Annotated in this window: 53 protein-coding genes and 1 riboswitch (2 of these 54 running past the window's edge); of the genes, 32 read left to right on the top strand and 21 right to left on the bottom strand. The window is 71.5% G+C overall.

Translation table 11 applies throughout. From position 1 onward, the window contains the following. The 4 genes from FL583_RS20200 to FL583_RS20215 form a co-directional block, all read right to left on the bottom strand. Positions 1–1,075, bottom strand: partial view of a sensor histidine kinase gene (locus tag FL583_RS20200; protein ID WP_142706258.1) — the 5' portion only. It extends 677 nt beyond the left edge of the window; the window shows 1,075 of its 1,752 coding nt (coding positions 1–1,075); the start codon lies at positions 1,073–1,075; its stop codon lies beyond the left edge, outside the window. Between the two features lie 50 nt (positions 1,076–1,125). After that, a complete protein-coding gene (locus FL583_RS20205) occupies positions 1,126–3,321 on the bottom strand; it encodes an AAA family ATPase (protein WP_142706387.1) in 2,196 nt (731 codons plus the stop codon). A 229-nt stretch (positions 3,322–3,550) separates the two neighbouring features. Further along, positions 3,551–4,231, bottom strand: coding sequence for a GntR family transcriptional regulator (locus FL583_RS20210; protein WP_142706259.1), 681 nt, complete (start codon positions 4,229–4,231; stop codon positions 3,551–3,553). A 52-nt stretch (positions 4,232–4,283) separates the two neighbouring features. Then, complete coding sequence (locus tag FL583_RS20215) at positions 4,284–5,363, bottom strand: amidohydrolase family protein (protein ID WP_142706260.1); 1,080 nt, start codon at positions 5,361–5,363, stop codon at positions 4,284–4,286. Between the two features lie 88 nt (positions 5,364–5,451). On the opposite strand from FL583_RS20215, the gene FL583_RS20220 reads away from it, so the two are divergent. From FL583_RS20220 to FL583_RS20280, 13 genes are all read left to right on the top strand, one after another. Further along, a complete protein-coding gene (locus FL583_RS20220; protein WP_142706261.1) occupies positions 5,452–6,723 on the top strand; it encodes an MFS transporter in 1,272 nt (423 codons plus the stop codon). Between the two features lie 80 nt (positions 6,724–6,803). Further along, entirely contained in the window at positions 6,804–7,322 is a 519-nt protein-coding gene (locus FL583_RS20225) for a nuclear transport factor 2 family protein (RefSeq protein ID WP_142706262.1), read from the top strand. Beyond that, on the top strand, positions 7,319–8,158 hold the full coding sequence (locus tag FL583_RS20230; protein ID WP_142706263.1) for a fumarylacetoacetate hydrolase family protein: 840 nt from the start codon (positions 7,319–7,321) through the stop codon (positions 8,156–8,158). The genes FL583_RS20225 and FL583_RS20230 overlap by 4 nt, the downstream gene beginning before the upstream one ends. Beyond that, entirely contained in the window at positions 8,155–8,589 is a 435-nt protein-coding gene (locus FL583_RS20235; protein ID WP_142706264.1) for a RidA family protein, read from the top strand. The genes FL583_RS20230 and FL583_RS20235 overlap by 4 nt, the downstream gene beginning before the upstream one ends. After that, positions 8,573–8,980 (top strand): cupin domain-containing protein, encoded by a 408-nt coding sequence (locus FL583_RS20240; protein WP_142706265.1) that lies wholly within the window; start codon positions 8,573–8,575, stop codon positions 8,978–8,980. The genes FL583_RS20235 and FL583_RS20240 overlap by 17 nt, the downstream gene beginning before the upstream one ends. 13 nt (positions 8,981–8,993) lie before the next feature. Beyond that, complete coding sequence (locus FL583_RS20245; RefSeq protein ID WP_142706266.1) at positions 8,994–10,172, top strand: aromatic ring-hydroxylating oxygenase subunit alpha; 1,179 nt, start codon at positions 8,994–8,996, stop codon at positions 10,170–10,172. A 5-nt stretch (positions 10,173–10,177) separates the two neighbouring features. Then, a complete protein-coding gene (locus FL583_RS20250; protein WP_170323759.1) occupies positions 10,178–11,011 on the top strand; it encodes an ABC transporter permease in 834 nt (277 codons plus the stop codon). A 19-nt stretch (positions 11,012–11,030) separates the two neighbouring features. Then, positions 11,031–12,065, top strand: a complete 1,035-nt coding sequence (locus tag FL583_RS20255) for an ABC transporter substrate-binding protein (protein WP_142706268.1) — start codon at positions 11,031–11,033, stop codon at positions 12,063–12,065. Position 12,066: 1 nt separating this feature from the next. Next, the gene (locus FL583_RS20260; RefSeq protein WP_142706269.1) at positions 12,067–12,864 is read left to right on the top strand and encodes an ABC transporter ATP-binding protein; all 798 of its coding nucleotides are present in this window, start codon (positions 12,067–12,069) and stop codon (positions 12,862–12,864) included. Then, positions 12,861–13,610: an ABC transporter permease gene (locus tag FL583_RS20265; RefSeq protein WP_142706270.1), complete on the top strand. Its 750-nt coding sequence runs from the start codon at positions 12,861–12,863 to the stop codon at positions 13,608–13,610. The genes FL583_RS20260 and FL583_RS20265 overlap by 4 nt, the downstream gene beginning before the upstream one ends. A 9-nt stretch (positions 13,611–13,619) precedes the next feature. Beyond that, the gene (locus FL583_RS20270; RefSeq protein ID WP_142706271.1) at positions 13,620–14,627 is read left to right on the top strand and encodes an isopenicillin N synthase family dioxygenase; all 1,008 of its coding nucleotides are present in this window, start codon (positions 13,620–13,622) and stop codon (positions 14,625–14,627) included. Further along, a complete protein-coding gene (locus FL583_RS20275; RefSeq protein ID WP_142706272.1) occupies positions 14,624–15,805 on the top strand; it encodes an aromatic ring-hydroxylating oxygenase subunit alpha in 1,182 nt (393 codons plus the stop codon). Before FL583_RS20270 ends, FL583_RS20275 begins: the two co-directional genes overlap by 4 nt. Continuing rightward, positions 15,802–16,749, top strand: a complete 948-nt coding sequence (locus FL583_RS20280; protein WP_142706273.1) for a VOC family protein — start codon at positions 15,802–15,804, stop codon at positions 16,747–16,749. Before FL583_RS20275 ends, FL583_RS20280 begins: the two co-directional genes overlap by 4 nt. A 38-nt stretch (positions 16,750–16,787) precedes the next feature. On the opposite strand, the gene FL583_RS20285 is transcribed toward FL583_RS20280, so the two are convergent. Next, positions 16,788–17,633 carry an alpha/beta fold hydrolase gene (locus FL583_RS20285; protein ID WP_205752298.1) on the bottom strand — a complete coding sequence of 282 codons (846 nt, stop codon included), beginning with the start codon at positions 17,631–17,633 and terminating at the stop codon, positions 16,788–16,790. Between the two features lie 49 nt (positions 17,634–17,682). On the opposite strand from FL583_RS20285, the gene FL583_RS20290 reads away from it, so the two are divergent. From FL583_RS20290 to groL, 7 genes are all read left to right on the top strand, one after another. Further along, positions 17,683–18,132, top strand: coding sequence for a VOC family protein (locus FL583_RS20290; protein WP_142706275.1), 450 nt, complete (start codon positions 17,683–17,685; stop codon positions 18,130–18,132). Positions 18,133–18,186: 54 nt separating this feature from the next. Then, positions 18,187–20,988, top strand: a complete 2,802-nt coding sequence (locus FL583_RS20295) for an alpha/beta fold hydrolase (RefSeq protein WP_142706276.1) — start codon at positions 18,187–18,189, stop codon at positions 20,986–20,988. Next, positions 20,985–21,827 (top strand): ABC transporter permease, encoded by an 843-nt coding sequence (locus FL583_RS20300; protein ID WP_142706277.1) that lies wholly within the window; start codon positions 20,985–20,987, stop codon positions 21,825–21,827. Before FL583_RS20295 ends, FL583_RS20300 begins: the two co-directional genes overlap by 4 nt. Before the next feature lie 90 nt (positions 21,828–21,917). Further along, positions 21,918–22,709, top strand: a complete 792-nt coding sequence (locus FL583_RS20305) for a sporulation protein (protein ID WP_205752300.1) — start codon at positions 21,918–21,920, stop codon at positions 22,707–22,709. 245 nt (positions 22,710–22,954) lie between these two features. Continuing rightward, positions 22,955–23,079: riboswitch (SAM riboswitch) on the top strand. Positions 23,080–23,089: 10 nt separating this feature from the next. Beyond that, positions 23,090–24,376 carry a threonine synthase gene (gene thrC, locus FL583_RS20310; RefSeq protein ID WP_142706279.1) on the top strand — a complete coding sequence of 429 codons (1,287 nt, stop codon included), beginning with the start codon at positions 23,090–23,092 and terminating at the stop codon, positions 24,374–24,376. A 452-nt stretch (positions 24,377–24,828) separates the two neighbouring features. Continuing rightward, on the top strand, positions 24,829–25,035 hold the full coding sequence (locus tag FL583_RS20315; RefSeq protein WP_142706280.1) for a cold-shock protein: 207 nt from the start codon (positions 24,829–24,831) through the stop codon (positions 25,033–25,035). Positions 25,036–25,417: 382 nt separating this feature from the next. After that, positions 25,418–27,046: a chaperonin GroEL gene (groL, locus tag FL583_RS20320; RefSeq protein WP_142706281.1), complete on the top strand. Its 1,629-nt coding sequence runs from the start codon at positions 25,418–25,420 to the stop codon at positions 27,044–27,046. Positions 27,047–27,279: 233 nt separating this feature from the next. Here the strand turns inward: groL and FL583_RS20325 are convergent, their stop codons facing one another. After that, a complete protein-coding gene (locus FL583_RS20325; protein ID WP_142706282.1) occupies positions 27,280–29,643 on the bottom strand; it encodes a S8 family serine peptidase in 2,364 nt (787 codons plus the stop codon). A 78-nt stretch (positions 29,644–29,721) separates the two neighbouring features. Here FL583_RS20325 and FL583_RS20330 point away from each other — a divergent pair, with 78 nt between their 5' ends. After that, positions 29,722–31,443, top strand: coding sequence for a glycerol-3-phosphate dehydrogenase/oxidase (locus FL583_RS20330; RefSeq protein ID WP_142706388.1), 1,722 nt, complete (start codon positions 29,722–29,724; stop codon positions 31,441–31,443). On the opposite strand, the gene FL583_RS40230 is transcribed toward FL583_RS20330, so the two are convergent. After that, positions 31,440–31,601: a hypothetical protein gene (locus FL583_RS40230; RefSeq protein ID WP_170323760.1), complete on the bottom strand. Its 162-nt coding sequence runs from the start codon at positions 31,599–31,601 to the stop codon at positions 31,440–31,442. The genes FL583_RS20330 and FL583_RS40230 overlap by 4 nt on opposite strands. A 212-nt stretch (positions 31,602–31,813) precedes the next feature. On the opposite strand from FL583_RS40230, the gene FL583_RS20335 reads away from it, so the two are divergent. Next, positions 31,814–32,359, top strand: a complete 546-nt coding sequence (locus FL583_RS20335; protein ID WP_170323773.1) for a type 1 glutamine amidotransferase domain-containing protein — start codon at positions 31,814–31,816, stop codon at positions 32,357–32,359. Here the strand turns inward: FL583_RS20335 and pgfA are convergent. Together pgfA and FL583_RS20345 are read right to left on the bottom strand one after the other, a co-directional pair. Further along, positions 32,319–33,488, bottom strand: a complete 1,170-nt coding sequence (gene pgfA, locus FL583_RS20340; protein WP_142706283.1) for a cell envelope lipid trafficking protein PgfA — start codon at positions 33,486–33,488, stop codon at positions 32,319–32,321. The genes FL583_RS20335 and pgfA overlap by 41 nt on opposite strands. A 101-nt stretch (positions 33,489–33,589) precedes the next feature. Continuing rightward, entirely contained in the window at positions 33,590–35,113 is a 1,524-nt protein-coding gene (locus FL583_RS20345; RefSeq protein WP_142706284.1) for an aminotransferase-like domain-containing protein, read from the bottom strand. A 104-nt stretch (positions 35,114–35,217) separates the two neighbouring features. Here FL583_RS20345 and FL583_RS40235 point away from each other — a divergent pair, with 104 nt between their 5' ends. Continuing rightward, complete coding sequence (locus FL583_RS40235) at positions 35,218–35,361, top strand: hypothetical protein (protein ID WP_170323761.1); 144 nt, start codon at positions 35,218–35,220, stop codon at positions 35,359–35,361. Positions 35,362–35,370: 9 nt separating this feature from the next. On the opposite strand, the gene FL583_RS20350 is transcribed toward FL583_RS40235, so the two are convergent. Continuing rightward, on the bottom strand, positions 35,371–37,032 hold the full coding sequence (locus FL583_RS20350) for a DNA repair helicase XPB (RefSeq protein WP_142706285.1): 1,662 nt from the start codon (positions 37,030–37,032) through the stop codon (positions 35,371–35,373). A 213-nt stretch (positions 37,033–37,245) separates the two neighbouring features. Between FL583_RS20350 and FL583_RS20355 the strand changes: the two genes are divergently transcribed. Further along, positions 37,246–38,142 carry a L,D-transpeptidase gene (locus FL583_RS20355; RefSeq protein WP_142706286.1) on the top strand — a complete coding sequence of 299 codons (897 nt, stop codon included), beginning with the start codon at positions 37,246–37,248 and terminating at the stop codon, positions 38,140–38,142. A 659-nt stretch (positions 38,143–38,801) separates the two neighbouring features. On the opposite strand, the gene FL583_RS20360 is transcribed toward FL583_RS20355, so the two are convergent. Continuing rightward, positions 38,802–41,165 carry a helicase-associated domain-containing protein gene (locus FL583_RS20360; RefSeq protein WP_170323753.1) on the bottom strand — a complete coding sequence of 788 codons (2,364 nt, stop codon included), beginning with the start codon at positions 41,163–41,165 and terminating at the stop codon, positions 38,802–38,804. Between the two features lie 90 nt (positions 41,166–41,255). Here FL583_RS20360 and yidD point away from each other — a divergent pair, with 90 nt between their 5' ends. Next, positions 41,256–41,771, top strand: a complete 516-nt coding sequence (yidD, locus tag FL583_RS20365; RefSeq protein ID WP_205752301.1) for a membrane protein insertion efficiency factor YidD — start codon at positions 41,256–41,258, stop codon at positions 41,769–41,771. Between the two features lie 38 nt (positions 41,772–41,809). After that, the gene (locus FL583_RS20370; protein ID WP_142706289.1) at positions 41,810–41,998 is read left to right on the top strand and encodes a hypothetical protein; all 189 of its coding nucleotides are present in this window, start codon (positions 41,810–41,812) and stop codon (positions 41,996–41,998) included. Here FL583_RS20370 and FL583_RS20375 read toward each other — a convergent pair. Both FL583_RS20375 and FL583_RS20380 read right to left on the bottom strand, forming a co-directional pair. Further along, positions 41,995–42,270 (bottom strand): hypothetical protein, encoded by a 276-nt coding sequence (locus FL583_RS20375; protein WP_142706290.1) that lies wholly within the window; start codon positions 42,268–42,270, stop codon positions 41,995–41,997. The genes FL583_RS20370 and FL583_RS20375 overlap by 4 nt on opposite strands. Continuing rightward, the gene (locus tag FL583_RS20380; RefSeq protein ID WP_142706291.1) at positions 42,267–42,476 is read right to left on the bottom strand and encodes a hypothetical protein; all 210 of its coding nucleotides are present in this window, start codon (positions 42,474–42,476) and stop codon (positions 42,267–42,269) included. Before FL583_RS20380 ends, FL583_RS20375 begins: the two co-directional genes overlap by 4 nt. Before the next feature lie 458 nt (positions 42,477–42,934). On the opposite strand from FL583_RS20380, the gene FL583_RS20385 reads away from it, so the two are divergent. Continuing rightward, entirely contained in the window at positions 42,935–43,579 is a 645-nt protein-coding gene (locus FL583_RS20385; protein ID WP_205752302.1) for an HAD family hydrolase, read from the top strand. Here the strand turns inward: FL583_RS20385 and FL583_RS20390 are convergent. Then, positions 43,539–43,778 carry a hypothetical protein gene (locus FL583_RS20390; RefSeq protein WP_142706292.1) on the bottom strand — a complete coding sequence of 80 codons (240 nt, stop codon included), beginning with the start codon at positions 43,776–43,778 and terminating at the stop codon, positions 43,539–43,541. The two genes, FL583_RS20385 and FL583_RS20390, sit on opposite strands and share 41 nt — an antisense overlap. A gap of 114 nt (positions 43,779–43,892) precedes the next feature. Between FL583_RS20390 and FL583_RS20395 the strand changes: the two genes are divergently transcribed. Beyond that, positions 43,893–44,279, top strand: coding sequence for a cold-shock protein (locus FL583_RS20395; protein WP_142706293.1), 387 nt, complete (start codon positions 43,893–43,895; stop codon positions 44,277–44,279). Here FL583_RS20395 and FL583_RS20400 read toward each other — a convergent pair. The 5 genes from FL583_RS20400 to FL583_RS20420 are packed head-to-tail and all read right to left on the bottom strand — an operon-like array spanning position 44,276 to position 49,515. Then, positions 44,276–46,297, bottom strand: a complete 2,022-nt coding sequence (locus FL583_RS20400; protein ID WP_142706294.1) for a hypothetical protein — start codon at positions 46,295–46,297, stop codon at positions 44,276–44,278. The two genes, FL583_RS20395 and FL583_RS20400, sit on opposite strands and share 4 nt — an antisense overlap. 31 nt (positions 46,298–46,328) lie before the next feature. After that, complete coding sequence (locus tag FL583_RS20405; RefSeq protein WP_142706295.1) at positions 46,329–47,165, bottom strand: 1,4-dihydroxy-6-naphtoate synthase; 837 nt, start codon at positions 47,163–47,165, stop codon at positions 46,329–46,331. Then, positions 47,162–47,773: a futalosine hydrolase gene (gene mqnB, locus FL583_RS20410; RefSeq protein ID WP_142706296.1), complete on the bottom strand. Its 612-nt coding sequence runs from the start codon at positions 47,771–47,773 to the stop codon at positions 47,162–47,164. The genes FL583_RS20405 and mqnB overlap by 4 nt, the downstream gene beginning before the upstream one ends. After that, the gene (locus tag FL583_RS20415) at positions 47,770–48,246 is read right to left on the bottom strand and encodes a hypothetical protein (protein ID WP_142706297.1); all 477 of its coding nucleotides are present in this window, start codon (positions 48,244–48,246) and stop codon (positions 47,770–47,772) included. Before FL583_RS20415 ends, mqnB begins: the two co-directional genes overlap by 4 nt. Before the next feature lie 9 nt (positions 48,247–48,255). Then, positions 48,256–49,515: an MFS transporter gene (locus FL583_RS20420; protein ID WP_142706298.1), complete on the bottom strand. Its 1,260-nt coding sequence runs from the start codon at positions 49,513–49,515 to the stop codon at positions 48,256–48,258. Positions 49,516–49,798: 283 nt separating this feature from the next. Here FL583_RS20420 and FL583_RS20425 point away from each other — a divergent pair, with 283 nt between their 5' ends. The 3 genes from FL583_RS20425 to FL583_RS20435 are packed head-to-tail and all read left to right on the top strand — an operon-like array spanning position 49,799 to position 54,857. Next, positions 49,799–50,635 (top strand): DUF3027 domain-containing protein, encoded by an 837-nt coding sequence (locus FL583_RS20425; protein WP_205752303.1) that lies wholly within the window; start codon positions 49,799–49,801, stop codon positions 50,633–50,635. Then, positions 50,635–53,541 carry a sacsin N-terminal ATP-binding-like domain-containing protein gene (locus tag FL583_RS20430; protein WP_142706300.1) on the top strand — a complete coding sequence of 969 codons (2,907 nt, stop codon included), beginning with the start codon at positions 50,635–50,637 and terminating at the stop codon, positions 53,539–53,541. The genes FL583_RS20425 and FL583_RS20430 overlap by 1 nt, the downstream gene beginning before the upstream one ends. Next, complete coding sequence (locus tag FL583_RS20435) at positions 53,538–54,857, top strand: WD40 repeat domain-containing protein (RefSeq protein ID WP_142706301.1); 1,320 nt, start codon at positions 53,538–53,540, stop codon at positions 54,855–54,857. The genes FL583_RS20430 and FL583_RS20435 overlap by 4 nt, the downstream gene beginning before the upstream one ends. Here FL583_RS20435 and FL583_RS20440 read toward each other — a convergent pair. After that, on the bottom strand, positions 54,854–55,189 hold the full coding sequence (locus FL583_RS20440) for a type II toxin-antitoxin system VapB family antitoxin (protein WP_142706302.1): 336 nt from the start codon (positions 55,187–55,189) through the stop codon (positions 54,854–54,856). The genes FL583_RS20435 and FL583_RS20440 overlap by 4 nt on opposite strands. Before the next feature lie 187 nt (positions 55,190–55,376). Between FL583_RS20440 and FL583_RS20445 the strand changes: the two genes are divergently transcribed. After that, on the top strand, positions 55,377–56,738 hold the full coding sequence (locus tag FL583_RS20445; protein ID WP_142706303.1) for a cryptochrome/photolyase family protein: 1,362 nt from the start codon (positions 55,377–55,379) through the stop codon (positions 56,736–56,738). On the opposite strand, the gene FL583_RS20450 is transcribed toward FL583_RS20445, so the two are convergent. Next, positions 56,725–57,067, bottom strand: the 3' portion of a protein-coding gene (locus FL583_RS20450; RefSeq protein ID WP_170323763.1) for an aldose 1-epimerase family protein. It continues 578 nt past the right edge of the window; the window shows 343 of its 921 coding nt (coding positions 579–921); its start codon lies beyond the right edge, outside the window; it ends in the stop codon at positions 56,725–56,727. The genes FL583_RS20445 and FL583_RS20450 overlap by 14 nt on opposite strands.

Here is a 57,067-nt window from a genome sequence, read left to right on the forward strand (position 1 = left end):
CCGCGTCCACGATGGCGGGACGGGAACGCAGGGCCGCGTCCAGCTCGATCACGGCCAGCGGCGTGCGATCGTCGGTGCGGGTCTCGATCAGCCAGCGCGACGGCTCCGCGGGTGGCAGGTCGACCAGCCGGCCGGCCGAGTCGACGTAGCTCTCCTCGGTGGGCACCCAGAACAGCAGCGTCAGCGACGGGTCGCGCAGCGCGTGCGCGAGCGCCTCCCGCACCCGGGCGACCGACGTGCTCGCCGACGTCATCCGGACGACCCGCAGCGGAGCGTCGACCTCCCACCAGCGCTCCCGGAGCGCGCCGGAGAGCACGGCCAGCGGCAGCACGACCGAGACCGTGTTCTCGACGACGTAGAACGACATCAGCGCTTCGAGGTCGGTCCACGCGTCGGTGCGCAGCGTGACCGTGGCGACGATGGCGACGAGCGCGGTCGCGACCAGCACCGGGATCATCGCCGGGCGCTCGTTGCGGGCCAGCCGCCGCCCGCGGCGCACCAGCAGGGCCAGGTACCAGACCGCGAGGACGCACTGCAGGCCGATGTTCACCGTGATCAGCCGGTCGAACAGCCACTCGTCCGGCACCAGCGTCGGCCAGAACACGTCGGCGGAGTTGCCGTTCCACTCCGGGCGGGACACGAACTCGACCAGGAACTCCTGGACGATCAGCACCTCGATCGCCGCGTACATCCAGTAGCGCTCGGCCCGGCCGACGAGCCGCCCGACCGGGTAGACCAGCACGGCCGCGCCGACCGCAATGATGCTGACGCCCTCGCTGAAGATCGCGAAAACCGGGAAGATCCCGCGGTCCCAGATCGACAGCCAGGTGAACGCCGTGAACGCGGCGGCGACGACGAGGAGCACGCCGCTGCGGCTGCGCGTGTCACCGGTCCCGGCGAGCAGACCGCCGGCCGCGCCGAACGCGACCGAGGCGACGACCGAGAGCGCGGCCGCGGCGACGTGGTGCCACCAGTACGGGGCACCGCAGACGAACGTGAGCAGACCGGCGCCGAGACCGAGCAGGGCCGCGCGGCCGATGTGCCCCGGAACCGGTAGCGCCGCGCGCATGCTCACGCGCGGATCGTAGTGGGGGTCAGTGCCGGGCCGCCGCCCCCGAACGGGGGTCAGCGGTTCTCGGCGTACGCCTTCAGGTGGGCCACCTGCACCGGGTCGAGCGACGGGCGGACCTTGCCGCGGGCGGTGCGGAGGTGCTCGGCGGTGACCTCGGCGGTGTCCATCGACTCGCGCATCGCGGCCAGCGCGGCCTCGCGCACGAGCGCGGCGCAGTCGGCCGAGGAGAACCCGTCGAGCTCCTCGGCCACGGTCTTCAGATCGATGTCTTCGGTGAGAGGCACCTTCCGCGCCGCGGCCTCCAGAATGTCGGCCCGGGCTGATGCGTCCGGCGGCGGGACGAACACCAGCCGCTCCAGACGGCCGGGCCGGAGCAGCGCCGGGTCCACCATGTCCGGCCGGTTCGTCGCCCCCACCACCACGACGTTGCGCAGCGACTCGACGCCGTCCAGCTCGGTGAGCAGCGCGGCCACCACCCGGTCGGTCGTGCCGCCGTCGGTCGACTGGCCGCGGACCGGCGCCAGCGCGTCGACCTCGTCGAGGAACACCAGCGTCGGGGCGGCCTCGCGGGCCCGGCGGAACAGCTCGCGCACCGACCGCTCGCTCTCGCCGACCCACTTCGTCAGCAGCTCGGCGCCCTTCACCGCCAGCACGTTGGCCTGCCCGGTGCCGGCCAGGGCCCGGACCAGGAACGTCTTGCCGCAGCCGGGCGGCCCGTAGAGCAGCACCCCGCGCGGCGGGTCGACGCCGAGCCGGGTGAACGTGTCCGGGTAGCGCAGCGGCCAGAGCACCGACTCGGTCAGCGCCTCCTTGACCTCGACCATGTCCCCGACGTCGTCGAGGCTCAGCGAGGCGACCTCCAGCGTGGACTCGGCCATCGAGGTCGGCCGCACCGTTTGCCGGGCCACGTCCAGGTCGGACTGGCCGATCAGTGGTGAGTCGTGGTCTCGTTGTCGGATCGCGGCGCGGACGCCCGCTTCGCGGACGAGCGTCCCGAGGTCGGCGGCCACGAAACCCGGCGTCCGGGCGGCGACGTCGTCCAGCGAGACGTCGTCGGCGACGGGGAGGCCGCGGGTGAACAGCGCGAGCAGATCGCGGCGCTCGGTCGCGTCCGGCATCGGCACCCGGAGTTCGGAGTCGAGCACGCCGGGGCGCCGCAGACCGGCGTCGACGTCTTCGGGTCGGCTGGTCGTGCACACGACCGCGGTCTGGCCGTCGCCCACCAGGTCGGCGATCAGCTGGATCAGCACGGTGGCGAGCGGGCCCGGGTCGGTGCGCGGGGCCAGCGCTTCCACGTCGTTGAGCAGCAGCACGGCCGGCTGACTCTCCTGGGCCCGGGCGGCGGCTTGCCGGAGCGCGTCGGCGGCCGCGTTCGGCGCGACCGCGGCCAGGCCCGGGCACCAGATGCGCAGCACCGCGGCCCCGGTGGCCTGGGCCACCGACCGCACCAGCGTCGACTTGCCGGCGCCGGCCGGGCCGGTGATCAGCACGCCGAGCTGAACGTTCGTCCCGAGCCGGTCGAGCACCTCGCGGTGGTGGAACGCGAGGTCGAACAGCTCGGTCAGGTGCGCGGCCTGGCTGCGCAGGCCGACCAGGTCTTCCGGCGGCCGGGGTTCCTCGTCGAGCGCGGCGCCGGGCTCCGCGAACGCCTTGTCGGTCGCCGTGCTGATCCGGACGCCCCGGGCCGCGGCGGTCTCGCGGTCGACCGCGGTCCCGGCGGCCCCGGCCGCCCCTGGGGAGGGGAAGGTTCCGCCGGGAGGCGGGACCGGAACGCCGAGGCCGCTGGGTGACCGGGGGATGCCCGGGGCGGCGGCCGGGAAACCTGCGGATCGCGACGGCGTGCCGCTGGTCCAGGCCGGGCCGGTCGCCGACCGGCCCCAGACCGCGCCTCCCGACGTCTCCGACCAGGTGACGATCGTCTCCGGCGTGACCAGCGCGGCCGTCTCCGGCTCGGACGCGACGACCGTGAGCAGCGCGGCCGTCCAGCCGCTGCCGACCGTGTTGGAGAGGCTCCGGCGGGCCGACTCCACCAGCGGGCGGTGCGGGTGCGCCGGGTCGAGGTCCTGCGGTAGCAACGAGACGTCGTCGCCGCTGGTGACGACCTTGCTCAGCAGCGCCAGCCGGAGCATCTCGGGCGAGACGGCGGCCACCACCGTGGCGTCCCCGGTGACCGTGACCGTGCGCGCGCCCTGAATCGGAGCCGCGCTGACGTCGACCGGGGCGCCGTCCCGGATCCGGAGGTTGCCCATCGTCAGGTCGTCGGCCAGCAGCAGGCCGCGGGCCGAGCCCGGCTCGCCGGGCGCGGCGATGCCGGCCGACGTCCGCTCCGCGCTGCGCAGCAGGACCGGGTCACCCGGCTGCAGGTCGAGCGCGGCCAGGACCTCCGGATGCAGCCGGACCACTCCCCGGCGGGCGTCGAGCACGGCCGACCGCAGGCTGGCGGTCAGGGTCAGCGAGGGCGGCTGCGATGTCACGTTGTCAGTCTGCGTCCTCTTGCAAAGCGTGCGCAGCGACGGTGGCGGTGTCGTTGATGTGGTTCAGCGTGATCGCGATGACCGCGTCGGCGTCCCGGGCCCGATAGGCCTTCACCATCGCGCGGTGGTCGTCGCGGGCCCGGCGCCGCCGGGCCGGGTCGTTGTGCACCGAGAGGCCGACGTAGAGCGCCGACACGTCGGCGAGCCGGCGGAGGATCGCCCGCAGGTGCGGCTGGTTCGACGTCCCGTCGAGCAGTCGGTGCAGGCGCCGGTTGTTCTCCACCCACTCGGCGTCCGGGCTGGTCAGCGTCATCCGGCGGACGAGGATGCCGGCTTCGTCGAGCTCCTCGTCGGTGATCGTCTGGACCCGCTCGCGGATCGCCATCGGCACCAGCAGCCGGCGCAGCGCGTACACCTCTTCGAGCTCGGCCAGGCTCACCTTGTGCACGGTGGCACCGCGGAACGGGTCGACGTCGACCAGCCCCTGGCTCTCCAGATCGCGCAGCGCCTCCCGGATCGGGGTGACGCTGACCTGGAGCTGGGCCGCGAGATCGGCCTGGACGAGGTGGGTACCGGCCGGGAGCAGGCCGGACACGATCGCTTCGCGAAGCCGATCGGTCACGTCTCGGTGAGCGGTGCGGACCGTGCTGGCCGCGAGGGTCGGGAGCCCACCGTTCGCCTTCATGTGCCCCCTCGCCTTCCCGGCTGAGATTCCAGTGTAGGGGGTGCGACGGGTATCACAGGAACGTGCCGCGACCGCCGGCGGTAGCCGCGATCACCGAGCCGGTCGTGCGCACACCCAGGAACGCGGCCCGGCGCGGTTCCTGACCCGGCCAGAGCGGAGTGTCCAGCGAAACCGTCGGGTCGACGACGATCCGGCTGTCGTCCAGGCCGCCGGCCGGGCGGAAGACCGCGGCCGCCGCCGTCGTCAGCTTCTCGATCGCGGTCGGCAGCGTCAGTACACCGTCGTCGACGAGGCTGAGCACGGCGGGCAGCAAGCTCTGCTCGATCTCCAGGCCCGGGCCCTTGTTGCCGGCGATCGGCGCATTGTGGTCGCTGGCGATCAGGTTCACGGCGTCGGCGACGATCGCCCGCAGGGTGTCGCGGGCCGGGTTGCCGGGCACCGGCGGGAGCACGAACAGTTCTTCGGAGCGGCCCTCGGGCAGTTCGAGCAGGAAGTGCGGCGAGGTCTGGCTGGTGGAGTCGGGCCGGGACGCGACCTGGTCGGCCATCGTCTTCGACGTGACGTGCCGGAAGTGCACCGGGCCGCCGTGGTCGGCGACCACCGACTCGAATGCGGCCTCGTCGTAGAAGTAGATCGCCGCCCGGCAGTCGGCGGCCCAGATCGCTTCGACGGTCCGCTCGAAGTTCGGGTCGTTCGAGTAGCACTTGATCACCGGCGCCCAGGTCTCGCGGATCTCGTCGCCGTGGGCGGCCAGCCAGGCCGGGAAGTCGGCGCTGCTCGGCTGATCGGAGACGGAGAGGATCGGCATCATCCGCGGGAAAGTGGTCGCGCGGAAGAACGCGGTGACGCCTTCGAGCGGCAGATCCTTGATCAGGTGCCAGGGCGTCGCCGAGTTCAGCTGGGTGACGCCACCGGCCAGCGCGCGCAGCCGGTCGAACTCGCGCACTCCGCGGGGCACCAGCGGCAGGTGGGCGTCGGCGTCGAACACCCCGGGCAGCACCCAGTAGCCGGAACCATCGAAATCGGAGCGGGCCGCGGCGACCCCGGGCACGTCGAACGTCACGTCGGTGCGGTCACCGGTCAGCGGGTCGAGCACGTCGTGCAGGACGACGGGCATCAGCGTTTCTGCCATCGGGGTCCTCTCATCTGATTTCAGGCATCGTATATGATCGAACCTCTTGGTGGGCGCCCCTGCTGAGAACGAAGGTGCGGGTGAAGGCATGAGGGTGCCGACGTCGTTCGGGTGGTCGTGCGTCGCCCGGATTCCTCCGCTGATGACGCCGATCGCCCTGGTCGCGGTCGTGCAGCAGATACGGAACGACTACACGGTCGCCGGGCTGGCGTCGGGGTTGTTCGGGGCCGGGATGGCGGTCGGGGCGCCGGTGCTCGGGCGACTGATCCAGCGGTACGGGCAGGCGCGGGTGGTCGGGACGGCGTCGGCGGCCTGCGGGCTCGTGCTGGCCGGGCTCGCGCTCGGTGAGGCACTCCGGCAACCGGTGGCGTCTCTGCTGGTGCTGGCCGGTGTGGCGGGTGCGCTGGTGCCGCCGTTCACCGCGGCGATGCGCGCGGTGTGGACCGCACTGGCGGCGGATGCGCGGACGCGTTCGGCGAGCTTCGCGCTCGACGGCGTCACGTTGGAGTTGCTGTTCGTGGTCGGTCCGATCCTGGTCTCGGGAGCCTTGCTGATCGGGCCGGACGTGCTCGCGCTGCTGGCGGCCGCCGTCCTGATCGGAGTCGGGGGTGTCGGGTACGCGCTGACTCGTCCGGTGCGTGGGCTCGCGCGAGGCGGCCCCTCGGCGCCCACCGAGCGAGGTCTGTTCCGGCGGCCGGGCGTGCCGGCGGTGCTCGTCGTCGCGTCGGCCACCGCGGCGACGATGGGAGCGGTCGACACCGCGTTGCTGGCCGTCGCGGCGGACGATCTCGGGGGATCGGCGCTGATCGGGCCGTTGATCGCGTGCATCGTGGCGGGGAGCGTCGTCGGCGGGCTGGTACTCGGTGCCCGTGCTTGGCCGGGGACTCCGGCGACGCAGTCCCGGGGCGTCCAGCTCGGGCTCGCGGTGCTGCTAGTGCCGATCTGGGCCGTCGTCATGCGGCCCGGTGGGCCGCCCTTGGTGCTGCTCGGGGCGCTGCTCGCGGTGTTCGGCTCGATGCTCGCGCCCTGCTTGATCCTGCAGCAGGCGGTGCTGGACGACCTGGTGCCGGCCGCTGCGCGCCTACCGGCCCAGGCCTGGCTGGCCAGCGGCACGACCGCCGGAACCGCGCTGGGCACCGCGATGGCCGGCGCTGTCGTCGAGCTCGGCGGCCCGGTGCGCGCGCTGGCCATGGCCGTGGCGCTGACCGCGGCCGCAGCCGCGGCGGCGGTGCGGGTCGCGTCGGCGGCCCGGATCTCGGCCGCCGGCCCGGGCGCGGCGGCGGGCGCGGTTTCGTCGAGCGCCACGCCTGATGGCGCCGAGGTTTCCGCCCCCGACGCAACTCCGGCCCCACCCGGGTAACCGTTTCGCGCTCGTGAAGTCCTTGTAGCAGAGCCATTGCTGCCCTGGACGACCGCTCGGCAGCCAGTCACATTTCATATATGATCGGAGATGCCACCGAGGAGCTGCTGGCTCGTCTCGACGCGTTGGAAGCCCAGGACGCCGTCCGCAAGCTCAAAGCGGCGTACATGCAGGGCCTCGACGACCGTCTGCGCGGGCGGGTGGCGGACCTCTTCTGGGAGGACGCGGTCTGGGAGTCACTCCCGGGCCGGGCCCCTACCAGTCCTCCGCCCTCCGCACCGATCGTCGGCCGCGAGGCCATCGCCCAGTCGTTCGTCGACGCCGCGAACTGGATGTCGTTCACCGCGCACTACCTCACGAACGAGGACATCGCGGTGACCGGCGACCGGGCGGTCGGCCGCTGGAAGCTGCTGCAGACCTGCACGGCCGAAGCGACCGACACCGCGTTCTGGCAGGCCGGCGTGTACGTCGACGACTTCGAGCGCCGGGACGGCGTCTGGAAGTTCTCCCGGCTGCGCCTCGCGATGGACTTCCGCACCCCGTTCGACGAGGGCTGGGCGAAGACCCGGTTCTGGGACCCCACGAAGGACGGCTCATGAGAATCGCGAAGTTCCGCTCCGGCGGGGTCGTCCGCACCGGCCTCGTCACCGGCGACGAGATACAGCCGCTGCACCACTCGCTCGACGAGCTGGTCGGCGGCGCGACCCCGGAGCCGCTCGGCGGCCGGATCCCGCTGACCGCGGTCGAGCTGCTCGCACCGCTGACCGTGGACTGCCGCGGCTTGCTCTGCTGCGGCATCAACTACGTCGAGCACCAGCGCGAGTCCGCCGAGGCGTTCGTCAAGGACGTGCCCGAGTACCCGATTCTGTTCTTCAAGACGCCGGCCGCGGTGGCCGACCCGTTCGCGGCGCTCGACCTCGACCCGCACGTCTCCACCGAGTTCGACTGGGAGGTCGAGCTGGGCGTGGTGATCGGCCGGGGCGGCCGGGACATCGCGGCCGAGGACGCCGAGCAGCACATCTTCGGCTACACGGTCGTCAACGACGTCACCGCCCGGGACGTGCAGCACCGGCACAAGCAGTGGCACCTGGGTAAGAACGTCGACCGCAGCACGCCGGTCGGGCCCTGGATCGTCACCGCCGACGAGCTCGGCTACCCGCCGGTCGTCGACGTCGCGCTGACCGTCAACGGCGTCCGCAAGCAGCACGCGACGACCCGGGACATGGTCTTCAGCATCGCCGACCAGATCGCGGTGATCTCCCGGTACCTCGAGCTGCGCCCGGGCGACGTGCTGGCCACCGGCACGCCGGCCGGCGTCGGCTTCGCCCGGACGCCGGCCGAGTTCCTGCGGGACGGCGACGTCGTCGAGGCGTCGATCGACGGCATCGGAAGCGTGCACAACCAGGTCCGGGCCCGCACGGCGGTGAGCGCGTGAACCGGGTCGTGCGCACCGACGGAGAGACCGTAGGTCTCTACTCGCCGGCCGTCGCCACGCCGGCGAACACCGGGCTGGTGTTCGTCAGCGGTGTCCTCTCGGTCGACAAGGCCGGCGAGACGATCCACGCCGGCGACTTCGAAGCCCAGATGCGCAACGTGTTCACGCTGCTCGGCAGCGTGTTGGAAGCCGCCGGCAGCTCGTTCGGCGAGCTAGTGAAGATGACCACCTACCTGGTCGACCCCGACCACATCGCGGACTTCTACGCGGTCCGCGAGGTGATCTTCGAAGACCTGTTCCCGGGACGCCGCCCGCCCGGCAACACGCTGCTGGTCGTCCGCCGGCTCGTACGCGCCGAATTCCTGATCGAGATCGAGGGCGTCGCGACGACGACCCGGGAGCGAGGAGAGTCCGATGAGCTCGTCGGTTGAGACCACGTCATTCGCCAGCGGGAGCCGGCTGGTCGGCACCGGCGCGCTGGACGCCGACAACGCGGCCGATGCGGGTGGCGCGTCCGGCGCGCTCTCCCGCGGGACCGCGACCTCGGCGGCCGGTATGTGGATGGGCACGAGCGTGCTCCCGCCCGGTAGCAGGTCCGCACCCCACCACCACGAGGACCAGACCACGTTGGTCTGCGTCATCTCCGGCGCGATGCGGTTCCTGGTGCAGGGACCGGACGGCCTGGAGGACTTCACCGCCACCGCCGGGCAGATCGCGGTGGTCCCCGGTGGCCTCGTCCACCACGAGGAGAACCCCGGCGACGAGGAGTGCCTGTGCGTCGTCGTGCGCAGCTCCGAAGCCCCCGTCGTCGTGAACGTCTGAAGGAGTCAACCGGATGAACCCGCAGGTCCAGGCCATCCTGAACGCGCTCGATCCCACGTCGACCGACTACACGACCGCCCGCACGATGCCGGCCTCGGTCTACACGTCCGAGGACTTCTACGCCTTCGAGAAGGAAGCGATCTTCGCGAAGGAGTGGCTCTGTCTCGGGCACGTCAGCCAGGTCCCCAACGAGGGTGACTACTTCACGATCCAGGTCGCCGACGAGCCGCTGATCGTCGTCCGGGGCAGCGACGGCGCGATCCGGGTCATGTCGTCGATCTGCCAGCACCGCGGCTATCCGGTGAAGATCGACGGCGACCAGGGCAACGCCAAAGAGTTCCGCTGCGACTACCACTACTGGGCCTACAACCTCGACGGCCAGCTCAAGGCCGCGCCCGAGATGACCCGCACGTGCCCGCTGGCGCAGCTCCGCGCCGAGACGCAATTACCGCAGCTCAAGGTCGAGATCTGGCACGGCATGATCTTCGCGAACATGGATCTGGACGCCGCCCCGCTGGCGCCCACGCTGACCAAGCTCGCGCCCGAGTTCGAGGCCTATGACGTCTCCAACCTGACGCTGATCAACCCGATGGAGTACAAGGGCCAGCCCTGGAACTGGAAGGGCATGCACGAGAACGCCCTCGAGCCCTACCACACGTCGTTCGTCCACATGGGTTACCACGACATCGCGCCGGCCTCGATGGCCGAGTTCACCGAGTGGGACGACGCCGACGGCCAGGTCATGCACCCGACGAACTACCGCTGGATGGACGCCGGCTTCAACCCGACCGGGATGGCGATCCTGCCGGTCTTCCCGGGGCTGTCGGAGGAGCGGCGCAAGCGCGTCATGTTCGCTTCCGTCTTGCCGACGGTCTTCTTCGCGCTCAGCCCCGAGCAGGTCTTCTACTTCCTGATCACGCCCGAGTCGGCGAACACGATGACGCTGCGGATGGGCTGGCTGTTCCCCGAGGTCTCGCTCAAGTCGCCGGGCTTCCAGTGGGCGTTCGAGATGCAGAACGCGGTGAACCAGGTCATCAACGACCAGGACATCTACTCGAACACGCGGATGCAGGACGGTCAGCGGTCCCGGTACACCAAGCGCGGCCGGTACAGCTGGCAGGAAGGCACGCTGCCGCAGATGAACCGGTGGCTGACCCTTCGTTACCTGAAGCACGCCGCCGAACTCGGATGACCGTCATGTCGCAGTCGGCGGTCCAGGAGGCCCGCGAACAAGACGTGGTCGACCGGGCCCTGCCCCCGTCCCGGGGTACGGGCCGGCGGCTGCGCCGGGCCGGTGCTGCCGTCGTCCACGCGGTCTGGCCACTGATCGCGCTGTTCGGGGCCTGGGCACTGTGGGTGCGGGCCGGCGACGTCCCGCCCGCCGTCGCGCCCAAGCCGGGCACGGTGCTCGAGTTCCTGGCCGAGAACGCCGGGAGCTTCGTCGGCGACGCGCTCAACACGCTGGCCGTCGTCGTGGGTGGCCTCGTCGTCGGCGCGGTGGCCGGCGTGGTGCTGGCCGCGCTGTCGTGGACGTCGCAGATCGCCCGGGCGGTGATCAACGGGCCCGCGTTGCTCACCCAGTGCCTGCCGGTCGCGACGATCACGCCGGTGCTGGCCCGGTTGTTCGGCTACGGCGTCAGCACGATCGTCGTGATCACCGCGTTGATCTCGTTCTTCCCGGTGCTGGTCTTCGCCGCCACCGGGTTGCGTCAGACGCCGGCCGGCGCCGACGACCTGTTCGTCGTGCTCGGGGCCGGCCGGTGGACGCGGTTCTGGCGGCTGGCCGTGCCGTCGGCCGTGCCGCGGGTGCTCGTCGCGATGCGGGTGTCGGTCGTCGCCGCCGTCGCCGGAACGATGCTCGCGCAATGGGTCATGGGCACCAGCGGGCTCGGCTATCGCCTGATCATCGCCCAGACGTCGTTCCGTACCGCGGAGGCGTGGGCGTCGTCCGTCGTCTCGATCGTCCTGTCGGTTCTGCTCTTCGCGGTCGTGTCGGCGATCTGCCGCGTGGTCGAAAAGCGTTTCTCATAACCCCCCACTGGAGAACCCCATGGCCACCAGAAGGAACTTCCTCAAGATCGCCGGGCTCGGCGTCACCGCGATCGCCGCGGCCCCGCTACTGGCCGCCTGCGGCGGCGGCGATGACGACGCGAGCAGCAGCGGCGGCGTGACCGACCTCAAGGTCCAGCTGTCGTGGATCACCGACGCGAGCTTCTCGCAGCTCTACATCGCCGACTCCAAGGGCTACCTGGCCGACGAGAAGGTCAAGCTGTCGCTGATCCCCGGCGGCTCCGACATCGGCGCGATCGAGGGAATCGTCGCCAGCGGCGCGGCCGACGTCGGCATGTCGACCGACATCACGAGCCTGATCGCGGCGATCGCCGACGGCAACCCGCTGGTCTGCATCGGTGCGCTGTACCAGGAGAACCTCAACGCGCTGATGTCCGACCCGGCCAAGCCGATCACCAGCGTCGCCCAGCTCAAGGGCAAGAAGATCGGCGGCAACCAGGGCGTCCAGACGAAGTTCGACGCGATGTTCAAGCTGGCCGGGCTCGAGCCCGACTACACGTTCGTGCCCACCGGTTACGGCCCCGACCCGCTCATCAAGGGCGACGTCGACGCGCTCGCGGTGTTCGTCACCGACGAGGCGCTGGCCTACCAGGACACCACCGGCAAGGCGCCGACGCTGCTGACGTTCACCGAGGCCGGCCTGCCCGCGTACACCGAGCCGATCTTCGTCACGACCGACACGCTCAAGAACAAGCGCGACGCGCTCAAGGGCATGCTCTCCGCGTTGAAGAAGGCGTCGGCCGACGACATCGCGGACCCGGCGCTGGGCGCCAAGCTCGCGGTCGACCAGTACGGCAAGGGCAACGACCTGACGCTCGAGCACGAGACCGAGCACAACAAGGCGTACGTGAAGTTCATCGAGAGCGCGGCCACCAAGACCAACGGCTACCTCTGGGTCGACCCGGCCGAGATCTCCGGCCCGATCGTCAAGGGCATGAAGGCGTCCGGCCTGAAGACCGCCGACGTCTCCAAGATCCTCGACACCTCGCTGCTCGAAGAGCTCAAGGAGGGGTGACGTGACCGCCACCGCGACGCGGGGAGCCCCGATCCGGCTGGGCGGGGTCGGCAAGACGTTCTCGTTGAAACGAGGGAAGTCGGTCGAGGCCGTCCGCGACCTCTCGCTCGAGATCCAGCAGGGCGAGTTCGTCGCGCTGATCGGCCCGTCGGGGTGCGGCAAGTCGACGGTGCTGCGCATGATCGCGTCGCTCGACGCCCCGACCAGCGGAACGGTCACGGTCGCCGACCAGAAGCCGGGTGAGCTCGCCGCCCAGCATCGGCTCGGCGTCGCGTTCCAGGACAACGCGCTGCTGCCCTGGTCGTCGGTGCGGCACAACCTCGCGCTGCCCTACAAGGTCGCCCACCGGCCGGTGGACCGTCAGCGCATCGACGACCTGATCGACCTGATCGGGCTGCGCGGTTTCGAGGACGCCCGGCCCAAGCAGCTCTCCGGCGGTATGCGTCAGCGGGTGTCGATCGCCCGGTCGATCGTCCTCGAGCCCGACGTGCTGCTGCTCGACGAGCCGTTCGGCGCCCTCGACGCGGTCACCCGGCGCCGGTTGAACGGGGAACTCCAGCGGATCTGGATGGCCGACCCGGTCACCACCGTGCTGGTCACACACGACGTCGACGAGGCTCTGCTGTTGGCCGACCGGGTCGTCGTCCTCTCGCCCCGGCCCGGCCGGGTGAGCAAGGTCCTCGAGGTGCCGTTCGCCCGCCCGCGTACGCAGGAGGTCACCCGCACGCCGGAGTTCCACGAACTGGTCGACGAGCTGACCGCCGAGCTCGACGTGCTGAGCCGGGGGTCGGGCGAGTGACCAGGGCGCTGCGATCGAGCGCCTACGGCGCCCTGGGAATGGTGGTGGTCCTCGCCGTCTGGCAGCTCCTGGCCACCACGGGGACGCTCGGTGGCGCGCTCACCGCCCCGACGGTGGTGGCGCGGGTGTTCGGGGACGCCGAGGAGCGGTCGACGCTGGCCCAGGCGGCGGTGGCGACGGGCGGCGAAGCGGTCGTCGGGTTCGGTTGGAGCCTGCTCACCGCGGTCGTGGTCGGGCTGCTCGTCACGCTGGTCCGGCCACTGCGCCGCGGAGTCGACCAGCTCGCGACGATCGAGAGCGCGATCCCGTTCCTCTCGCTCGCGCCGATCATGCTGGCGCTCGTCTCCCGCGAGCACGTGCCGGCCGCGATGGCCGCCGCGACCGCGTTCTTTCCGCTCTACGTCGCGGTCACGGCCGGCCTGGACGCGGTGTCCAGGTCGGTCGCCGACCTGTGCACGGTGCTCGGGGCGTCCCGGATCGACACGCTGATCCGGGCCCGCATCCCGGCCGGTCTGCCGGTCATAGCGACCGGTTTCAAGGTCGGCATGCCGCTGGCCATCGTCGGCGCGGTGATCGGCGAATGGTTCGGATCCAGCGACGGTGTCGGGCCGATCATGCTCGCCGCGATGCGCGGCTACCAGATGCCCACGATGTGGGCGGCCGTGGTCGCCACGGTCCTCGTCGCGCTCGTCCTCTACGGCGTCTGCGCACTTCTCGAAGCACTCGTGACTCACCGATTCGGCTAAGGGGTCCCCATGGCCTTTCCTCCCGTCATCGATCTCACCAGCCCCGACGCCCCCGCCCTCATCGACGAAGCCTGCCGCAACGTCGGCTTCTTCCAGGTCGTCGGGCACGGCATCCCGCAGTCGCTCATGGACTCGGTCTTCGACGTGGCCGACCGGTTCTTCGGCCAGGAACTACCGGCCAAGATGGCCTGGGCCTCCCCGTCGCCGGAGATCGAGCGCGGCTACTCGGCCAAGGGCACCGAAGGGCTGGCCTACAGCCTCGGGCTCGAGCAGCCGCCGGACCTGTTCGAGGCGTTCACGATGGGCCGCGACCCGCTGCCCGACGACCCGGCCTACCACACGACCGAGCACACGCTGTTCGCCGAGAACATCTGGCCGGACCAACCGGCTGACCTGCGTCCGACGTTGATCGAGTACTGGGACAATGCGGAGCGCGTCGTCCATCGGATCACGTCGCTGATGGCGGTCGCGCTCGGTCTGGACAGCAACTACTTCGAGGCCTACACCGACAAGGCCGTCGAGGCCGTCCGGATCAACTACTTCGAGGGACGCCCGGGTGACACCGCGCTCCCGAACCAGATGGGCATCGGCGCGCACACCGACTACGGGATCGTCACCGTGCTGCTCGCCGACCAGGAACCGGCGCTGCAGGTCTACACGAAGGACGAGGAGTGGGTCTACGTCGCTCCCGTTCCCGGCGCACTGGTCGTGAACGTCGGCGACCTGATGGCGCGGTGGACCAACGACCGGTGGCGGTCGACCCTCCACCGGGTGATGCCGGTGCTCAGCGACGACAACTCCGTCCGCCGTCGCCGCTCGGTGCCGTTCTTCCACGAGGGCAACTTCGACGCGATCATCGAGTGCCTGCCCACGTGCACCGACGCCGAGAACCCGCCGAAGTACGGGCCGATCAAGGGCGGCGACCACTTCTACGCCAAGACGATGTCCGGCCGGCTCCTGGAGGCGGCGGACGCCGAGTCGACGCTCGGCGAGCGCGAGAAGGCGCTGAAGTCTTGACGTCCGACGTCTCGGCGCTGGTCGAGCAGGTCGCCCGGTCCGCGGGCGACCTGCCGTCGGCGATCTCGCTCCCGCCGCGCTCCTACACCTCGCCGGAGTTCTACGAGTTCGAGCGGGATGCGGTCTTCGGCGACAGCTGGCTGTACCTCTGTCACGTCTCCGAGGTCGCGAGCCCCGGGGACGTGCTGCCGATCACGGTCGCGGGCGAGCCGCTCGTCGTCACTCGGGACCAGAGCGGTGAGATCCACGTGCTGTCGTCGCTCTGCCGGCACCGGTCGTACCCGGTGATCGCCGAGCCGGCGAACACCCGCTCGCTGCGCTGCCCGTACCACTACTGGAGCTACGGCCTCGACGGTCGCCTGCAGAACGCGCCGTCGATGGATCCGGCCCATCGGCTGGCCGACCTGAAGGCGACGTACTGCCTGCCGTCGTTCCCGGTCGAGATCTGGCAGGGCTTCGTCTTCACGCACCTCGGCGACGACCCGGAGCCGCTCTGGCCGACGCTGGAGCGGCTGGCGCCCGAGTTCGCCGCGCACCGGACGTCGGAGATGGTCGTGGGCGGCGGGCTGGTGCTGAAGGACCAGCCCTGGAACTGGAAGAACATGATGGAGAACGCCCTGGAGGCGTACCACACCAGCTTCATCCACCGCGGCTACCACGAGAACGCCCCGGCGCGGCTGGTCGAGTTCCTCGACTTCGACCCGGACACCGAGAACGGCATCATGCGCTACGCGCCGTTCCTGCAGGAGGACGGCGGATTCCTCCAGGAGGACGGCAAGGCCGCGTTCCCGGTCATCGACGGTCTGACGAAGGAGCAGCGCAGCCGTGTCGTCTACGCGGCGGTGCCGCCGACGATGTTCGTCTCGATGAAGCCCGACTCGATGATGGTCTTCCGCATCACGCCGGACGCTCACGACCGCCTGACGCACTCGGTGACCTGGCTGTTCCCACCCGCGACGGTGCAGATGCCGGAGTTCGACGAGCTGATGGCCAAGCTGCGCGGGTTCTTCGACGTCATCAACGGCCAGGACGCGGAGGCCAACGCGAACATGTTCGCCGGGTTGAGCGCCCGCAACGCGGCCCGCGGTCCGTTCTCGCCCCAGGAGGCAACGTTGCCGCAGCTCAACGGCTGGCTGCTGCGCCGGTACCGGGCCGCCCTGCGCAAGGCCGACCGATGACCGGGTTCGGGCCACGCCGGCTGGCCCACGTCAACCTGTTCGTCAGTGACCTGGAGCGGTCGACGGCGTTCTACACCGAGGTCTGCGGGCTGGACGTCGTGTTCGAGGAGCCGGGGATCTCGGCGGTGTTCCTCTCCAACGGCACCAGCCATCACGACCTGGCGTTGATGGAGGTCACGCCGGGGGAGCGGGTCGGCCGGGACGGGCACGTCCAGGTCTCCCGGGGCCGCGGCCGCCGGGCCGGGCTCAACCACCTCGGCTGGGAGATGGCCTCCGAGGCGGCGCTGGTCGAGGCCATCCACGACGTCCGCGGTCAGGGCGTGAAGCTGCACCGGACCGTCGACCACCAGATCTCGCGCAGCGCGTACGTGTTCGACCCGGACGAGGTCTACCTGGAGTTCTACTGCGACGCCGCCGAGGACTGGCGGGTCACGTACGCGAACAACACCGGTCAGCTGATCACCGGTTCCTGGGATCCGGACGCGGCCCCGGCCGACGCGTCGGCGCGCTACGCCGAGTCCCCGACGATCACCGTGGTCGAGGACGCCGCACTACGGCCGGTGCGCACGGCTCGGGCCAGCCTGATCGTGTCCGACCTGGACGCGGCGGTGGCGTTCTACACCGGCGTGGGCGGGTTGTCGGTGCTCCGGCGGGGCGAGGCCGGGGCGGTGCTGGGCGGCTCGCTCGGACTACCGGACCTGACGCTGCTGGTCGGGACGAACCCGGGCCTCGACCATTTCGGCCTCGAGCTGCGGGACGCCGTCGAGCTGGCCGAGGGACTGGCCCGGGTTCGGGCGGCCGGTGTGCCGGTACTGCACGAGGAGTCGTCGCCGTACAAGCAGAGCCTGGTCCTCGTCGATCCGGACGGCATTCGGGTCGAGTTCCTGGTTCCCGGCGAAGGGGCGCTCGTGACACCGGGGCCGGAAAGTCCTTTCGCGATCTGAGGCTCGACCGGCAGAAGAAGCCGCCGTCCGGCGGGACGTCAGATCCGTTTCTCCTGGAGAAAGGCCCGGACCAGCGCGTTGAACGTCGCCGGGTCCTCGAACTGCGGCCAGTGGCCGACGCCCGCCATCGGCGCGAAGCGCGCGCCCGGGATCCAGCCCGCCAGCTCCTGGCCGACGCTCTGCGGGCCGGTCGCGTCCCGATCGCCCCAGACGACGAGCGTGGGCGCGGTGATCTGCGCCCAGTCGACCGGGGAGAGCAGGTTCCGGGCCCGGACTTCGGGGTCTTGCAGGCACAACACCCTCTCCATGGCCTCGGAAGCCCCGGGGCGCCGGTAGATGGCCAGCCGGGCGCCGACCAGGTCCGCGGTCACGGTTGCCGGGTCGGCCATCAGCCAGGCCAGTCGTTCCCGGACGCTCTTCTCGGTCGGGGCCTCGGTCGCCGCGGCCGACAACGTCCGGATGGCGTTCATGACGGTGGGATCGGCGCGCACCCCGCCGGGAGCGACCAGGACGAGGCGACGGAGCCCGGAGGGGAACCGGCGCGCGAAGGCCGCGCCGACCCAGCCGCCGAGGGAGAGCCCGACAAGGTCGGGTGCCTCCAGGCCGAGGTGGTCGAGCAGCACCGACAGGTGCCGGACGTAGCCCTCGACCTCGTACGAACGGCCGGCCGGAGCGCTCGACCAGCCGTGGCCGGGAAAGTCGTAGGCGAACACGCGGTGGTCGACGGCGAGCGCGTCGATCGTGTGGGTCCAGGCCTCGAGGTGGCCCCCGACGCCGTGCAGGAGGACGACCGGGGGAGCGGCCGGTGGACCGGCCTCGACGAGCCGGGTACGGACGCCGTCGACGTACACCCGGCGGGGGCTGAGGGCCTGCTCTTTTGGCACCCAAATCATATAACATATAGGTTGTTACCTGCGGGTTAATGGAGCTGCTGTGCTGGATGTGCAAGCCGTCGACCACGTGGCGGTCACCGTTCCCGACCTCGACGACGCGGTCTCCCTGCTCACCGACGTGTTCGGGGCGCGCGAGCTGTACCGCCGTGTGTACGCTCCGCGCGGCGACGAGATGGTGACGCAGTTCAACGCGCACGCCGAGGCCCGGTACCGGCTGGCGAAGCTGCGGCTGGGCGGCACCGACGTCGAGGTGTTCGAGTACACCGCTCCCGACCAGCGGGTCGAGCATCCACGCAACGCCGACGTCGGCGGTGGGCACCTCGGGCTGCGGGTGCCCGACATCGACGCGGCGGTGGCGGCTCTGGCCGACGAGCCGCGCATCCGGGTGCTCGGCGAGATCCAGCGGATCGAGCCGCCGCACCCGCTGGCCGGCCGGCGTTGGATCTACCTGCTCACGAGTTGGGGTCTGCAGCTGGAGCTGGTGTCCTGAGCCTGCGTCAGCGCTCTCTCAGGAACGTCAACCTAGGGTGATCCTGTGACAGGGATGCCCGGACCGGCGCGCACGGGTTGGCGCGCAGTGGTCACCGTCAGGCGAGTTCTCACCACGGTGGCCGTGATCGTCGCGGTCGCCGCGCTGATCGTCTGGATCCGCTGGCCCGACGGGGAGTCGGTCCGGACGACGTCCGCGATGGTCACCGTGCAGTCGGGGCCGGGCCGGAACCAGCCGATCGCGCTGGACACCTCGGTCTTCGTCCCGTCGAGCGCCTCGGCCGACCATCCGGTGCCCGCCGTCCTGCTCGCCCACGGGTTCGGCGGCAGTAAAGACAGCGTCGCCGCGCAGGCCCGCAAGCTGGCCGGTCAGGGCTACGTCGTGCTGACCTGGAGCGCGCGCGGGTTCGGCCGCTCGGGCGGCACGATCTCCCTCGACGACCCGGACTACGAGGTGAACGACGCCCGCGCGCTGATCGACCGCCTGGCCGACCGGGACGACGTCGAGCAGGACGGTTCCGGTGACCCGCGGGTGGCCGTGGTCGGCGGCTCGTACGGCGGGGCGCTGAGCCTGCTGCTGGCCGGCTACGACCAGCGGGTCGACGCGATCGTCCCGCAGATCACCTGGAACGACCTGCCCAACGCGTTCTTCCCCGAGTCCACCGGGGCCGGGCCGGCCGACGGCGTGTTCAAGCGCTCCTGGGCCGGCCTGTTCTTCGGCAGCGCGGGGGCCGGTGGCGGGAACCCCAGCGACCTGGCCGCGCTGCTGGGCGCGCGCTCGGACTCGAACGGCGAGATCGACCCGGCCAGCATCGACCCGGCCAAGGCCGAGGAACTCGTGCAGTGCGGCCGGTTCTCGCCCGACCTCTGCCGTCTGTACCTGCAGGCCGCGACCACCGGGCGGGCCACGCCGGAGATCATCCGGCGGCTCGACCGGGCCAGCCCGGCCGGCATCTTGAACCGCATCAAGGCGCCGACGCTGCTGATCCAGGGCCAGGCCGACACGCTGTTCCCGCTCTCCGAGGCCGACGCCAACGCCCGCGGGATCGCCGCGACCGGCACGCCGGTGAAGGTCGCCTGGTACGCGGGCGGCCACGATTCCAGCCCGTCGACCCGGGAGTCCGACCGCATCGACGCGCTGACGCTCGACTGGCTTCACCACTACCTGCGCGGCGGCGGTCCGAAACCGAACACCGACTTCAGCTACACGACGGCCGGCGCGATCAGCGTCCGGGACACCCGGCCGACCACCCGGATCTACACGCTCAACGGTTATCCGCCGCAGGGTGACGGTTATCGGGTCCGGCTCTACGGCCCCAGCCCGCAGCCGATCGCGAACCCGCCGGCCGGCACCCCGGCCGCGCTCTCGTCTTTGCCCGGCACCGGCGCGCTGACCAGCCGGTTGTCCAGTGCCGGCATCGACGTCCCGGGGCAGTTCGCGAACTACACCGGGGTCGAGCTGTCCCGCTCGATCGACGTCGCCGGGGCGCCGACCGTGCAGATCCAGGCCGCGTCGCCGACCGGTGAGGCCGTGTTGTTCGTCAAGCTCTACGACGTCGATGCGGACGGCCGGGCCACGCTGCCCGGCGGGGCGGTCGCGCCGGTGCGGCTGACCGGCCTGCCCCGGTCCGCCGACCAGCTCGGGAGCCGGTTGCCGGTGACCGTGACGCTGCCGACGCTCGGCCACCGCTTCGAGTCCGGGCACAGCGTCCGCCTGGTGATCAGTACCAGTGACCAGGCCTACGCCGGGCCGGTGACGCCGGCCGTCTACCAGGTGGCCGTGGCCGCGAACAGCCTGCACCTGCCCGAGGTGACCCCGGTGCCGGTGGCGGACGCCACCGGTACCTGGCTGTGGGTGCTGGCCGGCCTGCTGCTGCTCGTGGTCCTCGGAGTGACCTCGGCCGTGCTGATCGTCCGCGCGCGCCGGCGGACCTCCGCCGTCGACCCCGCGACCGCGGAGGTCCCGCTGACCGTCCGCGGGCTCCGCAAGGCCTACGGCGACGGGTACCTGGCCGTGCGCGACCTGTCGTTCACCGTCGAGCCGGGGCAGGTCGTCGGGCTGCTCGGGCCGAACGGCGCGGGCAAGACGACCGCGCTGCGGATGTTGCTCGGGCTGATCCGGCCGAGCGGCGGCGAGATCCTGGTGTTCGGGCACCGGATCGGGCCCGGCGCGCCGGTGCTGTCGCGGATCGGCGCGTTCGTCGAGGGGCCCGGCTTCCTGCCGCACCTCTCCGGGCTGGAGAACCTGCGCCGGTACTGGCAGGCGACCGGGCGTCCGGCCGAGTCGGCCCGGCTGGACGAGGCGCTGGAGATCGCCGGGCTCGGCGCCGCCGTCGAACGCAAGGTGAAGACGTACAGCCAGGGCATGCGTCAGCGGCTGGCGATCGCGCAGGCGATGCTCGGCCTGCCCGACCTGCTGGTACTCGACGAACCGACGAACGGACTCGACCCGCCGCAGATCGCCGAGATGCGCGAGGTGCTCTCCCGGTACGCGACCGACGGCCGCGCGGTGCTGGTCTCCTCGCACCTGCTGGCCGAGGTGGAGCAGGTCTGCACGCACGTCGTCGTGGTCAGCAAGGGCACCGGCGTTGCCGCCGGTCCGGTCGCCGAGATCGTCGGCGAGGGCCGGTCGGTCCTGGTCGGGGTCAGGTCCGGCGATGAGGAAGTTGCACTCACGGCGCTGCGGGCGATGCCGGGCGTCTCGGTGGCCCAGCCGAACGGGCACGGGCTCGTCGTCGAGCTGGCCGGGGCGGAGCGGGGAGACGTCGTGCGGGAGCTGGTCGGAGCCGGGGTCGGAGTGGAGCGGCTGGTCGCGCGCCGCCGTCTGGAAGACGTCTTCTTGGAGCTGGTGAAATGAGCGTCGCTTTCCGGCCTGGGCGGACGTTGAGTTTCGGCGCCGAGTTCGCGCGGCAGCTGACCCGGCGGCGGACCCAGATCGCGCTCGGGTTCCTGGTCGTGTTGCCGCTGATCCTGGTGGCGGCGTTCAAGGTCGGGGTGCCGTCGGATCCGGATTCGGCCCAGGAGGGCGCCAGCATCGCCGACGTGGCCACGTCCGGCGGGGCGAACTTCACGCTGTTCTCGATCTACGTGGCGTCCAGCTTCCTGCTGCTGGTGGTCGTCGCGTTGTTCTGCGGTGACACGGTGGCCAGCGAGGCGAGCTGGGGGACGCTGCGCTATCTGCTCGCGTCTCCGGTGCCGCGCGGGCGGCTGCTCCGGCAGAAACTCACGGTCGGTCTGGCCTACAGCGGATTCGCGCTGCTGCTGTTGCCGACCGTGGCAATGATCGCCGGGACGCTCGCGTTCGGATGGCATCCGTTGCGGACGCAGCTCGGTGCGGATATTCCGGCGCTGGAGGCGCTCGGTCGCATTCTGCTGGCGGTCGGTTATATCGCGATCACGCTGCTGCCGGTCGCCGGACTCGCGTTCTACCTCTCGGTGCGAACCGATGCGCCGCTCGGTGCGGTGGGTGGGGCCGTGATGCTGTGGATCATCTCGAACATTCTCGAGGCGGTCACCGCACTCGGGGATCTGCGCGGGCTGCTCCCGACTCGGTACGGAACGGCCTGGCTCTCGTTGTTGTCGTCACCGATCGATGCAGAGGACATGGTGAAGGGGACGGTTTCGGCTGTCGTCTACACGACCGTCTTTCTCTCGCTGGCCTGGTGGCGCTTTCTCCGCAAAGACATCGTGAGCTAGTCGTATCTCTGACGGGTGTGTGCCTTTGTGGGACGCGAACTGCGAATATGACCGCGAGTAAGCACGACCGACTCGGCAAAGGATCGCGTGATGTTCAAGAAGCTCTCGGCGATGTTCGGCGGCGGAGCGTCCGTCGACACGGTGCTCGCTACCCCGCAGACGCAACCGGGCGGTGTGCTCCGGGGCGAAGTGCGGATCGGCGGCGGCAACGTCGAGATGGTCGTGGACCGCGTCGAGTTGGAGCTGGTCGCGCGGGTCGAGGTCGAGGGGCAGACGCTGGGCGGCGAGGACTACGAGCACAACACGAACCTGGCGTTCCAGCGGCTGCACCTCGGGCACCGGTTCAGCCTGCAGCCGGGCGCGTTCCACGCGGTGCCGTTCGAGCTGGCGGTGCCGTGGGAGACGCCGATCACGAGCGTCAACGGGTACCCGCTGCACGGGATGCAGCTCGGGGTGCGGACCGAGCTGGAGCTGGCCGGGGCGCTGGACAAGGGGGACATGGACCCGATCCAGGTGAACCCGCTACCCGCGCAGGCGCGGCTGCTGGACGCGTTCAACCGGCTCGGGTTCCAGTTCAAGGGGGCCGACCTGGAGCGGGGGACGCTCTACGGGTCGCGGCTGCCGTTCTACCAGGAGATCGAGTTCTACCCGGCGCACCAGTACGCCGGCGCGGTCAACGAGCTCGAGGTCACGTTCATCTCCGGTCCGCAGTCGATGGACGTGCTGCTGGAGCTGGACAAGCGCGGTGGGTTCCTGAGCTCCGGCAGCGACGCGTACAACCGCTTCACGGTCCAATACGCCGGCGCCGAGGACCTCAACTGGGAGCAGTGGCTCCACGAGCACCTACAGATCCTCACCCAACGCCGCGGCCTCTTCCAGTAGTGGGCGGCCCGCCCAGAACGACGGGGACAGCCGCGCCACCCGACTTGAGTACGACCAGTACGCGACGTCGAGTGGCGCGGATGTCAGCGCCGCCCTGGGCGGGCTCCAGCTTCAAACAAGGAGCACGGCACCGCCGCTGTGTGTAAAGAGGTCAGCACAGTGAGCTAGGCAACTCCCATCGGCTGGGAGGATCCGCGACACGAATCGGAGCGCGCGCCGTAAACTAGGCGACACAACTTCATACGAACTCATCCAGAGGGGCAGAGGGACACGGCCCGGTGAAGCCCCGGCAACCATCGCATCACTCGCTACGGCGAGGCGGGTGCGACAGGTGCCACTTCCGTCCCGGTGAATCCGGGAGAGATGAGGCAAGCCTCGCCATGACGTCACTTCTCGCTGCCCAGACCAATGCCGGCCACGGCGCCTCCAGCCCGGCCCGCGTCCTGCGCTGTCGCAACTGCGGGGCCGAATACCCGCTGATCGCGGTCCACGCCTGCGCGGAGTGCTTCGGTCCGCTGGAAGTCGGCTACGACGCCGACGCGCTCGCCGCGGTCACCCGCGCGCAGATCGAGTCCGGCCCGAACAACATCTGGCGCTACGCGCCGCTGCTCCCGGTCGGCCAGAACCCGGACGACCGGGTGAGCCTGAACCCCGGCCTGACGCCGCTGGTCCGCGCCGACCGGCTGGCCGAGGCGATCGGCCTGAACGCCCCACTCTGGGTGAAGGACGACTCCGCCAACCCGACGCACTCGTTCAAGGACCGCGTCGTCTCGCTCGCGCTGACCGCGGCCAAGGGGCTCGGCTACAACTCGGTGGCCTGCGCGTCCACCGGCAACCTGGCCAACTCGGTCGCCGCCCACGCGGCCCGCGTCGGCTGGCAGGCCACGGTCTTCATCCCGTCCGACCTCGAGCCCAGCAAGATCCTGGCCTCGGCCGTCTACAACCCGCGCCTGGTCGCGGTCGACGGCAGCTACGACGACGTCAACCGGCTGACCAGCGAGCTGCAGGAGGACGACGCGTTCGAGTCGACCGCGTTCGTCAACCAGAACGTCCGGCCGTACTACGCCGAGGGCTCGAAGACGCTGGGCTACGAGGTCGCCGAGCAGCTCGGCTGGCGGCTCCCGGCCCAGGTCGTGGTGCCGATCGCGTCCGGTTCGCTGCTCACCAAGGTCGACAAGGCGTTCGGCGAGCTGGTCAAGGCCGGCATCGTCGACGAGCGGGCCTACCGGGTGTTCGGCGCCCAGTCGCTGGGCTGCTCGCCCGTCTACACCGCGTTCGCCGAGGGCCAGGACGTCGTCCGGCCGGTGAAGCCGACCGGCATCGCGAAGTCGCTGAACATCGGCAACCCGGCCGACGGCCCCTACGTCCTGGACGCCGTCCGGCGCACCGGTGGGGCGATCGCCGCGGTCGACGACGACGAGATCCGGGCCGGTATCCGGCTGCTCGCCGAGACGACCGGCATCTTCGGCGAGACGGCCGGTGGCGTCACGATCGCCGTCCTCAAGAAGCTGGTGGCCGAGGGCGCGATCGACCGGGACGCCGAGACCGTCGTCTTCAACACCGGTGAGGGCCTCAAGACCGCGGACGCGGTCGAGAGCCAGGTCGGGCCGACGCACCGGATCGAGCCGTCGCTGCGCAGCGCGCGCGAGGCCGGCCTGCTCGGGTAGCCCGCCTCTCGAACGGCTCCGCACAAGTGATCCAATGCTCTGTGCGGAGCCGTTTGTCGTTTCGCTTTCAACGCCTATTTCCGCATAAATAGAACGAACGGGTACGTATCTCCGGTAATTGCTTATGAACTAGTTGGTAATAAGCCCGGATCTGAATTCCCGGTATACCTCTTACCCAGACCAGTGGGAGGCGTGGTTCTGCTGGGAAACCCCAGTAATACGGTTTCCGGGTAGCGTCCGTTATCGCATCGGCAGAAACTTCCCCAGTAACCGCGGCCTTTTCGTAGCGTCACTTCCGCGCTGCTTAGAGGTCCGGTACCGTCCTGACCGGTCGCAGTTCGTTCTTGCCAGTGTTCGTGCGTTTGCTAGTGCGGGGCTCTTGGACGAAAGACCCGGGACGCATGGTCAAGGAGTGCGTCTCCGCGGGCAACAGCAAGTGAGGGAAGTGCACAGTGGCGCAGGGCACTGTCAAGTGGTTCAACTCCGAGAAGGGCTATGGCTTCATCGCCGTCGACGGCGGCGCTGATGTCTTCGTCCATTACTCGGCGATCATGATGGACGGGTACAAGGCTCTCGAAGACGGCCAGCGGGTCGACTTCCAGGTCACTCAGGGGCCGAAGGGTCCGCAGGCGGAAAACGTCAAGGTCGTCGCCTCCTAGGCGCAGGTTCCGTCTGGTTCGTTTCGGGCTGGGCCCGTTCCGGTGGGGTGACCGGAACGGGCCCCGTCTGTTTTCCGCGCTACCAATTCGTATTCCCGAGCCGGCGGCCGACCCGCGGGCGCCCTCGAGGGCGCCGCGAGCGCCCCCCGGGGCCTGCTCGGACGCCTGGTGTTTCCTTGCACTCCCCTGGGTCGAGTGCTAAACAGGGGGTTGGCACTCGGTAGTCTTGAGTGCCAAGGGTCGGGAAGGTGAGGCTCCTGACTGGCCGGTCCGTGCCGGCGCAGTGGGGGGTCGTCCGTCGCGGGCACCGTTCCGACCGTGCAGTCTCCGGTTGTCCGTGCGCGGCATCCGGGGGTCCGACACCATCGGAGGACATCACCGAATGGCCAAGTTGATCGCGTTCGACGAGGAGGCTCGCCGCGGCCTCGAGCGGGGCATGAACCAGCTCGCCGACGCCGTGAAGGTGACGCTCGGCCCCAAGGGCCGCAACGTCGTCCTCGAGAAGAAGTGGGGCGCGCCGACCATCACGAACGATGGTGTGTCGATCGCCAAGGAGATCGAGCTCGAGGACCCGTGGGAGAAGATCGGCGCCGAGCTCGTCAAAGAGGTAGCCAAGAAGACCGACGACGTCGCGGGTGACGGCACCACCACCGCGACCGTGCTGGCCCAGGCGCTGGTCCGCGAGGGCCTCCGCAACGTGGCCGCCGGTGCGAACCCGATCGCGCTGAAGAAGGGCATCGAGGCCGCTGTGGCTTCGGTTTCCGAGGCGCTCGGCAACGCGTCGAAGGAGATCGAGACCAAGGAGCAGATCGCCTCCACCGCCTCGATCTCGGCCGCTGACACCTCGGTCGGCGAGATCATCGCCGAGGCGATGGACAAGGCCGGCAAGGAAGGCGTCATCACCGTCGAGGAGAGCAACACCTTCGGGCTCGAGCTCGAGCTCACCGAGGGCATGCGCTTCGACAAGGGCTACATCAGCCCGTACTTCGCCACCGACACCGAGCGGATGGAGGCCGTCCTCGACGACCCGTACATCCTCTTCGTCGAGGGCAAGATCTCCACCGTCAAGGACCTCCTCCCGCTGCTGGAGAAGGTCATGCAGGGTGGCAAGCCGCTCGCGATCATCAGCGAGGACGTCGAGGGCGAGGCCCTCGCGACGCTGATCGTCAACAAGATCCGGGGCACCTTCAAGTCCACCGCCATCAAGGCGCCGGGCTTCGGTGACCGCCGCAAGGCGATGCTGACCGACATGGCCATCCTCACCGGTGGCACCGTCATCAGCGAGACGATCGGTCTCAAGCTCGAGAACACGACGATCGACCTGCTGGGCCGCGCCCGCAAGGTCGTCGTGACCAAGGACGAGACCACGATCGTCGACGGCTTCGGCGACGCGGAGCAGATCGAGGGCCGGAAGAACCAGATCCGGGCCGAGATCGAGAACTCCGACTCGGACTACGACCGCGAGAAGCTCCAGGAGCGCCTGGCCAAGCTGGCCGGCGGCGTCGCCGTCATCAAGGTCGGCGCGGCCACCGAGGTCGAGCTCAAGGAGCGCAAGCACCGCATCGAGGACGCGGTGCGCAACGCCAAGGCCGCCGTCGAGGAGGGCATCGTCGCCGGTGGTGGCGTCGCTCTGCTCCAGGCGTCCAGCGTCGCGTTCGAGAAGCTCGAGCTCTCGGGCGACGAGGCGACCGGGGCGAACATCGTCAAGGTCGCTCTCGAGGCTCCCCTCAAGCAGATCGCGGTCAACGCCGGTCTCGAGGGTGGCGTCGTGGCGGAGAAGGTGCGCAACCTTCCGTCGGGCCACGGCCTGAACGCCGCGACCGGCGAGTATGTCGACCTGGTCGGCGAGGGCATCATCGACCCGACCAAGGTCACGCGTTCCGCGCTGCAGAACGCCGCGTCGATCGCCGCGCTGTTCCTCACCACCAACGCGGTGGTGGCCGACAAGCCCGAGAAGGCGGCGGCTCCGGCCGGCGACCCGTCGGGTGGCATGGGCGGCATGGACTTCTGAGTCCGTAGCGCCGGCCCCTTCGGGCCGGTCGCCTGGGGCGGGTCCGGGGTTTCCCCGGGCCCGCCCTTTCGCGTGCGGGGTGGCCGCGCGGATTGACGGGCTATCGGGGTTCTCCGGGGCCCGGAAGGCCCGACAACCCGTCAGACCGCGGAGCGGCCCGCGCCCGCGGCCCGGAGCGGCCCGCGCCCGCGGCCCGAAGCGGCCCGCGGCCCGCGGACGCCGAGGGGCGCGCGTCAGCGGGGGCGGGTGGCGGTGGTCTGGCGGGCCAGGGTGACGGCGGCGGACGCGTCCACTTCGCCCGCGCCCAGCACGTTGCGCTCGCTGCCTCCGCAGGCGCTGGTACCGCCCAGGCTCGCGTCCTGGGCGCTCGCCCGGAGCAGGGCCGCGGTCCGCGTGACGTCGCCGCGCAGCGACGGTGCCGCCTGCCAGACCAGCGCCACCACGCCCGCCACCTGCGGCGTCGCCATCGACGTCCCGGACAGCCGGGCGTACCCACCGCCGGGCCAGGCCGACAGCACGTCGACGCCCGGCGCGACCAGGTCGGGCTTCGCTTCGGAGTCGCTCGGCACCGGGCCGCGCGAGGAGAACGACGCGATCTCCTTCTTGTCGTCGACGGCACCGACCGTGAACACCGAGTCGTACCGGCCGATCGGGTCGGTGATCGTCCGGCAGCGCGGCCCGGAGTTGCCCGCCGCCGCCACCACGAAGATGCCGGCGGCCCGGAGCGCGTTCGTCGCCGGCTCGAGCGTGTTCGCCCCGCAGCCCTCCAGGTCGGGGCAGCCCCAGGAGTTGCTGAGGACGTCGGCCGCGCGGGCCGGGTCACCGTCGGTGAACGGATCGCCTCCGGTGCGGAACGGGGCCAGCATGAACTGCAGACAGCCCAGGTAGTAGGCCGGGTTGCCGAGCGGGCGGGCCAGGTTCGCGCACCCGATCCAGGTCGCGCCGGGAGCCACGCCGACCGTCTTACCGACCGCGCTGGCCGCGGTGTGGGTGCCGTGCCCGTTCGGGTCGGTCGGGGTCGTCGTCGAGAACCACGGGTCGTACCAGCTGTCGGCGCCACCGCGGTAGCCCGGGCGCAGCGTCGGGTGCGTGACGTCGACGCCGCTGTCGGAGAAGCCCACCGTAACACCGCGGCCGTCGACGCCGTCGGCCCAGGCTTCCGGGGCCTTGATCGTGAGCAGGTTGGCCGGCGGGCCGGTCGGGGTCTCGTCGCTCGCCGCGCCGGGTCCGGCGAGCTCGGGGATCGGGCGGAGCTCGGGGTTCGGGCGCACCGACGCCACGTCGTCGCGCGCGGCCAGCACCGCCCTGACCACCGGGGTGTCGTCCACCTCGATGGCGTTGACCAGGTAGAACGGCGTCGGGTCGGCTCCGGCCTTCCGCAGCGCGGAGAGCAGCGGCGCCTGCGTCCGGCGCGCGTGTTCGACCAGGCGGTCGTAGACCGCCCTCCGGCGGGCAGTGAGGTCGGTCGTGTTCGCGACCGCGGTCAGGTCGGCCTGACTGCTCAGGACGACGAAGAGCCGGTCGCCGAAGAACCCGGCCCGCCCCGGCCCCACCCACACCGTCGCCGAAGCCAACACGACGACCGCCACGGCCAGCCCGGCCAGCACGCGCCCCCGCCCCCGGGCGGCCACGACCGGGACCGTCCGGCGGGTGCGCAGCACGAGGACGATGGCCGCTACCGCGCCCGCGACCAGCGCCAACCACGCCGAGACACCCGTCGCCACGGCTGCCCAGCGCGGGACGTCGCCCGGAATCAACAGGACCGAGATCTCCTCGGCGTCCGCAAAACCGAGCGGGCCGTAGGCACACGCGGCCACCAGCAGCAGGCCGGCCCACCGCCCCCGCGGTTCGGTGACGGCCAACGCCAGGCCGGCGGCCGGCAGCACGCCGAGCAGCAGCACCTGCAGGCCCGGCGTACCGAAGGCCCCGGCCAGCAACGTCAGCGGAACCGCGACGACCAGCGCATCCAGCACCAGACCGGCCACCGGCCCACCCACCGGCACCCGGACCGGACCAATCCGGCGCAGCCGGGAGGCCAGCGCGCCGAGCGCGAGCGCGGCCAGCAACGCGGCGACCGCGTCCAACGGGCTGCCGAGCGCCCCCACCCACCACCACGGCAGCAGCACGAGCAGCCCGACCGCCAGCGAGGCCAGCACGCCGATCCCACCGACCCGGGGCCGCGCGGGCTCACCCCCGGAAACCCCACCCCGGACGACGAACACCAACCCCAGCGCGACGACCGCGAACAGCACCGACGTCGACGTGTCCCCGAACGACCAGGGCACGACCCGCACCAGCCCGAGCACCGCCGCACACCCGGCCGCGAACGTCCACGACCGCGCGATCCCCCGGAGCACCGGACGCTTCACCAGCACCCAGGCCAGCGCCGCCGGCCCACCGGCCACCAGCGCGACCACGACCGACAGCAGCGGCCAGTAGGCACCGGGCACCTCGTACCCGGTGGCGGTCAGGACCTCCTCGACCCCCCAGCCACCGACCTGACCGACCGCGGTCACCCCGGCGGCCCAGACCCCGGCGAGTGACACCGCGGTCGGCGCGATCCAACGAGGCACCCCGGGCGTCGCGTTCGGCTGCATGGGCGCACCGTATCGGCCCTGCTTGATCCGGCGACAACCGTGGCGACGTACCGTGGAGCGGTGAGTCGGAATCCGCAGGTGTCCCGCTTCGCCGCCAGTCAGCTCGGTCCGGAGCAGCGCGTCGCCGCACTACAGCGGCTGCGTGACGAGACGTTCGACGTCGTCGTGATCGGCGGGGGCGTGACCGGGGCCGGAGCCGCGCTCGACGCGGCCAGCCGAGGCCTGTCGGTCGCGCTGGTCGAGGCGCGCGACTACGCGGCCGGGACGTCCAGCCGGTCGAGCAAGCTCATCCACGGCGGCCTGCGCTACCTGGAGCAACTCAACTTCAGCCTGGTGCGGGAGGCGCTGGAGGAGCGCGGGCGGCTGCTCACCACGCTCGCCCCGCACCTGGTGCGCCCGACGCCGTTCCTGCTGCCGCTCGAGCACCACGGCTGGCAGCGGCTGTACTACGGCGCCGGGGTCGCGCTCTACGACACGCTCGGGTCGATCCTGGGCACCGCCCGGGGCGTGCCCCGGCACAAGCACCTCACCCGCACCGCGGCCCGCCGGCTGTTCCCGAGCCTGCGCCGGGACGCGCTGGTCGGTGCGATCCGCTACTACGACGGCCACGTCGACGACGCCCGCTTCGTGCTCACGCTGGCCCGCACCGCGGCGTCCTACGGGGCGGTGGCGGCCACCAGCACGCGGGTCGTCGGCCTGCTGCGCAACGCCCGCGAGGTCGTCGGCGTCCGCGTGCGCGATCTGGAGACCGAGGACGAGTTCGAGGTCAAGGCCCGCACGGTCGTAGCCGCGACCGGCGTGTGGAGCGACGATCTCTCAGAGATGCTGCACGAACGCCCCGGCCTGCGGGTCCGGGCGTCCAAGGGCGTGCACCTGGTGGTGCCCCGGTCGGTCATCTCCGGGGACGTCGGCCTGATCCTGCGTACCGAGAAGTCCGTGCTGTTCGTGATCCCGTGGGGCGGGCACTGGATCATCGGCACGACCGACACCGACTGGGACCTCGACCGGGCGCATCCGGCCGCCTCCAGCGTCGACATCGACTACATCCTCGACCACGTGAACGCGGTGCTGGAGCGTCCGATCACGCACGACGACATCGAGGGCGTGTACGCCGGGCTGCGTCCGCTGCTGGCCGGCGAGGACGAGGCGACGTCGAAGCTCTCCCGCGAGCACGCGGTCGTCGAGCCGATGCTCGGGCTGATGCTGGTCGCGGGCGGGAAGTACACGACCTACCGGGTGATGGCCGCGGACGTCATCGACAAGGCCGCCCACCGCCTGCACGACGTGCCGGAGAGCCGCACCCGGGACATCCCGCTGATCGGCGCCGACGGCTACGCGGCGATGTGGGCGAACCGGGCCGACCTCGCGCGCAGGCACGGAGTGACCGTGGGCGCGGTCGAACACCTGCTCGAGCGGTACGGGACGCTCACCACCGAGCTGCTGGCCTCGATCGACGAGGACCCGCGGCTGGGGCAGCCGGTGAGCGGCGCGCCCGAGTACCTGGCCGCCGAGATCGCCTACGCCGCCTCGCACGAGGGTGCGCTGCACCTGGACGACGTGCTGACCCGCCGGACCCGGATCTCGATCGAGACCGCGCACCGGGGGATGGACTCGGTGGAGGACGTCGCCGACCTGCTCGCGCCGGTGCTCGGGTGGGACGCGGCGACCCGGCGCCGGGAAGTGGAGCACTACCGGGCCCGGGTGCAGGCGGAGCGGGAGTCACAGCGGATGCCCGACGACCTGACCGCGGACGCGGCCCGCCTCGGCGCTCCGGACGTGCGTAAGCCTGCCGCTTCTTAGTGGTGCACTTCGTCGAAGAGGCTGGAGTGGCCCTCGTAGACGGGCTCGAGGTCCTCGTCCTTCGAGCGGTTACGACCCCACAGCGCCGTGCCCATGATGCCCGCGATAACCGCGACCGTCAGCACGGTGAAGAGCGTCAGAACCAGAGGTGTGCTCATAGGGCCAGCCTCCGACCTCCGGGCTCGGGCGTCAAGCGCCCTAGACCGTTCGGTTGAACGCTTAAGGTCCGAGCGAGGGATCAGCTGACTCAGCGCCACTAGGCAATTTAATCTGCGTCGCTTTCACGGTCATCGGCTGTCTTGGCGTCTCCAGTTTGGGCTCGTTATCGGCGGGAAAGCCACGGCGGACCAAAGACGACGAAAGGCTGACGATGGCTACGCAATTGAACGGTGCACGGGTCGCGTTCGTGGCTACCGACGGCGTCGAGCAGGTGGAGCTCGACCAGCCGTGGGCTGCGGTAACGGATGCCGGCGGACAGCCCGAACTGATCTCGCTCGCGGACGGGAAAATTCAGGCGTTCAACCATTTGGACCATGGCGACACGCGTCAGGTCGATCGTGTTCTCGACGATGTGGACGCAGACGATTACGTTGCGCTCGTTCTTCCTGGCGGTGTGGCCAATGGGGACTTCGTCCGGGTGGACCACCGGGCCGTGAGTTTCGTCAAGGATTTCTTCACGGCCGGGAAGCCGGTCGGTGTGATCTGTCACGGCGGATGGGTGCTGATCGAGGCCGGTGTCGCGTCCGGACGGACGGTGACGTCGTGGCCGAGCCTGCAGACCGACTTCCGGAACGCCGGGGCGGAGTGGGTGGATCAGGAGCTCGTCGTGGACGAGAACCTCGTGACCAGCCGGAAGCCGGATGATCTGCCGGCGTTCACGAAGGCGGTCGTGGAGAAGATCGCGGCGGCGGTCTGAGGGGTTCTTCGGGGGCTCGGTGCCGGCCGGTCGGGCGTTCGGTCTCCCCGTCGAGATAGGGGCGGACGTAGCGGCTGAGCGGCCGGTCGGCGACCGGGATCTCGTCGGTCGCGTGCCGAGCGCTTCCGCCGCTCCAGCGCTCGGGGGCGCGCTGCCCGATCGGTAGGGCGCGGGAGGTGCTTCTCGGGGGTGCCGGGCTCACCGGGGCAGGGGTTCGGGCGGCCGCGCGGTGGCGGGGCCGTGGGCGTCTCCACAGCAGCAGCGCCACGCCGAGGGCGGCGAGGACTCCGCCGGCCCCGATCGCCCGGAGCGGCCACCGCTGCACCAGCTCGATCCGTCGTTTGCCGTCGGTGACCAGGGCGAGCGTCTGCGCGTCCGGGTGTGCGCTCCGCAACGTCCCCGCGAACACCGTCGCCCGGTCCTGGTTCCGCGAGTTGCGCAGCGTCGTCCTGGTCGTCACCTGCAACGCCAGCGGCGTTCCGGTCACCGGCTCGACCCAGTACGTCCTCGTGCTCTCGTTCCACACCGGAGCGTCGAAAGTGCGCGGCTCACCCACCAGTGCCCCGGTGTCGGTCTGGGTCCGGATCTGCCGGGCGGGGGAGTGCGTCACGAACCGGTAGACGGTGTGGCCCGCGACCGTGTCGGTCCCGGCGTACCTCGCCGGGTTCGCGGTCGACGACGTGCCGTCCCAGAGCGTCAGGTCCCGCTGCGGCGTCCCGAACGGGAACTTGAACAGGTAACCCGAGTGCTCGGCCGGCGTCTCGTCCACGGACTCGTCGCAGCAGTTCACCGCCGCGCCCGACCGCCGGTCGATCGCCGCGTGCTCCACCGATGCCCGGATGAACTGACCGTCCGCGGTCGAGATCACCTGCGACAGGTCGACGACCAGCACGCGGTCGGTGCTCTCGGAGACGTCGGCCCGGACCGTCTGCCGCAGGACGACGTCCGCGGTCTTCTCCCGGACCGCGGTCAGGTCCAGATAGGTGGCTCGCCCCGGTAGGTCGAGCGTGCTGTAGAGATCAATGGGGACGACGACCAGCCGGTCGTAGGCCCAGTACCGGATCGCGCCACCGAGAACGGCCAGGAACAGACCCAGGCAGATGAGGGTGAATCCGATGCCGCGCCGCATGGCCAGGCAAGTTACCAGCTGGTAACGCGAAAGTCGGCGAAGTCGAACGAATTGGACAAGTCAACCGCGGTTCACACCAGCGTGAGTGACAAGATTCGAGTTCAGACGACCGGCCGCAGGCGGGGCTCCCACGGCAGGTGCCGGTCGAGCTCCGTCCACGCGGCCGCGAATCGGCGCACGACCTCGGCGAGGAACTCGTCGGGAAAGCAGTACGGCAGACGCAGGTGGGAATCGTGCCCGCCGGACACGTCCATCGAGCTCCCCGGAATCGCCTCGACGCCGTGCCGCAACGCGATCTGCGTGAACGTGCCCGCGTCCACGCCGGGCATCTCGATCCACAGCGACGGCCCCCCGCGGGGCGTCTGCCAGCGCCAACTCGGCAGGTGCTCGGCCAGCAGCGCCTCGATCGTCGCGAGCTGCGCGCGCCGCTCCGGGACCCGTCGCTCGATCAGGTCTTCCAGGTCGGGCACGATCCGGGCCGCGACGAGTTGGTCGATGATCGGCGAGCCGAGGTCGGCCAGCGCCTTACGTCGGGCCAGCCGGCTGATCACGTCGGACGACGCCCGGGCCCAGCCGACCCGCAGACCGCCCCAGACCGACTTCGACAGCGACCCGAGCTGGATGAGCGTCACCGGCCGGTCGCCGGCCGCGGCCGCGAAAGCGGGCAGCGGCGGCGGCACGTCGTGCCCGAGGCTGACGCCCGAGAGCGTGTCGTCGGCGACGACCACGACGTCGTGCTCGGCCGCGAGCTCGACGATCCGGCGGCGCCGGGCGGCCGAGAGCAGGTTCCCGGTCGGGTTGTGGAACGTCGGCATCAGGTACACGAGGTCGATCGGGCTCTCGGCGAGCACGCGGGCCAGCGCCTCGGTGCGGACGCCGTCCTGGTCGATCGGGATCGGCACCAGCGTCGCCCCGGCGCCGCGGAACACGTCGTAGCAGGCCGGCCAGCCCGGCGCCTCGACCGCGACCCGCGCACCCGGCCGCAGGTAGAGCTGGGCGATCAGATCGACGGCCTGGTGCGCGCCGGTCGTCACCAGGATCTCGTTCGGCGCGCTGGGCAACTCGATCCGGGTCAGGTATCCGGCGATCGCCTCGCGCAGCCGGGGGATGCCGTGCGGCTGGTAGCCCGGCTCGATCATGGCCGCGGCCAGGTCGTGGCGCGCGACCTCGTCCAGCGCGACCGGGACCACGCTGTCCGCGCTGCCGGCCGCGGAGGCCAGCGAGAGGATGCCTCCCGGTCCGTCGATGAGTCGTTGGAACAGCTGGGCCGACTGACCGCCGGGCACCCGGCCGTCCCCACCCGGAAGGCGGTTGGCGCGCGCGGTGCGCGCGATCCGGGTGCCGCTGCCGCGGCGGCTCTCGACCAGGCCCTCGCCGCGGAGCTGATCGTAGGCCGCCACCACGGTCGCGCGGCTGACCGCCAGCACGGCGGCCAGCCGCCGCTCGGCCGGCAGGCTGCTGCCGGCCGGGAGCGCACCCTCGGCGATGCCGCGCCGGACGGCCGCGGCCAACTGCTGGTAGAGCGGACCCTCTCCGACAGACCAGTCACTGATCACGTGGACGAGCCGCGATTCGTCATTGGACCGGTCGTCGTCGTCGGAATAACGGTCCACCTCGGCAGTCATTGGCACTGTCCTCTCGCGGGTCGTGCCACCATCATTGCCGGTGTTGGACCGGTCCACCAGGGGGCTGGTGGGGCCAATTGGACTGGAGTCGAGAGGTGGAACTGATGATGCTCGGGATAGTGATCCTCTGGCTGGTGATCGCGGCCCTCGCGGCCAAGTTCGGCGTCGACAGTCGGGACGGGATGGACTGGCGCCCGTTCGACGAGGCACTCCGGCGCCGGTCGGGTCTGCGTCCGCGGAGCAGCTGAGCCCCAGCCTCAGCCGACGTCGGGGAGCGGTGGTCCGATCACGTCGTCGGCGTCGACGATCGTGTAGGCGTACCCCTGCTCGGCGAGGAACCGCTGCCGGTGAGCCGCGTAGTCCGCATCCAGACTGTCGCGGCTGACCACCGTGTAGAAGTGCGCCTGCCGTCCGTCGGCCTTGGGCCGGAGGACGCGCCCGAGCCGCTGCGCCTCCTCCTGCCGGGAGCCGAACGTGCCGGAGATCTGGATCGCGACCGCGGCCTCGGGCAGGTCGATCGAGAAGTTCGCGACCTTGGAGACGACCAGCGTGTTGATCTCGCCGCGCCGGAACGCGTCGAACAGCCGCTCGCGCTCGCGGTTGGTCGTCTTGCCCTCGATCACCGGCGCCTCGAGTTCGGCGCTGATCTCGTCGAGCTGGTCGAGGTAGGCGCCGATCACCAGCACCTGCTCGCCCTGGTGCTTCTCGACCAGCTTCCGGACGACCGGCATCTTCGTGCGCGCGGTCGCGCACACCCGGTACCGCTCCTCGGGCTCGGCGACCGCGTACGTCATCCGCTCGGCGTCGGTCATCGTGACGCGCACTTCGACGCACTCGGCCGGCGCGATCCAGCCCTGCGCCTCGATGTCCTTCCACGGGGCGTCGTAGCGCTTCGGGCCGATCAGCGAGAAGACGTCGCCCTCGCGGCCGTCCTCGCGGACCAGCGTGGCGGTGAGCCCGAGCCGGCGGCGCGACTGCAGGTCGGCGGTGAGCCGGAAGATCGGCGCGGGCAGCAGGTGCACCTCGTCGTAGACGATCAGGCCCCAGTCGCGGGCGCCGAACAGCTCCAGGTGGCGGTACTCGCCGTTCTTCCGGGACGTCATGACCTGGTAGGTCGCGATCGTGACCGGGCGGATCTCCTTGCGCTCGCCCGAGTACTCGCCGATCTCGTCCTCGGTGAGCGAAGTGCGGGCGATCAGCTCGCGCTTCCACTGGCGTCCGGCGACCGTGTTCGTCACCAGGATCAGCGTCGTGGCTTTGGCCTGGGCCATCGCGGCCGCGCCGACCAGCGTCTTGCCCGCTCCACAGGGCAGCACGACGACGCCGGAGCCGCCGGCCCAGAAGTTGTCGACCGCCTCCTGCTGGTACGAGCGCAGCGTCCAGCCGTCTTCGGCCAGGTCGATCGAGTGCGCTTCCCCGTCGACGTAACCGGCCAGGTCCTCAGCGGGCCAGCCGACCTTCAGCAGCACCTGCTTGAGCCGGCCGCGCTCGGACGGGTGGACCGCGACCGTGTCGTCGTCGATCTTCGCCCCGAGCATCGGGGAGACCTTCTTGTTCCGGGTGATCTCGACGAGGACCGCGCGGTCGAGCGCGTGCAGCACGAGCCCGTGCACGGGCGAGTTCAGCAGCTGCAGCCGACCGTACCGGTCCATCGTGTCGGCGACGTCGACCAGCAGCGCGTGCGGTACCGGGTATCGCGAGAACCTGACCAGCGCGTCCACCACCGACTCGGCGTCGTGGCCGGCCGCGCGGGCGTTCCACAGCCCCAGCGGCGTCAGCCGGTAGGTGTGGACGTGTTCGGGGGCCCGTTCGAGCTCGGCGAACGGGGCGATCGCCATCCGGCAGGCCTGGGCGTCCGGGTGGTCGGTCTCGAGCAGCAGAGTTTTGTCCGATTGGACGATCAGGGGTCCGTTGGGCACGCCTTCCAGTGTCCCTCGCGCGAGCGTGGTCCGCAGGTAGCCGGGTGGCCGAACGTGAATCACGCGTTCAACCGCTCTGGGTGATCGGGGTTCTACACGCAGCGGCGTTATTACTGTCACAAGGGTGAGTTGACCTGCAGCGATACGTGTGTGACAGGACGGAATGCTTCGGAGAGTCGGCAATCCTCGTAGCGCGCGCGTAATCTTCGGTCCGTGCCTGGTCGACATTCATCCTCAGCAGACACCACGGAGTACATCTATATCGCTGAGGAAGCGCCACGCGGGAAGCACACCCGCATGCGTGGGCGTCGTCGCCGCGAGAACCCGGTCGGCCGGGCCGCGAAGGTCGGTATTGCCGGTGTCGTCGCCGCCGCGGTGGCCGGGAGCATCTCGTACGGTGCGGTCTCGATGGTGACGCGTAGTTCGAGTACCGGAACGGCGAGCGCGATCGACATCGCCGCTCCGGCGCGTTCCAGTGACAATCGGGCGTCTCGCGCTGGTGGGTATTGCGCGCGGACCGGACCCGGGCAGGCGCGGGTCGAGCAGTATCTGGCGACGCAGACGGCGAAGTTCGGCCAGGTCACGATGGATGCGACGCAGGACGGGACGGACTGCGCGGCGATCCGGAAGTTCCAGACTGCGGTCGCGCTGCCGACCGTCACCGGCTTCGCCGACGACGCGACCGCCGAGATCGCCGACCGCCTCTACGGCTCGTCCCCGGCGTCCTGCCAGGCGGACGCCACGACGACGACGGTCTGCGTCGACCTGACCCGCCAGACGCTCTGGGTGATGCGGACGGGTTCTGTAGTTTTTGCCCCGGTCGTGGTGCGGACGGGCGGTAAGGGGCTGAAAACTCCGGTCGGTCAGTTCGAGATCAGCGAGAAAAAGACACTGACGACATCGAGTGAATACGGCACGAAGTTGCCGTACTGGGAGCGCTTCTACCAGGACTTCGGCCTGCACGCTGCGGATACGTCGTTCTATTCGGACGAGTCGGCGGGTGGCTCGCACGGTTGTGTGAATCTGCTGGCGAGTGACGCGAAGGCTGTTTACGGTTTGACCGAGGTTGGCACCCAGGTTCACGTTTTTGGCAACAAGTCGGGCACGTAGCCCAGCGGTTCCCTCTTGGCCCCTGCGCGACCGTTCGCCCATGCTCTCGGCGGTTTGACGCCAAATCGGGGTTATTCCGCGCTGTTTGAGCCCGGAAAGCCGTCAAACTGCGCGCCGGGCCTTAGCCGGCTCGGCATTGCCCAGGCCGCACGCCGGGGTGCACGCAGGGGCGCGCGCCCAACGCACGAGTCGGACCGGCGAGGGGCCGGCCCAATGCGCTGGTCGGGACCTCGATATCGCGTGCGCCTCATGAGGCGGAGCGTTCAGCGGATTGGTGCGGCAGCGCTGGAGGAAAGGCCGGGTCCGATACGGGTGCTCATATCGAGGGCCGCCAAATCCGCCCGCTGCCGGGCGAGCCGGTAGCGGCGGCCAGTCAACTGGCTGCGAGCGGAGCCATGAGGTTCCCGAGAACGGTCAAGCACCTTGACCATTCTCCGGGCTAGTGAGGTCCCGCCGGCCGTTCGGCGGCGGAGTCGATTGCGCGAGTTCGCTATCGACCAGGAAGCCGTCCGGCGGCGGGCAAGCCGGCCAGGGGCGGCTCAGGGCATAACGCGGCTGGGCGGACCTGCGTCCGCATCGGTTGGCTCTCCCGGCGGGCGACTGCCGGGCGCGCGGGATCCGATCGGACCGCCAGGCAGCTCAGAAGTGCGGGGCACCCCTCACTCCTTCGTCGGAATCGCACTCACAACCCGATGCAACGCGAACGTGTGCTCGGTCTCAGTGCGATCATCCTCAGCCCGCAAATACCCCCCACCCACCGAAACCGGCCGCACCACCCGCGCCGTGACGCCCCCATGGGCGTCGACATAACTGAGCCAGACCCGAGCGCGCTCGCGCGCGGCCTGTTGGAGAACACCTACCGCGGCACCCGGATCCGCCTCGCCGGGCTGGGTGAGCACCGGGGCGCGCCGGGCCGCGCGGGCGGCCTCGTCGCCTCGGCGGACCGCGGCTACCGCTCCGGCCAGGTAATCAGCGTCCAGCGAGATCTCGTTGGCGCCCCGGGGCGTGCTCCGGGCCGACCGGCCCGCGGTGCGCTTCGCGTCCGGCCAGCCGAGTACCAGGCCGCCGTTCGCGTCCTCGGCGCCCGGGGCGTAGCCGCAGCCTCGAAGCAGGTCGACCACCCGTCCTACGGCGGCCGACGACACCAGCACCGTGTCGGCGATCCGGCGCAGGTTCAGCTCCGTGCAGCGCCGGTCGGCCAGCACGGTGGCGAGCAGCGCCGGGTCGTCGCTCCGCACGTACGACCCGGCCGCGCCGACTCGGAGGCCACCGTGGCGGCGGGCGACGTCGTCGATCAGGTAGGTCAGCGACTGGGGCACCGGCGTGCGCGAGCGGGCGGCGAAGAACGCGTGCAGGTCGCTGCCGGATCGGCCGGCGTCCAGGGCCCGGCGGACGCTCTCCGGCGTCACCCGGTAGACGGTCGCGCTGCCGGCCGACTCGACGTCGGCGACCAGCGCCATCTCGGCCGAGAGCGCGGGCTCGAGCGGGCCGGGCGCCACCACGGTCAGGTCGGCCTGCACCAGGACGTGGTCGACCGGCTCGGGCAGCAGATCGATCAGCAGCGGCACCGGGTCCTCGCCGACCACGACCGCCCGGCCGAACGACGTGAGGGTGTTCTGCGCGACCAGCCCCAGGACTCCGGCCTCGGTCAACTGCTCGGCGATCGCCTCGTCCCGCCGTCGTCCGCTGCGGCGGGGCGTCCGCCAGTCGAGGACGCCGACGATGTCGGCGGTGGCCAGCGGTCCCGGGTATTCGACGAGTACCTGCAGCGTCGCGGCCCGGAGCGTCGGGGCGGCCGAGCGGGTGACCTCGGCCGACAGTGCGGCGACGGCCCGGTCGCGCTCGTCCCGGGTACCGACCAGCGCGGGCATCCGCGCCATTCCGAACCACGCGGACGCGAGCTGAGCCCACCGGCGCTCGGCCGGCGTGGCCTGCCAGACGTCGAACGCGGCGGTCGGCAGCCAGGTCGGGTCGGCGTCCGGGGTCCGGGCCAGCAGCCCGGCCTCGTACGCGACCTCGAGCAGCAGCGCGGCGGTCGGCTCGTCGACGGCGGCCGCCCGGGCGAGCCGACGCAGCTCCCGGACGCCCAGTCCGCCCGCTTTCAGCACCGGCGGCGGCTCGCTCGCGCACGCGTCCAACAAAGTCGTGGTCTGACGCAGGACCTCGAGCACCTGGCCCGACCCGGCCCCGTCGATCCGATCGGCCGGGACGGCCGCGGACGCGGCCGGCACCGGCGCAGAAGAGTGCAGCGGCCCCAGCGGCGAATCGCCGCGCAACGCGAGCCCGACCTCCCGCGGAAGCTCGACCGTGGAGGCGTCCAGCGGGACGAGGAGCCCGTGCACGAGCAGCCACCGGATCGGCGTGTCGGCGTCCGACGGGTCGGCCGGACGACGGACGTCGCGGATCGCGCCGATCGGGTTGCCGCCGGTCGCCAGCCGTTCGAGCACGGCGATCGCCTCGGGCGGGCAGGCGTCGAGCAGCGCCGAGAGCCGGACCGGATCCCCGAACGCCTCGGTGATCAGCGCCGTGGCCTCGGGCTGACGGGCCGACGGCAGGTGCAGCGCGGCCAGGATCGGGGCGACGTCCTCGGTGCGCTCGTCCTGGATCAGCTGCGCCACCGGACGCCCGAGCCCGACCGGATAGCGGGACGTGACCTCGTCGAGCATCGACGGGAGCCGCAGCGTGGTCTCCCCGTCGGGCCAGGCCAGGCCGAGCGTGATCAGGTGGTCGAGCGTCTTCCGGACCGTGAAGTCCGGAGCGCCGGACAGCAGATCGAGAGCTTCCTTCTGGTCCGCGCGGTGATCGGCGCCCGCGACCAGCCGAAGCGCATCGAGCACCTCCAGATGGAACCGGTCGAGGTGATCCAGCGCCCGGGCGATCGACATCCGAGAATGCGCACGTTGCGCCAATACGGAGAAGTCGGACGGAACCGGGACGGCGAGGTCCGGACGCGCGGCGAACAGCCGTTCCAGCTGTTCGTCGGTCAGCGCGCGATAGTGATCTGCCAAGCTCGCCGTACTCACCGAATAGACGCTAACCGGTTTCTGCCGACAACGGTCCGCATGCCGACACCCACGAGCGTGCTCTCGGTTGCACGTGCCACCCTTCGGCCCGTGGCGAACGAGACGGGATGGATGCTGTTGGCGGGCTGGCGCCGCTGGCGAGAGAGACGCCGGGCGAAGCGTCGGCGCCGGCGCGGCCACGGCGGGGACTCGGGCGACGGCTGGTGGGCGTGCGATCTGCCCGCCTGCGGCGGGCACGGCCATCACGGAGGCCGCGACGGCTGTGATGGGTGCGATGGCTGTGACGGGTGCGACGGCTGCGACTGCAACTTCAACCTGCTGAGCCTGGGGACGCTGCTCCTGCTGATCCCATTCCTACGGACGCAGCCGACGCTGAAGAGACAGAACACGATCCCAGGACGTGGCGGCGTCCTGTTGATCCGCGGCTACCAGCGGAAGATCAGCCGGCATCTCCCGACGAAATGCCGATACACGCCCTCGTGCAGCGAATACGGCGCCCAGGCCGTGTCGTGGTACGGCCTCGCCGACGGGTCGCGCCTGATCGCGGCCCGGATCAAACGGTGTACTAGGGCGGTCCCAATGGGTACTCCGGACCCGCTGCAATGACACACTGATTCCAGTCGTCAGTGCACCGAGGAGGAACGATGGCGTCCGACGCCCGTCAGGCCAAGCCCAGCAAGAGCGCCGTGGTGAAAGACGGTCACCTGGCGGTCAGTGAGTTCCTCGGCGAGCACCAGGGGCCGTCCAGCCCGTTCGGCGACATCCCGCTGCCGCTGCCGAACGACCAGATCGACTACGTGCACCCGGGCTCCGAAGACGCCCCGGCCCACTAACGACCGAGAGACTTCTCCACGTTCTGCCAGATCGGGCACGGCCACGGGACGCGTGCCCAGGTGCCGGAGCACTCCGGGCAGAACGGTGATCCGTCGCGCGGTTCGTGCAGGCGGAGGAACTCCGACAGGGCCAGCGAGAGATCGCTGAGGTCGTCGCGCGCGTAGGCCAGCAGCGTCAGGTCGTCGGCCTCGCGGGCCAGCGCGCGGGCCTCGCGCAGGCGCTGCCAGACCGCGTAGTGCCGACTGAGCCGCTCGGCGTCCTGTCCGATCACGGGTGCCTCCTCGAAGCCTGGGCGGTTCCGGTCCCCGGGCGAACGGCGCCGCCGCAGCGGTGGTGCCGGGTCTCGCTGTTCCGGTTCTGCCGTCCCGGGTAGGGGCGGTGACCCCCGTGCCGTTCGGCCTCGGCGCTGAACGAGCCGCTCTCGTCCCAGAAGTAGACGGTCGCGTACTCCAGGTAGTCGGCCGGGCGGATGTCCATCGATCCTCCAGTGCGTGCGAAGGCCCCCCGCAACTACCCGTGGCCGGGAGTTGCAGTGGAACTGTCGCGCACGTTCGCGCCCGAATGTGATTACCGGTCGGATATTCGCGATACCTGTGGGTATCCGGTGCTGGAGGCCGGGCGCTTCGGGGTGGTGTTGCCCCCGAGGGCTTGTGTGGACCTCTTTCGAGATGTTGTGCGAGCTATGCTACATTTTCCGGCATATGCTCCGATTGTGGGGTAGGGTCGCTGGCTTTCAGGTCCATGACCTGCAAAAACTCCTCGGGTAGTGGCTGACGAATTGGGTCGTTGCTATTCGGGATGGCGACGTCGCAGGGTCTGCAACGGCGCGGACCTAGTAGGGGCGTGTGGCGTCGTATCGGAGGCGCGGCAGGCGGGCGAAGCTGACCGCCTCCCTGCCGCGCCTCCTCCAATCCCGCATTAATTAGCGTGGAACCATGCCCCTGACGCCTCCCGTGGTCGGTTTCGACCTGGACATGACCCTGATCGACAGTCGCCCAGGTATCGGCGCGGTCTACGACGCGCTGGCCGCCGAGACCGGCGTCGCGATCGACACCGCGTTGGTCACGTCCCGGCTCGGACCGCCGCTGAGCGTCGAGCTCGCCAACTGGTTCCCGGCCGAGCGGGTGCCGGCGATGGTCGACCGGTACCGCGGGCTCTACGCGTCGCTCGCGATCGGTCCGTCGGCCGCGCTGCCCGGCGCGGTCTCCGCGCTCGAGGCCGTGCATTCGCACGGCGGCAGCACGGTCGTCGTCACCAGCAAGATCGCCCGCAGCGCCTGGCTGCACGTCGAACATCTCGGGCTCGCCGTCGACGACCTCGTCGGCGACGTCTACGCCGCCGCCAAGGGTCCCGCGCTCGCCGAGCGCGGCGCGGTGGTCTACGTCGGCGACCACACCGCGGACATCGCCGCGGCCCGGGCCGCGGGAACGGTGTCGGTCGCGGTCGCTACCGGTCCGTTCCCGGCCGACGCCTTGCGGCGCGCCGGGGCCGACGTCGTGCTGGACGACCTCCGGGCGTTCCCGACGTGGTTCGCGGACTTCAGTCGGCCTCGAGAGCCTCGCGGACCGCGCGGTTCGTAGCCGTGGCCCGACGGACCAGGCCGACCAGGATCAGCGCGAAGCCGAGCGGGCCGAGCATCGTGCCGACCGCGGCCAGCGCGGGCTGAGCGGACGAGCCGGCGAAGAACGGCAGGAAGACGACGCCCACGAACACCAGGCCCACCAGGAACGACGCCGACCCGACACGGATCAGCCAGCGGCCTGAATTGGCACTCGTCACGTGATGAGCCTAGGCCATTGGTTGCCGGGCTCCGGTGTCGCTAGCCTTGAGGCGGGGGCAGCGGGGGACCGCTGGCCCTTGTTTATCGGGCGATGGGGAAAACGGGGTCAGGACGTGCCGAGCGGCAAGGTGAAGTGGTTCGACCCGGAGCGCGGCTTTGGCTTCCTGGCCCGGGACGAGGGCGGCGACGTGTTCGTGCACAAGGGCGCGCTGCCGCCGGGCGTGACGGAGCTCAAGCCCGGCACCCGGGTCGAGTTCGGCGTGGCCGCCGGGCGCAAGGGCGACCAGGCGCTGTCGGTGCGGGTCGTCGATCCGTTGCCGTCGCTGGTGGCGCAGACCCGTCGTCCGGCCGACGAGTTACACGGGATGGTCGAGGACATGATCAAGGTTCTCGAAGCCCGCGTACAGCCCGACCTGCGCAACGGTCGCTACCCCGACCGCAAGTCGGCCCGCAAGATCGCCGAGTTGGTCCACGCCGTAGCCCGCGAATTAGAGGTCTAGCGCCAGGGCGGCGGGAGCTTCTGGGGGTTGGGGACGTCGGCGGCCGGTAGGCGGACGATCTGGATCTCGAGTTCCGGGCGCCGGCGCTGGATGTCCGTGAGGCCACGGAGCAGATCGTCGCGGGCGTCGGAGATCACGAACCGCACCGGTTTCGGGCTCACCTCGGCGACGTGCTCGACCGTCTTGATGCCCCGAGCCCCGTTCAGCCCGCCGACCGGCAGCGCCGCCTCGCCGCCCTGCCGCCGCAGCGCGGCCAGGAACAGCGACGGCGTGTACAGCCGGTACCCGGTGAGGATGATCGTCACCGTGCCGTCGTCGCCGTTCGGGAACGCCCGGTAGGTGTTCACGGTGCCCTTGCCGTCGTTCGGCCGCCAGAGCCGGGCGGCGTGGAACGTCCGCCCCCGGCTGGTGCCGGCCGCCGGCTCGGTCACGCCACCGCGCTCGGACGTCCGCGTGTGCAGCATCGAGTTCGGCACCAACAACCCGAACGCGAACGCGACGACGAGCCCGGACGCCCCGGCCGGCAGCGCGAACGTCACGAACCACCGGACCGGCGCGGCCCCGATCGGGAACCGCACCCGGGGCAGCAGCAGCGACACCGCGCCCAGGCCGACGAACGCGCACACCAGCACCGCGTGCAGCGACTTCTCGAAGTAGTACGAGACGCCGCCGGTGCGGTCCCACTGGTACAGCCCGATCGCCGCCACCATCAGCAGGCTGATCAGCAGCTGCGAACCCACCGAGCGCCAGACCGGGTTCCGTCGCCCGGCCCGCCGCAGCACGGTCCCCAGCAGCACGAGCACGCACAGCGCGACGAGCCACCGCCGGTCGATCTCCGGGATGCCGACGTCGGGCAGCAGCGCCCGCCCCGGCGACACCCCCGAGCGCAGCGAGATCACCGGCCAGGCCAGCACCAGTGGCGCCGCGACGACCGCGATCGCCAGGCTGCCCCACCGGAAGCGCCAGTAGAAACACGCCCAGGCCAGCACGACCGCGCAGGCGACCGGCGCGAAGAAGTAGTACGTGAAGCTGATCCCGACGACGCCCGCCGCGAGCAGCAGCGCCTGCTCCTTCGGTCCCCGCACCGGGCGGGCGGCCAGCGCGAACACCATGGCCAGCAGCGAGAGGCCCATCGCCTCGCTCGGGTACCCGCTGCCGAACAGCGAGACGAAGTAGCCGCCGCCGGTGCAGGCCGCGATCACCGAGACCGCGGCCACCAGCCGCCAGCCCCGCAGCGCCGGCCCGGCGACCCAGCGCACGCCCCAGACCAGCGCGAACGCCAGGATCCCGTACCCGACGAGGTTCCAGGCCAGGTAGTGGTCGAACGCCACCCAGCCGTCGCCCGGGTCGGTGGACGACCGGACGAAGTTGTCCATCAGCGCGCTGAACAGGTGTGAGGCCTGCGGGTAATCGACGACACCGGGGATGACCCGGCGGGTGATCTCGTCCCGGTGGAACGGCAGGTACCCGCCGACCGTGCGGATCGTGTCGAAGATCGTGAAGTGCCGGGCCAGATCCTCGGCGCCGACCAGCATGGCCAGCCGCTCGGTCGCGGGCTTGCCCCAGAACGACGACCAGAGGTAGAGCGCCGGGCCAACGCCTCCGGCCAGCACCAGAGCGTCGGCCCACGACGTGCGCAGCGGAAGAGACGGCCACCGCCTGCTCACCAGCCCGGCCGCGATCAGCGTGAAGAACCCGGCCCGGGCGACCGGCACCGGGTCGAGCCCCCACGGCCAGATCGAGAAGACCAGCCCGGCCACGCTCACCGCGCCCAGCAGCATCAGTAGCGCCAGCGCCAGCCGGTCGAGGATCGTCCGCCCGCCCCGGAGCAGGGACGCGATGCCCAGCAGCAACAGCACCGGCAGGACGGCGTCCGCGTGGAGCCGGTGCGTGAGGCCGGGCAGTACCCAGGCGACGACGACGAACGCCAGCAGAAGCACGCCGTGCCGGCGACGAGCCGGGAGCAGCGGTGGGGGCTCGGTGGCGGGGGCGGGGGCCGTCGCCGGGATGGTCTCCACTGCTACTCCGAGTCAGTCGGACGGGCTAGGCCTAGACAGAAGCAAGCCTCGGAATGGTGACACGTGGCACGAGCCCGGCTTCGGCGGCCCGCCCCAGAAGCGCGTCGACCGCCGCGTAACCGTCGTCGCCCAGGTCCCGGGTGAACTCGTTCACGTACAGCCCGATGTGCTGGTCGACGACGTCGTCCTCCATCTCCTGGGCGTGCGCGAGGACGTACTCCCGGCTGAGCGACGGATCGGCCCAGGCGGCCTCGACCGACGCGCGGACGAGCCGGGCGGCCTCGGCCGGGGTGATGCCCACCCGGGACGCCAGGTCTTTACGGGCCAGGATCGCGCCGAGCGGGATCGGCAGGCCGGTCGTCGACTCCCACCAGTCGCCGAGGTCCTTCGCCGAGTGCAGGCCGTAGCGCTGGTAGGTGAACCGGGCCTCGTGGATCACCAGGCCGGCGTCGATCTCGCCGGCCGCGACCGCGGGCATGATCTCGTGGAACGGCCGGACGACGACCTCGGCCGGCGGCTCGTCGGCCGACCAGAGCCGGAACAGCAGGTAGGCGGTGGTGCGGTCGCCCGGGACGGCCACGACCTTGCCGGCCACCGAGTCCGAACCCCGGGTGAGCACCAGCGGCCCGCACCCGCGGCCCAGCGCGCCACCGCAGGGCAGCAGCGTGTACTGGTCGAGCAGCCAGGGCAGCGCTGCGTACGACACCTTCACCAGGTCGTACTCACCGCGTTCGGCCGCGCCGTTGGTGACGTCGACGTCGGCGAAGTCCACCTCCACCGGCGGGGTGCCGGGGATCCGGCCGTGCACCATCGCGTCGAAGACGAACGTGTCGTTCGGGCAGGGGGAGAACGCCATCCGCATCGTCACGAGTCAACCGTAGCTCTCACCAGAGCGGCCACCGCGGTGCGCAGCGACTCGAACGCCAGCGGGATGTTCCAGGCGCTGCGGTCGCGGCGTCCGACCAGGTTGCTGATCGCCCGGAGCTCGGCCCAGGGCACCCCGGCGGCCTGGGCCGCCCAGGCGACCCCGTAGCCCTCCATGGCCTCGGCCACCGCGGACGGGTGCACCGACGCCAGCTCGGCGCCCCGGCGGTCGGTGCCGGTCATCGTCGAGAGCGTCAGGATCTCGCCGGTCAGCACCGGCAGGTCGAGCGCGTCGGTGACCCAGCGCCCGCCCGGCGAGGCCAGCACGTCACCGCCGGCCAGGCCCAGCCCGGCCAGGTCGAGGAAACCCTCGTCGGTGTCGGCGCCCAGGTCGGCCCAGCGGACGGTGTCGGCGACGACGATCGAGCCGATCGGCGCGCGTCCGGCGAAGCCGCCGGCCAGCCCGGTGGAGAGCACCAGGTCGTACGTCCCGGAGCCCAGCGCCATCGCGGTGCTCACCGCGGCCGCGACCGGCCCCACCCCGCCCACCAGCCCGTCGACGCCGAGGGCGTCCAGTTCGGCCTGGACGGCGGTCACCACCAGCAGGTTCATGCGACGTCGAGCACGAACCGCCAGAGGCCGCGGGCCTTCTCCGCGTTCTGTCCCGGGTGCAGCGCGAGCAGCTCGAGGACGTACGTCGTGCTGCCGGTCGCGTCGTTCGGGACCGTGAACCGGATGTACGAGGTGCCCTGGCGGACGAACGACACCGGCGCCAGGTTGCCGTCCGAGCTGGCCAGCGCGGCCGTCCAGCCGTCCTCACCGACGTTCGGCGGGACGTCGACCTCGACGCTGCCGCCCGGCTTCACGGTGATCGTCCCGGCGTTGGCCGGACCGGCCTTGCAGTCCGAGCTCGGCGAGGACGCGTTGAACGTGCCGTTCTCGAAGCACCAGGCCGTGGCCTCGCCGCCGGCGGAGTCGCCGTCGCTGACCACGGTCGCGTAGGGAGCCGGCTTGTCGCACGCGGCGACCAGCCCGAGAGTGGCCGCAGCCAGCGCAATCGCGACGCCACGCTTCGTCAGACGCATGTCCCGAGGTTAGCCAACGGCCTGCTGGGACCACTCGCTCGGGGCGGACGCCGGGGAGACCTCGGCCCGGTGGGCGGTCCAGGCCCAGGAGCCGACGCGCAGCGCCACCGCGCCGACCACGAGCCCGACCGCGAACAGCCCCCACGGGCCGGCCACCGGGACCAGCCCCAGGGCGCCGCCGCTCACCCAGGCCAGCTGGAGCATCGTCTCGGAGTGGGCGAACGCGCTCGCTCGGGACTCGTCGGGCAGCCGCTCCTGGATCACCGCGTCCACCGCGAGCTTGGCCAGGCCGCTGGCCAGCGCGGTCCCGAACGCCAGCACCAGCACGGCGGGCAGCGAGTAGAAGATCGCGGCCGCGATCGCGCCCAGCGCGACCCCGCTGACCGCGATCGCCCCCAGCAGCAGCGGACGGCGCAGCTTCAGCCGGGTACCGATCAGCGTGGCCACGAACGCGCCGGCGGCCAGCGCACCGGCCACCGCGCCCAGCGCCGCCACCGGCGTCAGCAGGAGGTCGTCCTCACGGGCCCGGAACGCGACGAACAGCGCGATGAAGCCGTACATCGCGCGGAGCGTCCCGCCCGCGGTGATCGCGGCCCAGACCGGCAGGTTCCACAGCCGCAGCGCCTCGCGGTGGGCGAGCAGCGCGAACACCCGGGGCGGCACCTCGGGCTTGTCCGAGTCGACCCCGGACGGCAACCGCAGCGACAGCACCATCCCGACGAAGAACAGCAGCGTGGCCAGGCGCAGCGGCCAGCCCGGCCCGAACGTCGCCAGCCCGGCGCCGACCGCACCGGCGATACCGCCGAAGATCGTCCCGGCCAGCGAGCCGCGGGCGTTCGCCTCGACCAGCGTGATCCGCGGGGGCAGCAGCCGGGGCACCGCCGCCGACCGCGCGACCCCGTACGACTTCGACATCACCAGCACGCCGAACGCGGCCGGGTAGAGCACCCAGGTGTCGATCTGGTCGGCGATCGCGAACGCGAGGAACCCGCGGGCCAGCATCGTGGTGGCCAGCGCCCAGCGGCGTCCGTGCCGGAACCGGTCGAGCACCGGCCCGACCAGCGGGGCCAGCAGCGCGAACGGCGCCATCGTGATCAGCAGGTAGAGCGCGACCCGGGTCCGGGCCTCGCCCACCGGCACGTCGAAGAAGATGGTCCCGGCCAGGCCGATCGCCACCAGCGCGTCACCGGCGCACGAGAGCGCGTGCAGGTCGAACATCTTGTGCAGCCCGGTCTGGTCGGCGCCGTCCGCGTTCCGGGCTCGTTGCACTCGGCACCACGCGGTCGCAACGGGGCCCCGGGAGCCCTTCCGCACCTCGTTGTCCGCTACCACGCCTCCATCGTTACCCACGCGGAGGCCCCACAGTCACCTACCGGGGGAGGGTTCATCCGTCCGGACGATGTCGCGTCGATTGAGTTCGGTGCCAAAACTGCACTACACGCCGATAGGAGACCGGGTTCCCTCCTCGCGAGGCTCGTGAGGAAGAATGAATACTGTGACGACCCGCACGGTGAACCGTCCCGCGGCAGCTGAGTCGACCGAGGACGGTGTGGTGACCGGGAACCCAGAGGCCGCTGACACCCCACGTGCGCGGCGGACGCCCCGCGCCATCAAGCTCGACACGGTCTGCGCGCAGGCCACCGACCTGGCCCGCGAAGCCGCCGTAGAGGTCGGCGGCGACATGGTCGGCGACCCGGTCGCGGTCAGCGCCGACGGCGAGCGGCTGGTGACCCACCGGTTCGCCGCGCTCCAGCCCGGCTACGCGGGCTGGTACTGGTCGGTCACCGTGACCCGGGTCCCGCGCTCGAAGCACGTCACGGTCAGCGAGGTCGCGCTGCTGCCGGGCTCCGACGCGCTGCTGGCGCCCGAGTGGGTGCCGTGGAGCGAGCGGCTGCGCCCCGGCGACCTCGGCGTCGGCGATCTGCTGCCGACCGCGCCCGACGACGACCGGCTGGTGCCCGGGTACGTGCTCTCCGACGACCCCGAGGTCGCCGAGGTCGAGTACGAGATCGGGTTCGGGCGACCGCGGGTGATGAGCCGGCTGGGCCGGGAGGAGACCGCCGACCGCTGGTACACCGGCACCTCCGGCCCGGAGAGCGAGCTGGCCAAGGCCGCGCCGGCCCGGTGCGGCAGCTGCGGCTTCTACCTGCAGCTGGCCGGTTCGCTCGGCGGGCTGTTCGGGGCCTGCGGCAACCTGTTCGCGCCCGACGACGGCCGGGTCGTCTCGGCCGACCACGGCTGTGGGGCGCACTCCGAGGCGCTGGTCGAGCCGGCGCCGCCGGTGCCGCCCGCGCCGATGGCGCTCGACGACGACCTCGAGGTCATCCGCACCGCGCACACGCCCGGCTCGGTGGAAGACACCGACGGCGAGCCTCTCGGCCACGGCTGATGGATTCCTTCGGGACGGCGGAACGGCGGGCCGCCGTTCTCGCCTCCTGGGCCGGTGTCGCGACCCGGTTCCGGGAGGACGCCAACGCGGAGGAGGAGCTCGTCCGCGGTGGCCTCGGCGGTTATGCCGACCGTCTGGTGGTGGAGCTCGCCCAGAACGCGTCCGATGCGGCCGCGCGCGCCGGCGTCCCCGGTTCGCTGCGTTTCTCGTACGTCGACGGCGTCCTGTCGGTCGCCAACACCGGTTCGCCGTTGGACGCGGCCGGAGTGGACGGCCTCACCTCGCTGCGTGCGTCAGCCAAGACCGACGTCAGGGAGCCCGGCACCGTTGGTCGCTTCGGCGTCGGGTTCGCGGCCGTGCTCGCGGTCAGCGACGCCCCCGAAGTGCGATCCAGCGCCGGTGGGGTGCGGTTCTCGGCCGAGCAGACCCGGGCCGAGGTATCGGCGCTCGGCGGCGCACCGGCCGCCGAGCTCGCCCGGCGGGGCGGGGCGGTGCCGGTCCTGCGGCTGGCCTGGCCGGCCGACGAGCCGCCGACGGCCGGCTACGACACCGAGGTACGGCTGCCGGTGCGGCCGGACGCGATCGAGCGGGTGCGGGCCATGCTCGCCGACGTCGAGCCGACGCTGCTGTTCGCGTTCCCCGGGCTGACCCGGCTCGAGATCGCCGTCGACGGCGCCGAGCGGGTCATCGAGCGGGCCGGGTCGGTCGGCAACACGGTGTCGCTGGCCTCGAACGGCGAGGTGACCACGTGGCTCGTGTCGTCCGACCAGGGCGACGTGCCGCCGGAGCTGCTGGCCGAGCGTCCGCTGGAGGAGCGGGCGGCCCTGGCCCGGTATTCGACGCTGGCCGCGATTCCGCTGGGTCGCCGTCTCAGCGGCGACACGGTTCTGCACGCTCCGTCGCCGACCGACGAGCCGCTCTCGCTGCCGATCCACCTGGCCGCGACGTTCCCGCTGGAGGTCTCGCGCCGCCGGGTGGCCCCGGGCGCGCTCACCGACTGGCTCGCCGCCCGGGCCGCCGACACGGTGGTCGCGCTGATCACGGCCGCGCCGCCGGCCGTCGAGACGCTCGCGCTGGTGCCCCGGCCGGGCCTGGGCCGGGCTCCGCTCGACGCGGCGATCTGCTCGCTGGTGCTGGCCGGTCTCCGCGAAGCGGAGTTCCTGCCGCTGGAGCCGGTCCCCGACGCGGTTCTGCCGTGGTCGGACGACGAGGTCGCGTTACTTGCCTCCGGCCTCGGCGACGCCTTCGGCCTCACCCCGCCCGCGGAGCCCGACCCGCTCTCGTCGACCGCCGACTCGGCCGCGCCGACCGCCGACTCGGCCGCCGTGTGGGATCGGGTGGCGCCGACGCGGGCGGTCACGGTCACCTCCGAGCTCGCGGCCACCGCCGACCTCCTCGCCGGCGCGCTGGCCGGGGTCGTCCCCGGGTTGCTGCCCGCCGACTGGTCCAGCCGCGCGGCCGCGCCGGCGCTGGACGCGCTCGGCGTCCGGCGGCTGACGGTCGCCGACGTAGTCGAGGCCGTGGCCGGCCTCGATCGGCCGGCCCCCTGGTGGGGCGACCTCTACCACGCCCTCGAACCCGCGAGCGCCGACCTGGACGCGCTCGCCGCGCTCCCGGTCCCGCTCACCGACGGACGCACGGTCACCGGCGTGCGGGGCGCGCTGCTCCCCGGACCGGACCTGGCCGCGATCGCCCCCGACACGCTCGCCCCGCTCGGCCTCCGGGTCGTCCACCCCGACGCGGTCGGCAGCGACCTGCTGACCCGCCTCGGCGCCCGCCCGGCCACCGTCGGCACGATCCTGGCCGACGAACGCGTCCGGGCCGCCGTCGCCGACTCTCTCGACGCCGACGAGCCCGAACCGCTGGCCGAAGCGATCCTCGCGCTCGTCGCCGCGGCCGGTATCCGCCCGGGCGACGAGCCCTGGCTGGCCGAGCTCGCGCTCCCGGCCGACGACGACTGGTACCCGGCCGGCGAACTGGTCGTACCCGGCTCGCCGCTGACCAGGGTCTTCGCCGGCATGGGCACCGACGACGCCCCGTTCGGCGTCGTCGACGAGGACTTCGCCAACGACGTGCTGGCCGCCCACGGTCCCGACGTGCTGGCCGCGGTCGGCTGCCTGACCACGTTCACCGTCCTCGACGCCGACGACATCGACGTCGTCGACCTGGCCGACCTCGGCGCGGACGACGCGGACCTGGACCTCGACGGCCTGGAGGAGTGGGCCGACGCGGTGATCGAGGCGATCGACCCGACCGGAACCGTCGGCGCGCCGCCCGGCACCCGGATCGAGAGCTTCCGCGCGATCCGCGACCTCGACCTGGTCGACGAAGACCAGTGGCCGGTCGCCCTGCAGCTGCTGGCCGAGGGCCCGCCCCGCGAGGTTCTGAACGCGACCGCCTACGCGCTGACGCCGGACGGCCGCCGGATCGAGGTCCCGGCCTACACCCGCTGGTGGCTGGCCCGGGAGCCGATCCTGGACGGCCGCGCGCCCGGCGAACTCCGCACCGGCGACGCGTTCGACCTCGACGGCCTGTACGACGTGGCACCGGACGACGTCGATCAGGCCCTGCTGCCGCTGCTGGGCTGCCGCACCGGCCTGCTCGACGCGATCGCCGCCGACCCGAACGACCTGCTGCGCCGCCTGGCCGACGCCGACCGCACCGCGGTGCCGCAGATCGTTCCGCTGGTCTACGCCCGGATCGCCGAGGCGCTGGCGGGCGCCCGGGTGGAGGCCCCGGCCCACGTCCGGGTCGCCCCCGACGCCGTCGCCGACACCGACCAGGTCGCGATCCTCGACCAGCCCTGGCGCCTGGACGCGCTCGACGGCCGGGTGCCGATCCTCGGCGGCGACGACCCGGTCTCGGTGGCCGAGCTGCTCGACGTTCCGCTGGTGTCTGAGTTGTGAAGTTCTTACGCGGACTGGTCACTCTCGCGATCACGATCTGCGTGGCCCTGCTGCTGGTGGCGATCGCCGGCTACGGCAGCAGCAAGTCGGTGGCCGAGAAGGAGCGAACCGCCCCGGCGAAGGTGTTCCAGCCGTTCGGCTGGCAGCAGACCGTCGAGAAGTCGCCCCCGGGGCCGGCCACGGTGCTGGTCAGCGGCGACGGCTGGGGCATGCGCGGGGTCACGTACCGGGGCAAGGTCGCGGTGGTCGGCGGCACCTACCGCACCCAGCGCTACCGGACCGACGTCGAGGCCGGGGAGGACGTCCTGCTCTCGCCGGACGGGACGACGATCGCCGACGGGATCCCCCGGCCGGTCCCGACGGCGTCGGGCAGCCCGGCCGCGACGACGACCGGCAGCCGCGACCCGGCGATCTGGTTCACCGACCTGGAGTCGGGCCGGACGAGAAGGATGACCGTGCCGGCCACCGGCACCGCGCGGCCGGTCGCGTTCTCGCCGGACGGCCGGAAGATCCTGGTCCAGGTCGCGTCCCCGCCCGAACACGGGCCCTGGCCCGGCGGCGAACTCGACCTGATGGACCTCGCGACCGGCGAGGTGAGCCGGCTGGCGAACCTGGGCACCGCGCCGGTCCACCGCGCTCAGCTGGCCGCGTTCTCGCCGACCGGACGCGAGGTCGCGGTCCAGATCGGCGACGCGATCTCGGTCGTCGACGTGAAGTCCCGGGCCGCCCGCCCGCTCGCCCGGCTCGGTCCCGACCGCCGAATCGCCGGGATCGGCGCCTGGAGCGGGGACGGCACCCGGATCGCGGTGCTCACGATGTCCGGCTGCAGCAAGCGCTGCGACGCCGACGACCTGGACGACCGGACCTGGCAGATCGACGAGATCGACGCCACCACCGGGGCCCCGCGGACCGGCTCGTTCGACCGGCTGACCGGCTCGACGATCCGGGTGCTCGGCCAGACCGACACCGGCGAGCTGGCCGTCGTCCGCTACCACGCGTCGAACGACGTCAGCATCGACGGCCTGGGCGAGCTGACCGTCGACGGCGACCCGGCCGAGGAGACGGACTACGGCGCGGTCGACGACGCCGACCTGCTCGGCCTGACGCCGTCGGGCCGGCGGCGGACGCTGGTGTCGCTGCCCCCGGGCTCGCGCCACGTCGACGTCGCCGGGCAGCTGGTCGTCGAGGACCGGATGGGCGGCGACTCGTCCCGGCCGATGCCGTGGCCGGCCCCGTTCTGGGTCGACCTCGCGCTGATCGCCGTGCTGCTGCTGGTGATCTGGGGCGCTTATCGCCTCCGCCGGGCGACCCGCTAAGCCGACACCGAAGCGTCCTCGGCCTTGGCGTCCGCCAGTTCTTCGTGAATCAGGACGCGGACGTGCATGGTCGTGCGCTGCTGCAGCGCGGCCCGAAGGGCGCGGTGCAGCCCGTCTTCCAGGTACAGGGCGCCGTCGAACTCGACCACGTGCGGGAACAGGTCGCCGTAGAACGTCGAGTCCTCGGCCAGCAACCGGTCCAGGGCGAGCTCCCGCTTGGTCGTCACCAGCTGGTCGAGCCGGACCTGACGGGGCGGTATCCGAGCCCACTCGCGCAGCGACAGACCGTGGTCGGGGTACGGCTTCCCGTCCCGGACCGCCTTGAATATCACGGTCCTTACGCTCCTTTCGTCCCCAGCCACCGTCGGTTCAGCCTAGCGAGCGCCGCACGTCCCGGAGTGCCGACCAGGCGGGGGAGGCCTCCTCCGTCCGGTCATTTCTGCAATTCGTAACGTGAGCGTTACTCGGAGTAGCTGTCTCGACTCGCGCGATCGGTGCGTCCGGGTGAAGATCGGGCGCATGTCGCCAACGGTCTTCTGGTTCCGTCGTGACCTGCGCCTGTCCGACAACCCGGCGCTGCTGGCCGCCGTGAGCGCGGCCGGCGACGACGGGGTGCAGCCGGTATTCGTGCTGGACCCGGTGCCGTTCCGGGCGTCCGGCGGCCCGCGGACGAGCCACCTGGCGCGGTCGCTCCGGGCGCTCGACGAATCGCTCGGCGGCCACCTGGTGATCCGCCACGGCAAGCCGGAGGAGGAGATCCCGCGGCTGGTGGCCGAGATCGGCGCCGAGGAGGTGCACATCGCCGCCGATTACGGCCCGTACGGCGCGGCCCGCGACCAACGGGTCGAGAAGGCGCTGGCGAGCCACGGGGCCACGCTGCACCGCACCGGCTCCCCGTACGCGATCGCGCCGGGCCGCATCCGGAAGCCCGACGACACGCCCTACCGGGTCTTCACCCCGTTCTCCCGGGCCTGGCGCGAGCACGGGTGGCGCGCGCCGGTGGCCGCGCCGAAGAACGCGAACTGGCGGAAGGCCAAGTCGGGCGGCCTGCCGGACGTCCCCGACCTGCCCGACGTCGACCTGCCCGAGGCCGGTGAGGACGCCGCCCGGAAGCGGTTCGCCGACTTCCTGGACGACGGGCTGGCGGGTTACGCGGACGAGCGGAACCGGCCAGACCGCGACGGCACCTCGCGCATCTCGGTCAACCTCAAGTACGGCGAACTGCACCCGCGGACGATCCTCGCCGAGCTGGCGAAGCGCCGGGGCTCGGGCGCCGACACGTTCCGCAACGAGATCTGCTGGCGGGAGTTCTACGCCGACGTCGTGTTCCACCGTCCGTCGAGCCTGTGGGAGTCGCTGGACCAGCGGGTCGGGAGCATCCACACCGACTCCGGGAAGTCGGCCGACGCGAAGTTCGAGGCCTGGGCGGCCGGCCGCACCGGCTTCCCGATCGTCGACGCCGGGATGCGACAGCTGCTCGAGATCGGCTGGATGCACAACCGGGTCCGGATGATCACCGCGTCGTTCCTGGTGAAGGATCTGCACCTGCCGTGGCAGCGGGGGGCCGCGCACTTCCTCGACCACCTGGTCGACGGGGACTACGCCAGCAACAACCACGGCTGGCAGTGGGTGGCGGGCACCGGCACCGACGCGGCCCCGTACATCCGGGTGTTCAACCCGGTGACCCAGGGCAAGAAGTTCGACCCGGAGGGCGGGTACGTCCGCCGCTGGGTGCCGGAGCTGGCCGACGTTTCCGGGGCCGCGGTCCACGAGCCCTGGACCCTGGAAACCCAGCCCGAGGGCTACCCGGAACCGATCGTCGACCACGCGGCGGAGCGCCAGGAGACGCTCCGCCGCTTCGAGGCGGTCAGAGGGGCCTGACGCCCCAGGTACCGGTCCATTTTTCGCCCGGAGCCAGCGTGATCAGGCCCTCGCCGGAGTTGAACGCGTCCGGCGGGCACGTCATCGGCTCCACCGCCACCGCGTGGTTCGCGACACCGCTCGGCCCGATCCCGTTGTAGGCCTGCACCCAGCCGAACGACGAGTCCTGCCAGAGCTGCCCGCCGCGGCCCTCGGCGTCCACCAGTTCGCTGACCGCGAGGGAGTCCGAACCGCGCTCGGTGACGACGAACGGGGTGTCGAGCGAGACGCCGCCGAGCGTGCGGCCCGACCGGAAGTCCCACTCGGTGCCGGTCACGTCCTCGAGTTCG

This window comes from Cryptosporangium phraense (assembly GCF_006912135.1).
Taxonomy (GTDB): domain Bacteria; phylum Actinomycetota; class Actinomycetes; order Mycobacteriales; family Cryptosporangiaceae; genus Cryptosporangium; species Cryptosporangium phraense.

Excerpts from the sequence above, each read along its gene's own strand:
- FL583_RS20205 (WP_142706387.1), bottom strand. The coding sequence starts at position 3,321 with ATGGGCAACCTCCGGATCCGGGACGGCGCCCCGGTCGACGTCAGCGCG.
- FL583_RS20210 (WP_142706259.1), bottom strand. The coding sequence starts at position 4,231 with ATGAAGGCGAACGGTGGGCTCCCGACCCTCGCGGCCAGCACGGTCCGC.
- FL583_RS20215 (WP_142706260.1), bottom strand. The coding sequence starts at position 5,363 with ATGGCAGAAACGCTGATGCCCGTCGTCCTGCACGACGTGCTCGACCCG.
- FL583_RS20220 (WP_142706261.1), top strand. The coding sequence starts at position 5,452 with ATGAGGGTGCCGACGTCGTTCGGGTGGTCGTGCGTCGCCCGGATTCCT.
- FL583_RS20225 (WP_142706262.1), top strand. The coding sequence starts at position 6,804 with ATGATCGGAGATGCCACCGAGGAGCTGCTGGCTCGTCTCGACGCGTTG.
- FL583_RS20230 (WP_142706263.1), top strand. The coding sequence starts at position 7,319 with ATGAGAATCGCGAAGTTCCGCTCCGGCGGGGTCGTCCGCACCGGCCTC.
- FL583_RS20240 (WP_142706265.1), top strand. The coding sequence starts at position 8,573 with ATGAGCTCGTCGGTTGAGACCACGTCATTCGCCAGCGGGAGCCGGCTG.
- FL583_RS20245 (WP_142706266.1), top strand. The coding sequence starts at position 8,994 with ATGAACCCGCAGGTCCAGGCCATCCTGAACGCGCTCGATCCCACGTCG.
- FL583_RS20250 (WP_170323759.1), top strand. The coding sequence starts at position 10,178 with ATGTCGCAGTCGGCGGTCCAGGAGGCCCGCGAACAAGACGTGGTCGAC.
- FL583_RS20255 (WP_142706268.1), top strand. The coding sequence starts at position 11,031 with ATGGCCACCAGAAGGAACTTCCTCAAGATCGCCGGGCTCGGCGTCACC.
- FL583_RS20270 (WP_142706271.1), top strand. The coding sequence starts at position 13,620 with ATGGCCTTTCCTCCCGTCATCGATCTCACCAGCCCCGACGCCCCCGCC.
- FL583_RS20280 (WP_142706273.1), top strand. The coding sequence starts at position 15,802 with ATGACCGGGTTCGGGCCACGCCGGCTGGCCCACGTCAACCTGTTCGTC.
- FL583_RS20295 (WP_142706276.1), top strand. The coding sequence starts at position 18,187 with ATGCCCGGACCGGCGCGCACGGGTTGGCGCGCAGTGGTCACCGTCAGG.
- FL583_RS20300 (WP_142706277.1), top strand. The coding sequence starts at position 20,985 with ATGAGCGTCGCTTTCCGGCCTGGGCGGACGTTGAGTTTCGGCGCCGAG.
- FL583_RS20305 (WP_205752300.1), top strand. The coding sequence starts at position 21,918 with ATGTTCAAGAAGCTCTCGGCGATGTTCGGCGGCGGAGCGTCCGTCGAC.
- thrC (WP_142706279.1), top strand. The coding sequence starts at position 23,090 with ATGACGTCACTTCTCGCTGCCCAGACCAATGCCGGCCACGGCGCCTCC.
- groL (WP_142706281.1), top strand. The coding sequence starts at position 25,418 with ATGGCCAAGTTGATCGCGTTCGACGAGGAGGCTCGCCGCGGCCTCGAG.
- FL583_RS20325 (WP_142706282.1), bottom strand. The coding sequence starts at position 29,643 with ATGCAGCCGAACGCGACGCCCGGGGTGCCTCGTTGGATCGCGCCGACC.
- FL583_RS40230 (WP_170323760.1), bottom strand. The coding sequence starts at position 31,601 with ATGAGCACACCTCTGGTTCTGACGCTCTTCACCGTGCTGACGGTCGCG.
- FL583_RS20335 (WP_170323773.1), top strand. The coding sequence starts at position 31,814 with ATGGCTACGCAATTGAACGGTGCACGGGTCGCGTTCGTGGCTACCGAC.
- pgfA (WP_142706283.1), bottom strand. The coding sequence starts at position 33,488 with ATGCGGCGCGGCATCGGATTCACCCTCATCTGCCTGGGTCTGTTCCTG.
- FL583_RS20345 (WP_142706284.1), bottom strand. The coding sequence starts at position 35,113 with ATGACTGCCGAGGTGGACCGTTATTCCGACGACGACGACCGGTCCAAT.
- FL583_RS40235 (WP_170323761.1), top strand. The coding sequence starts at position 35,218 with ATGATGCTCGGGATAGTGATCCTCTGGCTGGTGATCGCGGCCCTCGCG.
- FL583_RS20370 (WP_142706289.1), top strand. The coding sequence starts at position 41,810 with ATGGCGTCCGACGCCCGTCAGGCCAAGCCCAGCAAGAGCGCCGTGGTG.
- FL583_RS20380 (WP_142706291.1), bottom strand. The coding sequence starts at position 42,476 with ATGGACATCCGCCCGGCCGACTACCTGGAGTACGCGACCGTCTACTTC.
- FL583_RS20385 (WP_205752302.1), top strand. The coding sequence starts at position 42,935 with ATGCCCCTGACGCCTCCCGTGGTCGGTTTCGACCTGGACATGACCCTG.
- mqnB (WP_142706296.1), bottom strand. The coding sequence starts at position 47,773 with ATGAACCTGCTGGTGGTGACCGCCGTCCAGGCCGAACTGGACGCCCTC.
- FL583_RS20415 (WP_142706297.1), bottom strand. The coding sequence starts at position 48,246 with ATGCGTCTGACGAAGCGTGGCGTCGCGATTGCGCTGGCTGCGGCCACT.
- FL583_RS20430 (WP_142706300.1), top strand. The coding sequence starts at position 50,635 with ATGGATTCCTTCGGGACGGCGGAACGGCGGGCCGCCGTTCTCGCCTCC.
- FL583_RS20445 (WP_142706303.1), top strand. The coding sequence starts at position 55,377 with ATGTCGCCAACGGTCTTCTGGTTCCGTCGTGACCTGCGCCTGTCCGAC.